39 protein-coding genes (1 of these 39 running past the window's edge) are annotated in these 57671 nt (G+C 63.0%); 26 read left to right on the top strand and 13 right to left on the bottom strand.

All coding sequences use genetic code 11. From position 1 onward, the window contains the following. The 4 genes from GE027_RS15565 to GE027_RS15550 form a co-directional block, all read left to right on the top strand. A protein-coding gene (locus GE027_RS15565) for a protein kinase domain-containing protein (RefSeq protein WP_153558133.1) crosses the window boundary here: on the top strand, nucleotides 1-1480 show its 3' portion. Its footprint begins 176 nt before the window's first position; only the last 1480 of its 1656 coding nucleotides appear in the window; its start codon lies off the left edge, out of view; it ends in the stop codon at nucleotides 1478-1480. A gap of 314 nt (nucleotides 1481-1794) precedes the next feature. Next, nucleotides 1795-5742: a dockerin type I domain-containing protein gene (locus GE027_RS15560; protein WP_153558132.1), complete on the top strand. Its 3948-nt coding sequence runs from the start codon at nucleotides 1795-1797 to the stop codon at nucleotides 5740-5742. A gap of 17 nt (nucleotides 5743-5759) precedes the next feature. After that, complete coding sequence (locus GE027_RS15555; protein ID WP_153558131.1) at nucleotides 5760-6581, top strand: ankyrin repeat domain-containing protein; 822 nt, start codon at nucleotides 5760-5762, stop codon at nucleotides 6579-6581. A gap of 258 nt (nucleotides 6582-6839) precedes the next feature. Further along, the gene (locus GE027_RS15550) at nucleotides 6840-7406 is read left to right on the top strand and encodes a CPBP family intramembrane glutamic endopeptidase (RefSeq protein ID WP_162006755.1); all 567 of its coding nucleotides are present in this window, start codon (nucleotides 6840-6842) and stop codon (nucleotides 7404-7406) included. Nucleotides 7407-7493: 87 nt separating this feature from the next. On the opposite strand, the gene GE027_RS15545 is transcribed toward GE027_RS15550, so the two are convergent. After that, the gene (locus GE027_RS15545) at nucleotides 7494-9611 is read right to left on the bottom strand and encodes a sigma 54-interacting transcriptional regulator (RefSeq protein ID WP_237607575.1); all 2118 of its coding nucleotides are present in this window, start codon (nucleotides 9609-9611) and stop codon (nucleotides 7494-7496) included. A 148-nt stretch (nucleotides 9612-9759) separates the two neighbouring features. Here GE027_RS15545 and GE027_RS15540 point away from each other — a divergent pair, with 148 nt between their 5' ends. Beyond that, the gene (locus GE027_RS15540; RefSeq protein ID WP_153558129.1) at nucleotides 9760-11142 is read left to right on the top strand and encodes a DUF1598 domain-containing protein; all 1383 of its coding nucleotides are present in this window, start codon (nucleotides 9760-9762) and stop codon (nucleotides 11140-11142) included. Between the two features lie 474 nt (nucleotides 11143-11616). On the opposite strand, the gene GE027_RS15535 is transcribed toward GE027_RS15540, so the two are convergent. Beyond that, entirely contained in the window at nucleotides 11617-13287 is a 1671-nt protein-coding gene (locus tag GE027_RS15535) for a sigma-70 family RNA polymerase sigma factor (protein ID WP_153558128.1), read from the bottom strand. Nucleotides 13288-13926: 639 nt separating this feature from the next. Here GE027_RS15535 and GE027_RS15530 point away from each other — a divergent pair. From GE027_RS15530 to GE027_RS15495, 7 genes are all read left to right on the top strand, one after another. Then, nucleotides 13927-15408, top strand: a complete 1482-nt coding sequence (locus GE027_RS15530; RefSeq protein WP_153558127.1) for a hypothetical protein — start codon at nucleotides 13927-13929, stop codon at nucleotides 15406-15408. Between the two features lie 210 nt (nucleotides 15409-15618). Continuing rightward, nucleotides 15619-16608 (top strand): hypothetical protein, encoded by a 990-nt coding sequence (locus GE027_RS15525; RefSeq protein ID WP_153558126.1) that lies wholly within the window; start codon nucleotides 15619-15621, stop codon nucleotides 16606-16608. A 191-nt stretch (nucleotides 16609-16799) separates the two neighbouring features. Next, a complete protein-coding gene (gene rpmA / locus GE027_RS15520; RefSeq protein WP_068137741.1) occupies nucleotides 16800-17045 on the top strand; it encodes a 50S ribosomal protein L27 in 246 nt (81 codons plus the stop codon). A 138-nt stretch (nucleotides 17046-17183) separates the two neighbouring features. After that, the gene (gene obgE, locus GE027_RS15510; protein ID WP_153558124.1) at nucleotides 17184-18386 is read left to right on the top strand and encodes a GTPase ObgE; all 1203 of its coding nucleotides are present in this window, start codon (nucleotides 17184-17186) and stop codon (nucleotides 18384-18386) included. Continuing rightward, nucleotides 18383-19189 (top strand): type III pantothenate kinase, encoded by an 807-nt coding sequence (locus GE027_RS15505; protein WP_153558123.1) that lies wholly within the window; start codon nucleotides 18383-18385, stop codon nucleotides 19187-19189. Before obgE ends, GE027_RS15505 begins: the two co-directional genes overlap by 4 nt. 104 nt (nucleotides 19190-19293) lie before the next feature. Continuing rightward, nucleotides 19294-20958: a hypothetical protein gene (locus tag GE027_RS15500; RefSeq protein WP_153558122.1), complete on the top strand. Its 1665-nt coding sequence runs from the start codon at nucleotides 19294-19296 to the stop codon at nucleotides 20956-20958. Beyond that, nucleotides 20959-22131, top strand: a complete 1173-nt coding sequence (locus GE027_RS15495; RefSeq protein WP_153558121.1) for a M20 family metallopeptidase — start codon at nucleotides 20959-20961, stop codon at nucleotides 22129-22131. It abuts the gene before it with no gap. Nucleotides 22132-22501: 370 nt separating this feature from the next. Here GE027_RS15495 and GE027_RS15490 read toward each other — a convergent pair whose 3' ends face one another. Beyond that, nucleotides 22502-25258, bottom strand: coding sequence for a tetratricopeptide repeat protein (locus GE027_RS15490; RefSeq protein ID WP_153558120.1), 2757 nt, complete (start codon nucleotides 25256-25258; stop codon nucleotides 22502-22504). Nucleotides 25259-25503: 245 nt separating this feature from the next. On the opposite strand from GE027_RS15490, the gene GE027_RS15485 reads away from it, so the two are divergent. Then, nucleotides 25504-26787, top strand: a complete 1284-nt coding sequence (locus tag GE027_RS15485; RefSeq protein ID WP_153558119.1) for an outer membrane protein assembly factor BamB family protein — start codon at nucleotides 25504-25506, stop codon at nucleotides 26785-26787. On the opposite strand, the gene GE027_RS15480 is transcribed toward GE027_RS15485, so the two are convergent. Genes GE027_RS15480 through GE027_RS15470 form a run of 3 tightly spaced genes read right to left on the bottom strand, consistent with a single transcriptional unit; the run spans nucleotide 26784 to nucleotide 30657 of the window. After that, nucleotides 26784-29162 carry an ABC transporter permease gene (locus tag GE027_RS15480; RefSeq protein ID WP_153558118.1) on the bottom strand — a complete coding sequence of 793 codons (2379 nt, stop codon included), beginning with the start codon at nucleotides 29160-29162 and terminating at the stop codon, nucleotides 26784-26786. The two genes, GE027_RS15485 and GE027_RS15480, sit on opposite strands and share 4 nt — an antisense overlap. Further along, nucleotides 29162-30199, bottom strand: coding sequence for an ABC transporter ATP-binding protein (locus tag GE027_RS15475; protein WP_153558117.1), 1038 nt, complete (start codon nucleotides 30197-30199; stop codon nucleotides 29162-29164). Before GE027_RS15475 ends, GE027_RS15480 begins: the two co-directional genes overlap by 1 nt. 11 nt (nucleotides 30200-30210) lie before the next feature. Further along, nucleotides 30211-30657: a hypothetical protein gene (locus GE027_RS15470; protein ID WP_153558116.1), complete on the bottom strand. Its 447-nt coding sequence runs from the start codon at nucleotides 30655-30657 to the stop codon at nucleotides 30211-30213. 223 nt (nucleotides 30658-30880) lie between these two features. Between GE027_RS15470 and GE027_RS15465 the strand changes: the two genes are divergently transcribed. From GE027_RS15465 to GE027_RS15445, 5 genes are all read left to right on the top strand, one after another. Continuing rightward, complete coding sequence (locus GE027_RS15465) at nucleotides 30881-31912, top strand: sensor histidine kinase (RefSeq protein ID WP_153558115.1); 1032 nt, start codon at nucleotides 30881-30883, stop codon at nucleotides 31910-31912. A gap of 2 nt (nucleotides 31913-31914) precedes the next feature. Beyond that, nucleotides 31915-32649 (top strand): response regulator transcription factor, encoded by a 735-nt coding sequence (locus GE027_RS15460; RefSeq protein WP_153558114.1) that lies wholly within the window; start codon nucleotides 31915-31917, stop codon nucleotides 32647-32649. Nucleotides 32650-32958: 309 nt separating this feature from the next. Then, complete coding sequence (locus GE027_RS15455) at nucleotides 32959-34317, top strand: twin-arginine translocation signal domain-containing protein (RefSeq protein ID WP_153558113.1); 1359 nt, start codon at nucleotides 32959-32961, stop codon at nucleotides 34315-34317. 145 nt (nucleotides 34318-34462) lie between these two features. Beyond that, nucleotides 34463-35413: a DUF1559 family PulG-like putative transporter gene (locus GE027_RS15450; RefSeq protein ID WP_153558112.1), complete on the top strand. Its 951-nt coding sequence runs from the start codon at nucleotides 34463-34465 to the stop codon at nucleotides 35411-35413. A gap of 44 nt (nucleotides 35414-35457) precedes the next feature. After that, entirely contained in the window at nucleotides 35458-35901 is a 444-nt protein-coding gene (locus GE027_RS15445; RefSeq protein ID WP_153558111.1) for a hypothetical protein, read from the top strand. Between the two features lie 16 nt (nucleotides 35902-35917). On the opposite strand, the gene uppS is transcribed toward GE027_RS15445, so the two are convergent. Together uppS and GE027_RS15435 are read right to left on the bottom strand one after the other, a co-directional pair. Continuing rightward, nucleotides 35918-36673 (bottom strand): polyprenyl diphosphate synthase, encoded by a 756-nt coding sequence (uppS, locus tag GE027_RS15440; protein ID WP_153558136.1) that lies wholly within the window; start codon nucleotides 36671-36673, stop codon nucleotides 35918-35920. Nucleotides 36674-36873: 200 nt separating this feature from the next. Then, nucleotides 36874-38202 carry an adenylosuccinate synthase gene (locus GE027_RS15435; RefSeq protein WP_202617430.1) on the bottom strand — a complete coding sequence of 443 codons (1329 nt, stop codon included), beginning with the start codon at nucleotides 38200-38202 and terminating at the stop codon, nucleotides 36874-36876. A gap of 277 nt (nucleotides 38203-38479) precedes the next feature. On the opposite strand from GE027_RS15435, the gene GE027_RS15430 reads away from it, so the two are divergent. From GE027_RS15430 to truB, 3 genes are read left to right on the top strand one after another with little or no spacing between them, the layout of a single operon-like run. Beyond that, nucleotides 38480-39253 (top strand): ATP-binding cassette domain-containing protein, encoded by a 774-nt coding sequence (locus tag GE027_RS15430; protein ID WP_153558110.1) that lies wholly within the window; start codon nucleotides 38480-38482, stop codon nucleotides 39251-39253. 14 nt (nucleotides 39254-39267) lie between these two features. Next, the gene (locus tag GE027_RS15425) at nucleotides 39268-41367 is read left to right on the top strand and encodes an ABC transporter permease subunit/CPBP intramembrane protease (protein WP_153558109.1); all 2100 of its coding nucleotides are present in this window, start codon (nucleotides 39268-39270) and stop codon (nucleotides 41365-41367) included. Between the two features lie 11 nt (nucleotides 41368-41378). Then, on the top strand, nucleotides 41379-42236 hold the full coding sequence (gene truB / locus GE027_RS15420; RefSeq protein WP_162006754.1) for a tRNA pseudouridine(55) synthase TruB: 858 nt from the start codon (nucleotides 41379-41381) through the stop codon (nucleotides 42234-42236). 77 nt (nucleotides 42237-42313) lie between these two features. Here the strand turns inward: truB and GE027_RS15415 are convergent, their stop codons facing one another. After that, a complete protein-coding gene (locus tag GE027_RS15415) occupies nucleotides 42314-42757 on the bottom strand; it encodes a hypothetical protein (protein WP_153558107.1) in 444 nt (147 codons plus the stop codon). A 475-nt stretch (nucleotides 42758-43232) separates the two neighbouring features. Between GE027_RS15415 and GE027_RS15410 the strand changes: the two genes are divergently transcribed. Further along, nucleotides 43233-45908, top strand: coding sequence for a DNA translocase FtsK (locus GE027_RS15410; protein ID WP_153558106.1), 2676 nt, complete (start codon nucleotides 43233-43235; stop codon nucleotides 45906-45908). A 270-nt stretch (nucleotides 45909-46178) separates the two neighbouring features. Here the strand turns inward: GE027_RS15410 and argF are convergent, their stop codons facing one another. The 3 genes from argF to argB form a co-directional block, all read right to left on the bottom strand. Continuing rightward, nucleotides 46179-47138, bottom strand: coding sequence for an ornithine carbamoyltransferase (gene argF / locus GE027_RS15405; RefSeq protein ID WP_153558105.1), 960 nt, complete (start codon nucleotides 47136-47138; stop codon nucleotides 46179-46181). Between the two features lie 37 nt (nucleotides 47139-47175). After that, nucleotides 47176-48843 carry an aspartate aminotransferase family protein gene (locus GE027_RS15400; RefSeq protein ID WP_153558104.1) on the bottom strand — a complete coding sequence of 556 codons (1668 nt, stop codon included), beginning with the start codon at nucleotides 48841-48843 and terminating at the stop codon, nucleotides 47176-47178. A gap of 101 nt (nucleotides 48844-48944) precedes the next feature. Then, nucleotides 48945-49811, bottom strand: coding sequence for an acetylglutamate kinase (argB, locus tag GE027_RS15395; RefSeq protein WP_153558103.1), 867 nt, complete (start codon nucleotides 49809-49811; stop codon nucleotides 48945-48947). Between the two features lie 294 nt (nucleotides 49812-50105). Here argB and proC point away from each other — a divergent pair, with 294 nt between their 5' ends. The 4 genes from proC (at nucleotide 50106) to hisG (ending at nucleotide 52511) form a co-directional block, all read left to right on the top strand. Continuing rightward, a complete protein-coding gene (proC, locus tag GE027_RS15390; protein ID WP_153558102.1) occupies nucleotides 50106-50924 on the top strand; it encodes a pyrroline-5-carboxylate reductase in 819 nt (272 codons plus the stop codon). Nucleotides 50925-50974: 50 nt separating this feature from the next. After that, on the top strand, nucleotides 50975-51217 hold the full coding sequence (locus GE027_RS15385; protein WP_153558101.1) for a hypothetical protein: 243 nt from the start codon (nucleotides 50975-50977) through the stop codon (nucleotides 51215-51217). Beyond that, nucleotides 51217-51597, top strand: coding sequence for a phosphoribosyl-ATP diphosphatase (gene hisE, locus GE027_RS15380; protein WP_153558100.1), 381 nt, complete (start codon nucleotides 51217-51219; stop codon nucleotides 51595-51597). The genes GE027_RS15385 and hisE overlap by 1 nt, the downstream gene beginning before the upstream one ends. A 71-nt stretch (nucleotides 51598-51668) precedes the next feature. Further along, a complete protein-coding gene (hisG, locus tag GE027_RS15375) occupies nucleotides 51669-52511 on the top strand; it encodes an ATP phosphoribosyltransferase (RefSeq protein WP_237607576.1) in 843 nt (280 codons plus the stop codon). 968 nt (nucleotides 52512-53479) lie between these two features. On the opposite strand, the gene GE027_RS15370 is transcribed toward hisG, so the two are convergent. Further along, nucleotides 53480-57388: a PVC-type heme-binding CxxCH protein gene (locus GE027_RS15370; protein ID WP_153558098.1), complete on the bottom strand. Its 3909-nt coding sequence runs from the start codon at nucleotides 57386-57388 to the stop codon at nucleotides 53480-53482. Nucleotides 57389-57671 lie beyond the last annotated feature (283 nt).

Below are 57671 nucleotides of genomic sequence, written 5' to 3'. Positions count from 1 at the left end.
GAGCGGGACGCAGATCGGAGATTACTACCTGGAACGCCGGATCGCCCGCGGCGGGATGGGCGTCGTCTATCAAGCTCGCCAGCATGGTCTGCAGCGCCGCGTCGCGGTCAAGCTGATCAGCAGCGGCGTGTTGGCTTCGGGCGAACAGCGGCGGCGGTTTCGGATCGAAGCCGAAGCGGCCGCGCGGATGAACCATCCCGGGATCGTGCCGATCTACGACATCGGCACCTGGCAGGGGCACGCCTATTTCTCGATGGCTCTGGTCGATGGGCCGACCCTGCAGCAGGTGGCCGACGAGCGCTGCGGGGACGATCGCCGCGCGGCCCACTTGGTGCGCGACATCGCGATGGCGATCGCCTACGCACATCGGCAGGGCATCGTGCACCGCGATCTCAAACCCGACAACATCCTGCTCGACGGCGAAGGCCGTCCCTTGATCACGGATTTTGGGCTCGCCAAGTGGCATCAGGACGGCACCCTGCTGACGCGCACCGGGCAAGTCCTGGGCACGCCGGCGTACATGAGTCCCGAGCAAGCGGCCGGCCGCACCGACACCGGTCCGGCCACCGACATCTACGCGCTCGGGGCGATCCTCTACACGCTGTTGACCGGATGCCCGCCGCATCAGGGCAGTTCGCCAGGAGAAATCCTGCATCGAGTGCTGACCTGCGACGTGCTTCCACCGCGGCAGTTATGTGCCGATATCCCTGTCGATCTGGAACACATCTGTCTGCGCTGTTTGGAAGACAAACCCGAAGCCCGTTACGCCTCGGCCGCCGCCCTTGCCGAAGTGCTGGACCGCTTCTTGCAAGGCCAGCGCGTTTCCAGCGGCCACTCGTCGCTGCTGCACCGCGTGACCCGTGCGCTCTCTCGCGATCAACACCAAGAACACTTTCGCAACTGGGGGCGAGCGCTGTTTTGGATGGGATGCGTGATCCTGGCCGCCCACAGTTTGATCTTTGGGTTGGACCTGTGGGGCCTGCCCCGGCCGGTTGCCCACTGGTTGCCGCGAGCCGGAATGTTCGCCGGGCTCCTGGCGTTGATCTACCATTATCGCGGCGGAGTGATGAGCCCTCACAGTGTGGCCGAGCGACCGGTGTGGTCGATCTGGATCGGGTACCTGGTAACGCTGGGCGTGATGAACGCGATGTATGTCCTCGGTGGCTTGCCGGGCGAAGCCTTGTTTCCGGTCGCCGCAGCGCTCAGCGGGTTTGGGTTTTTGGCGATGAGCGGTCACGTGTGGGGCGGCTCGATTCTGATGGGCGTGGTGTTTCAAATCGTTGCACTGGTGTCGCTACGCTTTCCCGTGTTCGCTCCGTTGTTGTTGGGCACGGCGTGGTTCGCGGCCCTGACCGTCCTGGCGAAACGGTATCAGCAAGAAGAGACGCGGCAACGTGTCGCCGCCGCCGCCGCGAAGCCGCCATCGGACGATCCCGCGCTTGCCGAGACCATGAGCCGGGACACGGAACCGGAAGGCTGAAAACGCCGGCGGAATGAAAAAGCGCGCGGAACGATTTTGAGTTTCACGGAAATAAAACCATAATTTTCTTGACGCGGGGGGCTTGACCGCTACATTTCGAGCTATGGGGGGTAGCGGTCCCTCAGGGCAGATCTTTTCTCCAAAAGGGGCATGTCATGAAGCGTTCGCCTGCGACTTGGAAGCGTGTAGCACTCTCGCTGCGAGGACTCAAAGAGCGAACGGCCCGGGAGCGGCAATCGCGAGCACCCAGTTCCCGAATGCCGGAGTCGACGGCGAAACGAAGCCTGCGAGTCGAACGTTTACAGCCTCGAGAGTTGCTCGCCGCCGACACCTCTGCGGAACCGCCCCTGCAGTACACCGGCGGCATCACCGTCGCCGGTGAGATCGCCTCGCCGGATATCAACGGTGATGGCTACCTGGATCCGCTCGATGCCCTGACGATGGTCAACGCCATCAACGATGGTGTCGATGCAAGCCTCCTGCCCGAGGCGGATCTGAATCATGATGACAACATCGACACCGCCGACTTTGCCGCGGTCGTCGACCAACTTCAACAAACACCGGATGACGGCACCGCGGCGCACGTCGAGCCTCAGTGGATGCTGGACGACAGCATGAATCCAGTCGACAGCATGGATCCGGACGGCAGCATGAATCCGGACGACAGCTGTGACGGATCGGACTACCGCTGGATCGATCTTCGAGCTCATGACGGTGGGCTGGGCGCCGAGCACGAACAGCCGGTCGATCCCGACGATGCGCTGCGGCTCGAGCAGCAAGGCGACGACGGGAACCGCGTCACCGAATGGAAACTGGTTTACGGTTGCCGTAGTGAAAATGAAGAGCTAGGTCCTGAATCAGAGCTTGAAGAACCGGGGCTTGAAGAACCGGGGCTTGAAGAACCGGGGCTTGAAGAACCGGGGCTTGAAGAACCGGGGCTTGAAGAACCGGGCTCGGAGGTAGAACCGGGCTCGAAGGTAGAACCGGAGCTGGGAGAACCGGGCTTGGAGCCCGAACCGGAGCTGGGAGAATCGGGCTCGGAGCCAGAACCGGAGCTGGGAGAACCGGGCTCGGAGGTAGAACCGGGCACGGAGGGCATGGGGCCGACGACCGAACCTGAGACGCCAGGGGGGCAGTTGCCGGGACCGACCGATCCGATTGCGGGACCGCCTGAGCCGCAGCCCGAGGCGCCCGGGGAACCGGGTTCACCACCCACGGCCGAAGGACCCGACCTCGATTGGCCGGATGAGTCCGAGCTGCCAGCGGACGAGCAGACCTTGATCACCACCCCGGCACCGCCGGGACCACCCGGCGTCGAGAATCCGCCGGCCGCACCTGCCGGTCCCGGTGAAGCCGACCCCGACGTGATGGGCAGTGATCCGCCGACCGCCGCTCCGGATGTGTCACCGGAGGTGGAAACGAGCAACGAAGCGGAAGGAGCCACCAACTTTAGGTTGGCCGAGTTCAAGTTGCTGTCAGAGAACCTTTCGGAGGAGTCGGTTGAGGGCGAAGAGGTGACCGTGCTGCGCGAAGGCGATACGCTGGTGATCTGGGGGCGAGTCGAGGGTCCTCGAAACGGCGGCCTGCTGCAGGCGCCCGGGCCGGTGATCGTTACCCTTGATATCAACTACGACGGGGAAATAACGCCGAACGAAAGAACCGAGGTGACGATGCGGGGGACGTTGGGGGATGAATTCCGCGTTCGATATCACATTCCCGACGACGGAGCCTCGCCGGGTGATGGGCAGAGCAGCAATACCTTGGCGGTGTCTTGTATCGTCGCTGGCGAGGTAACCGAGTCGAGCATCACGATCGAAAATATCGATCCGGTGTGGGAGTTGCCCCCGACGTTTGAGTTGGGCAGGAACGAAGAGGGGCAGACCACTGCCACATTCGACCTGTTTTATGGGGATATTGCGAACGATCAGCACACATTAATAGTGACCTGGGGCGGGACGCAACTGCCCCCGGTCCGTTTGGAGCCTGTCGAAGTTCCGTTTCACGGTGGGCTCATGGACGCGCATCACCTCTTTGCGTATTACCGGGCAACTCAGGAGGTGGTTTTACCGGAGGGGCTAGAGACGAACGCACCGGTCACGGTCCGGGTGCAGGATGACGATCGGGGCAGCGTGCAATACGTCATCTTGCACCTGGACGTGGTGCGTAACGACAACGACGACGACCGCGATGGCATGCCAGACTTGTTGGACGACATCGTGGAACGAGACGGGGATCTCGTCGAACTAGACCTGACGCAGTTGATGAACGCCGAGATGCAAGAAGCCTTGGAGCAGCACCCGGGCGAGCTTCAGCTTCATTATCCAACCAACCGTCTCCGGCTGTGGGCTTCGCCCGACAAACGTATCCTGGTGACGCCTTCGTATATGACCCAAGACTTCAGCGACGACTACCGGCTTTCGCCGTTGGTAGAGGTGGTTCCCTATGAAGGGCAGTCGACCCTTTGGGTGGAGGGGATCGCTCCCGGAAGCGCGTCCGTCCGGCTGGACCACGATGCAACAACGAGCGAAGATCCGGGACACCCAGCCGCAACGCACCCGTGGGGCGGCGTCGCCAACGTCATGGTCTGGGGCGTCGACGCCGACATCGACAGCGACAACAACCAAGGGGCGAAACACAGTGCTTTGAACGCCGGAGATCTTCCGTCACGCAGTGCATGGGAGGAATATCTCGAAGGCAGTAATTTTGCAATCGGAAAGATGTTGTACCTGGGAGCCCAGGTCTACACGCCCTTGGTTATCACCCTTCCAGATGGACTAGACGTCGACGATCCCAATATCAAGTTGAAGATTTCTCGCACGCGGTTCGAATCAGGGAAGATTAATCTCCGTTGTGCGGACGGAGTACTCAAGAACGGTTCTGTAGCAGCGGAAGATAGGGCCGGAGACGGAAGCGTTATATTTTTTAGATTCGAAGGAGACTACAACCTCGATGAGCTGGGATACAGCGCCGGTACTGGAGAAATCCGACTGTGGATTGAACTGCAGCAACTATATGAAGAACATTTGACCAAAGAGGCGGTCGACGAGAACGGAAAGCCCGATGATCGACTTCAGTTCCAGTTGATAGGGGTCGGGCCGGATAAGCAATTTGACGACGTAAAGTGGATGGGTGTGAACCGCGTATCGTCCGATCCTAGTGATCGCGTAAAGCAAACTTTCTATGAATTCGTGCACAATAATCGCCATGTCCGAAATGCGTTGGCGTCGGGATTGGTATATGAAAAGGAAGGTAAGTTTGGTGCGGCTAAAGAGAGTGCCCCGTATCTGTTGAAACATGTCGCGTCGACTCGGGAGGATTTAAAGCACCTGCTGGAGCGGCTAGCTCGAGATGTGAGTGATATAGATGATGAGGACGTTGAGTATGTATTAGATCAGCTGTTCATTCGAGAGCACAAGTTGTCGGGTAAAGGGTCTCGTACAGTTCCTGGCTTGGGGGTTGCCTTCTATTTGGATCATGTTTCGGGCGAGTACACCCTAGCATTTCGGGGCACCGAAAGTGACGATGAAACCGACTGGATGGAGAATCTTAGTCAGGTGGTAGGCGCGTTTAGTAACCAGTACTTCGGTGCAATCAAAATGACCTATATTTTGCATGCTTTAAAGTATTTCAATGGGTTGAACGCTGCTGGCCATTCACTTGGCGGAGGACTTGCAAGCGCCGCCGCCCTAACAAATGCAATTCATGCGGATACATTCAATGCTGCAGGGCTGAGGAAAGAAACGCTTCAGTCTTACGTTGAAAGAATCGATTACGTAGAAGGCGCATCGGATCGATTCGAAAACCAGCAGGGCTTTGTTACTGCCTATGCAGTCAACTGGCAGGAAGAGGAGAGCGGACTGATGAGAAGTGCGCCTGATGTGCTTACGTATTTGCAGGACGGTATTGATTTCATCGCTCCTTCGGGGCGACATTATCTTCCTAACGCGGCCGGGAACCGTGTCCGCCTCCGAGGTCTGTATCAATTGGGTCCTCTGGAAAGGATGTTTGCAAGTCGTTTGAGCGCATTCCTTAGGGATCCCGATAAGGTAAGTGTGTCGGTGGCGGTGCTGGCTATTATGGACCTTGAAAAAGCCAACGCAGTCGTGAGGCTGGTCGGAGGCGATATTCTTGATGAGGAAGTTACCTTCTTCCTGGGAGTGCGGACACTGGAGAAGCTGATTGAGTCACATAGGATGGAGTCCGTGTACTATGGACTGTTAGAGAACAGCGGTGTGGATGCCTATCGTGATGAAGTGCCCTAGTCTTTTGAGGTGTTGTGATGCGAGGTATTGAGCAATCTGTTGGTGTGTTCGCTGTGATTGTCTGGGTGCTCTCAGTCATGCTGTCTCCATCTCTGGCGGCGCAGGGCGAGGAACCGCCGCGGTGGAGGCCGACGCCGGTGCGGGAGTTGCTGAAGCTGAAGCCGCAAAACATCTTTGACGATGACTGGGCTTGCGCCGTCTGTGATGCGATCACGGAAAAGGATCAGGCGAAACTCGCTCAGTTGGTAAACAGCGGCTTTGATGTCAATACTCAAGGCGTCTGCGGGTTCTCGGTGTTGGCCTGGGCGTTGTTCACGGACAACCTGGAAGCCTTTAAGTGGTTGCTGGAAAACGGTGCGGATCCCGACCTGCGGGTGACCGAGGACGTCACGGTTGGTTATCCGCAGAGGGTTCGTGCCGGCGATTCCTTGTTGATTGTCTGTCTTAAATGTTATCGGGCGGATTACTTTCATATTGCAGTAAAGAAGACGAAGGACATCAACCAAAGGGATGCAGCGGGGAATTCCCTCTTGTATAGATATGGAATTTTTGGTGAAGCTCCGCCAAAGCACGTTCTCGACTGGATGATCGATCACGGAATGGACCTAAATCTGGTTGGCGATGAAGGGATTACCGTCGCCTACCGAGCGTTGGCTTGGGGGTCTGCTAGTTCGTGCCTGATTTATTTGAAGGCTGGCGTCGATCCTGGCATCGTGACCAACAAGGGGTTTACTGTGCAGGATCTTCTGGAGTCCAAGATAGTCCGGCATATCGACAGCCAGAGATTTTGGGACCGGAGTTTAGCGCTGCAGCGTTGGCTGGACGAACATGAGGGCTGAAGCTGGGCGACTGTCAACTTGTGGTCTGCCAAGCTTGTGGGAGATCGGTTAGGCAGCGGTTCGATCCTTTGCAAGGAGGTGCCGGTGACAGGGGAAATACCTGGGGTCGCTTCGTCCAGCCGGGACATGTCTTGCGCCGGCGAGCCTACCTCGGAAGGCTGCCCTCGTCCGCCCGGCGGTCAGTTGTCGCGTCGGCGTCATTCCGCGACGCTGCTTGTCGCGGCGTCCTTTCTGCTGGTTGCGGCAATGGCGGTTCTGGTGCCTCTTTGCACCCGCCTGCTCGGGCCCGGTCCCGGTATCCTGGCGGTCTTCTTGCTGTACTGGTTCGGGTTTTGCCTGCCGGTGGGCTGGTGGTTTCAGCCCGACGGACAGTGGCGAAGCCGCTTGAGCCTTCAGACGCGCGGTCGCCGCTGGGTGCCGTGGAGCGTCGGCGGGTTGGCGCTCGTACTGGGCGCCGCGGCGCTGGTGCAGTGGCCGCGGCCGGTGCCTCCGGCGGCCCTGCTGTGGGCCCTGCCGCTGGCCTGCCTCAATGGCTTCTGTGAGGAGTTCTTCTGGCGCGGAGCCTACCTGGCCCAACGCACCGACAGCAACCGCCTGGCGTGGTGGGGCGTGGGGCTGTTTACCCTCTGGCACGTGCCGCTGCTGTGGGCCGAGGGCGGCTCCTACCACGGGCCCTACGTCATGGTCGGTGGTCCCCTGCTGCTGGGGATGTTGTGGATGCGGATCGCGCTGAGCACCCGGCGGATCGGCTGGAGCGTGCTCAGTCACGTCACCACCAACGCCTTGGTGTTTGTGGACCTGATCAGCAAAAACTATTTGGGTTAGCGCGGCATTAGCTTTCAGCCTGTGATTGTTGTTTTCACAGGCTGGAAGCCTATGCCACATTGTTCACAGGCTGGAAGTCTATGCCGCTTAGGTCCACTGCTGGGGGTCGAGTTCGTAGCGGCGGATCTTGCGGTCCAGCGTGCTGCGTTCGATACCGAGGATCGTCGAGGCGCGGCTCTTGTTGCCGCCGGTCGCGGTCAGCACGGCCACGATGTGGCGTTTCTCTAGAACCTCCAGCGAGATTAATTCGGGTTCCCCGGCCGCCGTGCCGCCGGAGGAGCCGCTGGCGGGGTCGAGGCGGATATTCGACAGCACCAGGTCTTCGGCTTCGACGATCGGTTTTGCCGAAAGCACCACGGCGCGTTCGATCACGTTCTTCAGTTCGCGGACGTTGCCCGGCCAGTCGTAACCGGCCAAATGCTTTTTGGCGGCGCCACTAAAGCCTTCGATCTTGCGGCCCATCTGCTGGGAGAACCGCCGCAGGAAGAATTCCGCTAGCAGCAGGATGTCCTGTTCGCGGGAGCGCAGCGGCGGAATCAGGATTTCGACCACGTGCAGGCGGAAATACAGGTCGCTGCGAAAGTGCCCGTCGCGGACGGCTTGTTCGAGATCGCGGTTGGTGGCCGCCACGACGCGGACGTCGGCTTTGATCGGTTGATTGCCGCCGACGCGCTCAAAGGCGTGGCCTTCCAGCACCCGCAGGAACTTGGCCTGAATCTCCTGATTCATCTCGCCGATTTCATCGAGCATCAACGTGCCGCCGTCGGCCGCTTCGAACTTGCCCTTTTTCCGCTCGGTGGCTCCGGTAAAGGCGCCTTTTTCGTGGCCGAACAGTTCGCTCTCCAGCAGCGTTGGCGAGAGCGCCGCACAGTTCAGGCACACGAAGGGGCCTTCGGCGCGATCGCTGTACTGATGGATCGCGGCGGCGACCAGTTCCTTGCCGGTGCCGCTCTCGCCGCGGACCAGCACGGTTGCCGCGGTCGGAGCCGCCCGGCGAATCGTCTCTTTGACTCGGCGGATCGCATCGCTCTTGCCCACGATCTTGGTGGTGTCGGCCAATTGCTGACGCAACTGATCGACGCGGCGGCGAGTCTTCTGCAGGGTATCGCTGAGGTGCTCCTCTCGCTGCAGGTTGTGCAGGGCCAGCGAGAGGCTTTCGCCGGCGGCCACGATGAACTCCAAGTCGTCGGGCGTTAGGTCGCGTTGTCCGTCGTGACAATAAATGTGCAGCACGCCGATCGGACGATTCTTCTTTCGCAGCGGCGCGCACACGGTGCTGTTGGTCGAGAGGTTGCCCCGGCTGTCGGGCGTGGCCAGGCGAGCATCATCGCGGATGTTCCGCGCCAAGACCGCTTCGTTGCCTTTCAAGACGGTGGCCGCCAGCAGGTCGGGCAGCCGGTGATAGGAGCGTTCGCCCTGTTGATGCGTGGCCAGCACGGTCAGGGTGGAGGCATCGATCTCGCCGGCCGGCGGCTCCGGCGACGACTTCGCCCCTTGAACCTCCTGCTCCGACGCTCCAGCGGATTTTGCTGCTCGGCCGCGCGGTGGTTGGGCGAGCAGGACGGCACCGCTGCCCACGCCCAGGTGTTTGACGATGCCTTGCAGGGCGGTGGCCGCGGCGGCTTCGGCCGTGTCACAGCGGGCCAGCTCGAAGGACAACCGGAACAGTTCGCGTCCGGCCTGCGTATCGGCCGGCGGCGGGGCTTCGCGGCGCGGATCGCTCAGAGGGATGTCTTGGGGCTGGAGGTAGGCGCTGCTGTCGCGGCGATGGGTGATCGTGGCCGACTCGCCTCCGCCGGTGGTTTGTTGATTCTCCGGTTCGGCCGGCGGCGCGAGGGCCGGCCCCTGGCCGCCTTCGAAGGCGTCGCCGATGCGGCGGACAAAGGTCATTTGGCAGCCGGCCACTTCGATCGTTTCACCTTCGGCCAGCACGTGGTCTTCGTCGATCTTGCGGCCATCGACCGCCGTGCCGTTGCGGCTGTTCAAGTCGCGCACGACCCAGGTTTCGCCGTCCTGGACCGGAAAGATCTCGGAGTGCTGGCGGCTGCACCGTTCGCTGTGGATCACGATCTGGCTGGTGCTGGCTCGGCCGATGCGAACCCGTCGGCTGGGCATCAGACGCAGCACGTCGGTCCAGCGGCCCCCCTGACGGATGACGAGGTAAGCGGACGGGCGAGAGCTGGTCGAATTGGACAGATTGGCCAAGGCAAAGATAGGATTGGAGGGGCAGAGATCTGTTGAAAGGGGCTGCGGGTCGAACTATTCTAGCGACTTGCTGCCATCGTTGATGGTCCCGCAACTGCCTGCTCGTCCTATTTCTAACGCCTCTAGTGATTGTTCTGCGGAGTCCTTCATGAAACCTCACGCCAACGGGTCTGGCTTTCCCATCTGGTCCGTCCGGACCCTGCTCGTGGTCGCCGCCCTGCTGGGATCAACGGTGCTTTCCTACGCAGGGTTGTCGGGCTTTAATCAGAACGCCGTCGGTGGGGTGATGATCGATGCCCAAGGCATGGTGCGAGCCGCGACGGTTGCCGATCGCGAAGCCTTTCTAAATCAGTTGCGGGTGCAGGTGGAACAGCCCCAAGGTGACCTCGCCCAGGCTGCCGAGCTGCGGATGGTGTCGCTGGCAAAACTGCAGCAAGCGATCCGCACCGCCAAACAGCAAAACCAACCGCTCCCCGACGAAATCCGTTACCTGGCCGGACTGACCCGCGTCGAGTACGTGTTCGTCTATCCCGAGCGGCAGGACATCGTGCTGGCCGGACCAGCCGAACCGTGGGAAGTCCGCGAGGACGCTTCGGTGGTCGGGGCGAACAGCGGTCTGCCCACGTTGTTGCTCGAGGATTTGATGGTGGCCCTGGAATCGGTCGAGATGGCTCGGCAAGCCGGGATCAGTTGCTCGATCGAACCCACGGCCGAAGGTCGCCAGCGGCTGAACGCTCTGCTGCGTCGGGCTCGTCGCAGTGGGACGCGTGACCCACGGATGCTCGAGCCGGCCATGCGGGAAGCCTTCGGACCGCAGACCGTCAAACTCAATGGCGTGCCGGCCGACAGCCGTTTCGCTCGCGTCCTTGTCGCCGCGGATTTTGAAATGAAACGCATCGCCATGCAGCTCGCCGACGCTCCGGTGCAAGGCCTGCCCAGCTACATGGCCATGGCCAAGAACCAACGCCAATCGGCTTCGACCAACCCGCGCTGGTGGATGACCACCAATTACGACGCCCTCGAACGGAGCGAAGACCGTTTGGCGTGGCGGATCAGCGGACAAGGCGTCAAGACGTTGACCGAGAGCGACCGGTTGTTGGCCGATGGAAACGTCGAACAGGCCGGACGAGCCAACAAGATCGCCCAGCAGTGGGCGACGTTGATGACCGAGAAGTACCCGGAACTGGCTGCCGAGCAAGCCGTCTTTGGCGAGCTGCGGAACCTGATGGATCTGTCGGTGATCGCGACCCTGATCACTCAGGAACAACTCGACCAGCGAGCCGGATGCGATCTGGCCGTGCTGCGAGGCGAAGAGCCGATTGTGGAAACCAGTTCGCTGGAGGTGCCGCGAGCGATCGAGCCGCACTGCAGCTTCGTCCGCGGTAACCAAGGCTGGACGGTGAGCGCCTCGGGCGGCGTCAGCATCAATGCTTTCGAAGTCGTTTCCAAGCAGCAGGTGAGCGAGACACTAACCGAAACGCAGCAAACCGCCGCAGCGAGCGAATCGGACCGCTGGTGGTGGAACAGCTAGGCCGAGAGCCGGAATCGCTACACTGTCCCCGATCGGTGGTCTCCGGTCGGTTGTTCTGCCCCCGATCGGTGATTCGCCGAGAACCGGAGGTTCTAGCCGCAGAGCGGCGACAGCTCTTTGCCGGTGGTGTAACCACCGGCTGCTGCAGAAAGACCATGCAAAGCCTCGGAGAGGCGACAGACACAGGCGGGGACAGTGCATACGTAGCAATTTTGCTAGCTGCACTGAATCGCGAAGCGATGGCAGTTGATAGCCTCGGACGCCAGTCCGAGGTAGGAGGCTCCAAAGATAGGTCGGGAGTCGCGGAGCGACGGCAGGGGACCGTGGACTGGGCGAGGCAACAGAAGCGACGTAGGGCCGCCCCGTTGGGGCTTGTCATCCGCCGATTCGGCGGGGCCCCAGGGCGATGCCCTGGGCTGACATAGGACTGCCCCTGTGGGGCGAATACCACTACACGCATCTTGCGACGCGGCGTTAGTTGCCTAGGTCGACGTCGATTTTGGCGTCGGCGGCAGCTTCTCGCAGCTTCAGCAAGGCGCGGGCCTCGAGCTGGCGGATCCGTTCTTTGGTCACACCCATCTCTTCGCCCACCTCCTTCAACGTCAGCGGCTCGCTGCCCTTGGTCAGCCCAAAGCGAGCGCTGATGATCTTCTGCTCTCGCTCGTCCAGCCGATTCAGGATGCGGCCCACTTCCCGCTGCCGCTGCCGCTGCGACGACTCTTCCAAAAACGGGTTGGTGCGGTCGTCACGCTGCGCCAGAAACAGTTCTTCGGTCGTCGTGCGGAACCGATCGCGATGCTTGAACTCCGAAGGAATCGTCCGAGCGAAGTTCTTCATGATCGCCCACGTCGCATACGTGCTGAACTTGTTGCCGCGACCGTAGTCGAATTTCTCGGCAGCTCGGATCAGCGACATATTGCCATCGCTGACCAACGCAAAGAAATCGTCGGTGCTGTTCATGTGCCGCTTAGCGATCGAAACGACCAACCGCAGGTTGGACTGCACGATCTTGTTCTTGACCGCCACAGCGCGTTCGTACAGCCGATGGATCTCGTCCATGGTCGCCGAACGGTCGTCGGTGCGGTCCAGCCCGTCACGCAACTGACTGGCCAGATGCTTCAAGTAGTTCATCTTGCGGAACAGGTGGTATTCCTGCTCGCGAGTCAGCAGCGGTACGTCGTACAACGCGGCCAGGTAGGGCGGCAGGCCGCTGGGGACGCGAGGTTTCCGCGTCGCCTTCTCGGCCGCCGGCATCTCGCCCAAGAATTCCTCGCGCCGCGAAGCGTCTTCGAAATCCTCGTTGTACATGTAGTCCAGCGGCAGCTCCATCGTCCGCGCAACCCGCACGTCCAACAGGATCCGTTGCAGGCGGCTGCGCGAGCGGCCGTAGCGTTTGCTCAGCTGCGAGACGGTCGCCCCGCGGTGATACTGCTGGAAGATCGATCGTTTGTCTTCCTCGGTCAGGGTACTGCGGTGGTTGGGGAAGATCGCCAGAGCGGCGTTTTCCGCGTCGTAATTCTTCAGCGTATAACGCACCGTCTCCGGGCTCCGCTTCATCTGAGCGGCCAATTGCCGGGTCACTTCCGAGAGGCTGGCACCGCCTTCGGCCATCTGCCGGCCGCGCTCGATGATCTCGCCCTTCTCCTCATCGGTCAGTTGGCTGAAGCGTTCGCCGCGGCGGATGCGGTCGCGGTTCTGAGCGATAAACCGATCCACACTGCTTTGCAAAAAGCCCACGCGTTTGCGCCCGCCGACGAGAAACCGGCGGCTGACCAAACCCTGGTCGCGCCAACGGCTGATCGTCTTGGTCGATACATTAAACATCCGGCTGAGATCGCTGACCGTATGCACCAATTCCTGGGCCTCTTCGATCCGAACTTCGGCCGCATCGGACATGTCTTCGACGAACAGCCGCAGGTCATGCCGCAGGTCCGCTCCACGGATCGTCCGCCGCGTCGGCGTTTCAGGCCGATAGTCGGTGATCCGGAAGCAGACGAAATTGAACGCGTACTGCCGCGAGTCGTCCAATTCCGACAGCAATTGCTCAGCTCTGGCCGCTTGTTCCAATTTCTTGGCGCGGGGAGCGAAACGGACCTGTTGGTCGCGCAGTTGTTTGACGTTGTCGTCGCGATATTCTTCGTGCATCGCAGTCTCTTTCCCAGTCTGGGAGCATCTCCTGTCGAAACTTCCTTGCGACCCCGGCGGGTCGCTCGACCAATGCTCAGTTAGCCCGGGGAACGCTTCCTCGTGAAGCGCCAAACCTCTTCTTCTTCAGACGACCGGCTCCTTGCCGGCCGCTCTACTCATGTTACGCGTAAAACGCGTCGTTGGGTTTCTATTCCTTAGACTCCATAACCGCAAAACGGTTCGCAGAATTAACTCAAGTTCCGGTGAGGAAACAGTTTAGCGTGCTTTATTGCACCGTTGCGACCGTGTTGGTTCATTTCGTCCGTGCCGCGTGCGCGGCAGGCTGTCACCCGACTGACTAGATAAACGTAGGAAATTCTGGGCCAAACCTTCAAAATCGCCGCGGCCCGCCGTGGAATGCTTATAAAACCCCGGGAAAACCAACAAGTTGCGGCGTTTTCCCACCGCCAAGTGGTTCCTGAGAGGTGTTCGTTTTTGTAAAGGCTTCATTGGTTTGAAAGCTTTACTTGTCTCAAAAAGATACAGTCCGCCATTTCGGCAGTCAGTGGCAGCCGGTTTTCGGTGGAGCGGCCCCGTACCGCCGGCCGATCTTTGCTAGTGGAGTTCACTGGGGCCTTGTCAAATGGAACGGTTCGCATGATTCGACGTCGTCATTTTCTGCTGAATGGTTTGGCCGCGGTTTCGCTGGCGGCCGGCTCCACACCCCGCCTCGGTCACGCCGACGAAGGGCGTGGCAAGATAGGTCCTGGACGCCGCGTCACGTTGCGACCGGCGAACCACGATCTGTTCCGCGTGCGGATCGAAATGGATTTGCAGGGCAACGTCAATCTGGCTCGCAACGAGCTGGTTTCCAAGAAGCAGGCTCGTCAGTTGCCGCTGGACTTCTCGTCGGTCACCGACTACGAGGAGCGTTTGTATCGGGATAATGCCCAAACCGCGACCCGCTCCCGCCGTTACTACTACGAGGCGCTCAGCGAGGGAGAAACCGCCGGAACGCCGCAGCGGATCGACCTGCGGGATTCGGCACGTCATGTCGCCGCTCATCTAGGCCAAGGGGCCTGCGTCCGCTATGCCACGTCGGCGTATCTGACCCATGAAGAGCTGAACCTGTTGCACCTGCCGATGAACAGCATGGCGGTCAGCCGCTGGTTGCCCGCCGATGCCATCGCCCAAGGCGAAAGCTATGCCCTGGATCGCGACGCCCTGGCCGACGTGCTGGATCTGGACGCGGTTCAGGACAGCGACGTGCAAGGGACGCTGGTCGGACTGGACGCCGACGCGGCGAAGCTGCAGTTGAAAGGAAAGGTGCAGGGATCGGTGGCCGGCGTGCCCACCGAGATCGACCTGGCCGGCAAAATCACCTTCGATCTGCACAGTCGCACCTGTACCTGGGTGGCGTTGGCACTGCGGGAGCAGCGCGAGATCGGCAAAGCCGAACCTGGCTTCGAGATCGCGGCCACGATTAAGATGGTCCGCAAACCTTTGGACAAGGCAACGCACGTTTCGGACCGGCCCCTGCCCGCCGAGCCGCCGGTCGAAAAGCTGCTGGTCAATCTGTACAGCACGCCGGGCCGGTACGGGGTGCTGATGGACCGTCACTGGCAGATGATCCGCCAGTCGAAGAGCCTGTCGCGGATGCGGATGGTGCGCGACGACCGCGATATCGCTCAGTGCGACGTGCGACACCTGCCGTCGCTCGAACCCGGCGTCCAGATCACCCTGGAAGGCTTGCAGGCCGACATCCGCCAGTCCCTGGGCAAGCAGTTCAGCGAATTCTTGCGGGCGGACGAGGAAGTCAACAGCAGCGGGCTGCGAATCGTTCGGCTGCACGCTCTGGGGGCCGTTCAGGGCGTGCCGGTGCAGTGGGTCTTTGCGCACTGTAGCGATGATACGGGTCGCCGGCTCTTGGCCACCTTTACGTTGGCTGCTGATAAAATCGAAGCGTTCGGCGGCGCCGACGAGCAATTCGTCCAATCGCTGCGGTTTATTGATCTGGCCAGCGAAGAAGCGTCGAATCAAGAAACGGACTCGCCCGCAGCCGCTAAGGCCAGCGAGCAGACGGCCAGCCGCGGCGGCCCCGAAAGCCTGAACGCTCCAGAACGCAACACCCGCCGCTAGCGCAGCGAGCCCGTGGCATCATCTTCACAGCCTGGAAGCCCGCGGCACTTTGGCCGCGATTCTCAGCAAGAAAAGCGGGGAGTGTGGTCACGGCGAGTTAAACTAGGGTGGAGGCATCGGTGGCGACCGACTTTTGGCGGTGCGTGCGGCCGGCTTCCTCACCTCCCTCGGTTACCCGTTCTCATCCATCCAGCCCTGTTGGTCGTTTGTATGACCCTGACCCGCTCCTTGCCGCTTGTTGCCCTGACTCTGGTCGCGACGCTCGCCGGTTCCTCGGCCGCCCAGGATTCCGATCTGCCGGAAGTGCGTGTCGAAGAGACCCGTTTCGCGCCCGGTACCGTGCGGGTGATCCCGCCCCAGCCCGAAGCGGAAGAAACCTTCACCGGCCCGATCACGCTGCGCGAGTTCATCTCGGCCCATCCGGAAATCCAGTGGAAGGCGCCCGATTTTACCGATGGGCGACCCAACAGCGATCCGCGGACGCGAACCCTGCCGGAGATGGCCCAGCACGTCATCCTGCGCCGCGAGGTGTACAGCCTGGAGTTCTCCTTCAAGCCGCTGCGGCAGATCTACGTCGACGTGCCCCAGCCCAACAACCGGATGAAGCGGAAGCTGATCTGGTACATGGTGTTCCGCGTGCGTTATCTGGGCGGCGATCTGCGGGCCGCCGCCGATAGCACCACCGATTCGCCCTACGGCCGGATCGAAGCGATCAGTTACAAGTCGCGTCGCTTCATTCCCCTGCTGGTCCTGGCCGACCACACCAGCGGCAAGGAATATCTCGACCGGATCTTGCCGGCGGTCAAATCCAAGATCGCCATGCGCGAAAAGATCACCGCACCGCTGTACAACACGGTGGAGATCAGCACCGTGCCGATCCCCCGCAGCAGTGACCCCGCGGCCCCGGGCGTGTGGGGGGTGGCCACCTGGGAAGATGTCGATGCGAATATCGACTTCTTTTCGGTCTTCGTTTCCGGGCTGACCAACGCTTTCGAGCGGGAAGAGGACGACGCCGGCGAGGTCACGATTCGCAAGAAAACGCTGCAGCTGAACTTCTTTCGGCCCGGCGATACGGTCCAGCAGGTCGACGATCTGATCCGCTTTGGCGTGCCGGCCTATACCGATGAACAGGAGCATCAGTACATTTTGGACCAGTACGGTCTGGACAAGCGGCTTGATTATCAGTGGGTTTATCGCTAGTCTGCTACACCCGATACCGCGAGTCGCGTTGCTGCGGAACGGTACGAAGCACGAGCTTCCCATCGGGGAAACGTTTGTTTCCGGCCTCTGTCGCAGGACGTTGGCTGGAACGGGCAAGACGTTCAACGCAATCAAGATATTTAATACATTTAGATCGAAGCAGTTCGGCAAAAGAGAGATACGGCAGAAAGATGGCACATAAGAAAGGACAGGGCTCCAGCCGCAACGGTCGCGACAGTAACGCCCAGCGTCGTGGAGTGAAGCGTTTTGGTGGCCAAGCGGTGACCCCCGGCAGCATCCTGGTTCGCCAGGTAGGCACGAAATTCCACGCCGGTCGCAACGTGGGAATCGGCAACGATTACACCCTGTTTGCTTTGACCGAAGGCGTGGTGCGGTTCGATCGCAAGGGTCGCCGCGTGAACGTCGACGTCGCCTAGGCGGCGGTCTCGAGCTCGAGGCCGCAGCGGCCGACGCTGCGATCGAGAACAAAACAAGCCTGCGAGGCTGAAATCACCGGGCCGGTTCGCGCGTCAGCATTCGCGCGGAACGGCCTTTTGTCATTGGTGGAACGAGACATGTTTGTCGACAGAGTCAAGATCGAGCTGCAGGCCGGCAAGGGCGGTGATGGTTGCGTGAGTTTTCGCCGCGAGATGTACGTGCCCAAAGGCGGCCCCGATGGCGGCAACGGGGGCCGTGGCGGCAGCGTGATCCTGACCGCTCGCAAGGGCGTCAACAGCTTGGCGGAATTCGGCGGACGCCATTTCTGGAAAGCCACCAAGGGCACCCCCGGCCAGGGTTCCGGACGTCACGGCCGCAACGGCAAAGACCTGGATCTGAGCGTTCCGCCGGGGACCGCCGTGATCGATGCCGAACAGGGGTTTGTGATCAAAGACCTGATTCAGCCCGGCGATTCGATCGTGATCGCCCGCGGTGGCAAAGGCGGATACGGCAATACGCATTTCAAAAGCTCCACCAACCAGGCCCCGCGGCAAGCCACACCCGGCGAACCCGGCGAGACCCGAGCGGTGATTCTGGAACTGAAGTCGATCGCCGACGTGGGGCTGGTCGGTAAACCCAACGCCGGCAAGAGCACGCTGCTGAGCCGGTTGAGCAAGGCGCGGCCGGAGATCGCCGATTATCCGTTTACCACCAAGTTCCCGAACCTGGGAATGGTGCGAGTCGATGCCCAGCGTTCTTTCGTCCTGGCCGATATCCCGGGACTGATCGACGGGGCCAGCCAGGGCGTGGGCCTGGGACACGAGTTCCTGCGACACGTCGAACGAGCCGGCATCCTGCTGCACTTGGTCGAACCCCAGCCCACCGACCAGACGGATCCGCTGCAGAATTATATTTCCATCCGCGGCGAACTGGAGGCGTACAGCCAGCAGTTGGCCGCCCGCCCCGAGATCGTCGCGGTGACCAAGGCCGAACTACCCGGCAGCGACGAAGTCCAGGCGGCACTCGGCGAGCACATCGGGCGTCCGGTTCACCGGATCAGCGCCGTGACCGGCGACGGCCTGCGGCAGTTGTTGCAGGAGGTGGCCGAGGCGGTCAAGCAATCGCAGGCCGACGCGCCGCGGCACGACGCATCGTCCGACGCGCCGTCATCCCCAGCCCAGCCAGGGGCCGCTGAACCCTCTGGAAGCGGTTCGGGCGCTACGGACGCGGACACCGCTGTAAAAACGCCCCGCCGTTTGCCACCGCATTTGGCCGGACCCACCGCCGGTTTGTCGGACGAACACCAAGCCAAGGATGTTGAGGGAGAGAAGCGGCGGTGAAGCGGTTTTGGATCGGGGTCGACGTGGGCAACACCGCGATCAAGTGCTGGGCCTTGCAGCGACCCCACGATCCTGGGCTGCACTTGCCCATCGCCCAGACCGCCTGCCTGCAGGTTCTGGAGTCGTGGCGGGTCCAGCGTCTGCAGGATGCTCGCGACCTTCTGGGCAGCGACGCCGAAATCGGCTGGTTGATCGCCAGTGTGCACCGCCCGGCCTACCTCCGCCTGACGGAATTCCTGCGGCTGCGATTCAGCGAGGATCGGCTGCGTTCGCTCGTCGCTGGTGACGTGCCCATCGACACCGCCCTGCCCGACCGCGGCGCCGTGGGCGTCGATCGGTTGCTGACCAGTTGGGCCGGCTGGCAGCGACAGCGAGCCGCGACGATCGTGGCCGACGCCGGTTCCGCACTGACGATCGACTGGACCGATTGTCAGGGTGTGTTTCGCGGCGGTGCGATCCTGCCCGGGCTGAGGATGCAGGTTCGAGCTCTGGGACAGTACACCGCCGGACTGACGCCAGCGGTACAGCCCCTGCTGCAAGCGGATTGGCAGGCGGCCGCTCCGCCGATCGCCTACCCCGGCACCGATACGGCCGCCGCGATCCTGACCGGCGTGTACACCGCCTGCAGCGCCGCGGTCAACGCCACGGTCGCCCGGCTGCGCAAACAATCCGGCCAGCCGTTGACCGTGCTGCTGACCGGCGGCGACGCCCACCAGCTGGCCCCCTGGATCGACGGCCCGCACCAGGTGGTTCCGGACCTGATGCCCGAAGCCCTGCGGCGATTGAGTGCGCAGCTGGATTGACGTGCGGAATTGGCCGTTTGGGCGGCCAGCAGATATGATGGCAGCAGCGGCGCCGACGCGACGCCGCGGGAACATTTTACGGCAGTCCTTTGCGTGGTTCGGGTATGACTTTATCGCTGGCGGAAGTCCTGGGGATCGCCCCGGAGAACGACAAACCAAACGCCTACGAATTGTTTGGCCTGGCCGCCGGAGAATCCGATCCGGAGCGAATCCAGCAAGCCATCGACGGCACGGTCCGGCAGCTGAAGAGCAAGCAGGCCGAGACCGATGCGACCGTGTGGAAGCAGGCGGCGTCGGCCGTCAGCAAGGCCCGCAAACTACTGATCGATCCCCAGTCGAAAGCCGCCTACGACGCCAAACTGCGGCGGCGAGCGGCCGGTAGGTCCGGCGCCGATCAATCGGCGGTTGCCCGCGGCGGCGAGGCGGCCGTGGATCCGCTCCGCGGCCTATTGCCCGAGGTGGACCCGTTCGCGCCCTTCGACGTTGATGCCGCCGCCGCGCGGGCGGCCGGCTCGAAACCCTACCAGCCCCCACCCCTGCCCGCCGCGTCGCCGCCCGCTCCGCCTCAGATCGAATCTTCGCTGGTCGAACCCCCGCCACCCGCTCCGCCACAGATCGCTCCGCCGCGTGTCGAAACGCCGCCGCCAGCGTTTGTGCCGGAAGAGCTTTTGCCCGCCGAGGAACCGCCTGCGGAACCGTCGGCCGCCATCTCGAGCGATGCTTTGCCGTTCACCGTGGCCGACGACCCGTCCACGGGCACAGCTCGCCCACGCCGGCGCCGGCGACGTTCCAGCCCGCTGCTGTTGATCGCATTCGCGCTGTTGATGCTGGGGATGTTGGTGGGGATCGGCATGGGCATCTACACACTGGCGCAGCGCAGCGGCTCGGGCGGAGCGGTTGCCGCGGCACAGGGCAACGCAGCGAAACCAGCGGCTCGGCCGCACCCGCCAGCAAGTCGTCCGCGGGCCAATCGGCCGGCCGATCCGGTGATGGGGAACGTGGGCCGGGAAACCAGGCCCCGAGACTTGGATTCGTTGCCGCCGTTGACCGCCGACGTCAATATGCCGCTGCCCACCGCCCTGCCCGCCAATGATGGCGCGCAAGGCAACAGCATGCAGGACGGCAGCATGCAGGACGGCGACAACATGCAAAGCGACGCGGCCGACCCAGATGGCGACGGCGATGCCGCGATGATGGAAACGCCCACAGCACCCACGGCCGAACAACTGCAAGCCGGTGAAGCGGCGTTGGTCGCGGCCACGCAGGCGATCCAGTCCCGGCAATGGAACCAGATGAAGGCGGCGGCCGAAGCGGCGCAGCAAGCCGCCGCAGATGAGGAGCAACGCGCCGCGGCCGACGCGCTGTTCGAAGTGGCTGACCTGGCCGATTACTATTACCACGGCATCGTCAAAGCGATCAATGATCTGCCATCGGGCAACACGTTTACGTTGACCGAAGACATCGAGGTCGCGGTCGTCGAAGCCTCACCCGAACGATTGGTGCTGCAGGTTCAAGGCCGCTCCAAAACTTTTCCCTTTGACGAGATGCCCTTCATCTTGGTGCATCGCCTGGGCTCCTTTACGATGGACACTCAAGATCCAAGCGTCGCCGCGGCCAAAGCGATCTTCCAGTACCTGGCACCGCAGGCGCAAGCAGGCGACCGCGCGGAAGCGTTGCAGTGGCTGGAAGAGCTGCCCGAGCCGAGTGCCGAGAACGATCCACAGCGGATCGCCGAAACGCTCCAACGCCTCCTCCCCACCGCCTCGTAGATGCTCACCACCGCCTGGAATGCCGCTGAACTGTTAGCGCCCCTGGTCCGTTTTGCTTCGGTCAGCAATACCAGCAACCGCGAGGTATCCCAGTGGGTGGCCGAGCGGCTCGATGCGTTGGGGTTTCAAATCGAGACGGTTCCCTACACCGACCCCGCCGGCGTCCCCAAAGTGAACGTCATCGCTCGCCGCGGTCCGCGGGGCTCGGCCGGACTCGCCTACTTTGCCCACACCGACGTGGTCCCGGCGCCCCGCTGGACCGGGCCCGCCGGTCAGGCCGCCGGCGCCGTCGGTGCCGCCGCCGCGTTTACCTTGGTCGCCGACCAGCAGCGTCTGTACGGCCGGGGCAGTTGCGACATGAAGGGGTCGCTGGCTTGTATGTTGGCCGCCGCCAGCCAGATCGATGCTCGAGAACAGACGCGTCCGCTGACGATTTGCTGTACGGCCGACGAAGAGGTCGGTTTCGAGGGAGCTCGACAAGTCGTCGCCCAGTCCCGCTTGTATCAGCAGTTGGTCGCGGAGCAACCGTTGGCGATCATCGGCGAACCGACGCAAATGCGAGTCGTACACGCTCACAAAGGCATCGCCGGGTATCGCTTCGCCAGCCGCGGTCGCGCCGCCCACAGCAGCACTCGCCAGGGCGTCAACGCGAACCTGGCCATGGTGCCGCTGTTGGTGGAATTGAAACGGTGTTACGACGCCAGTGAGAACGACGGCCAGTGGCAGCACGACGCCTTTGACCCACCGACGCTCAGCTGGAACTTTGGGATCAGCGACCATGCGACGGCCGTCAACGTGACGCCGGCCAGCAGTCACGCCTGGTTGTTCTATCGGCCGATGCCGGGAATCGACGGCGACGGACTGGTTCAGTCGGTGCTCCGGTGTGCGGCGGAGCACGGTTTGGAGATCCAGCCGATGGCCGGCGGTGAACCGTTGTGGGTGGATCCTGACAGTGAGTGTGTTCAAACCGTGTGTCGTCTGGCCGATCGGCCCGCCGCCGAAACGGTTTGCTACGGCACCGACGGCGGCCAATTCACCCAGCTGGAAAAACGCGTCGTGATCGGGCCCGGCGATATCGAACAGGCGCACACCGACGACGAATGGATCAGTCGCCAACAATTAGATCGGGGCGTCGAGGTGTACGCCAAGCTGATCCGGGATCAGTGTGTGTGAGGGCGATTTGAGATTTGCTGACTCCGGCGGAATCTATGGATAAGAAGAATCGTTTACTCCCCTCTCCCCGCCGGCCTCGGGCAAGTGGAGCTTGCCCGGGCCGGCGGGGAGAGGGGTTGGGGGTGAGGGGCCTCCGACGCAACTTCCTGGCTTGTTGCATCGGATAGGATTGCCACGTCTGGCGTCGATATGCGGAACGACGAGACCGTGTTGCTAGAGTGCCTCTAAAAACTACGCTGGATCGTTTGCGCTCCAACTCTGCATCCCCCTCACCCCCAACCCCTCTCCCCCGAAGCCTGACTCGCTTGGGCTCGCCAGGCTTCGGGGGAGAGGGGGGTAAACGATTTTATTCCTACCAGGAGATTTGAGATCATTCTTCTCCCTCCTCGAATTTCTCGATCTGCTCGTGCAGGTGCCACATGTCGGGGTCGTCCAGCAGGCAGTGACGCTCGATGATCAACGCTTCGCGTCGGTTGCCGCGTTGGTACAGCACTTCGGCCAACGTGTCGCGGTAGGACACGCTGTCGGGCCGGAGGAAGCAGGCACGGCGAGCCAGTTCGAGCGCCTCGTCCAAGCGGCGCCCGGACATCGCCGCGGTCCAAGCCAGGTTGTTGGCGTCTTCGGCATCCTGCGGAAACCGGGCGAGGTGCGCGCGGCCGACCGCGAAAATCTGCGTCAGTCCCTCGTCGGCTTGCTGGTCCAGGCCCGCTTCGCGCAGCTCCGTAAACAGGTCTTCGGCCATATTGATGTTCATCGGGTACAGCCGCAGCGAGCGCCGGACATACTCGCCGACCGCTGCGGCGTCGCCTCTTGCGGCCGCCGCCCGGGCTCGCAGTCCGAGGTGCTGAGCAGGCAAGATCAGATAGCCGCGAGCGTAGTACGCCATGGTTTCCAGTGTGCCGGCGAGCGCCAGATCCTGCCAGCGGGCCGCTTCGGCCGGCGAATCCGCTTCCAGCAACGAACCGTAGCCGATGGCGACGCGGCCAAAGTCGATTTCCTCGTCGGCGCCGAAGGCGCTAAAGCGTAACAGTCGCTCCAACGTATCGCGTGCCAGTTCGTCTTCGCCGATGTCGTCCAGGTAGTCGCAGAATTCTTTCTTCACCGGCGCCGGGCAACCGCACAGCATCCGCCCGAGCAGTCGCCGCTGTCGCTCGCTTTCGGCTTGGTCGCCGGTTCGTTCCAGAGCGATGATTTCGCCGATCATGGCTTTCAACGCGACCAGCAGATCGCCATCGCTGGCGTTGCTCTCTTGCGACTCGCCCCGTCCGCTGCTGTGGCGCAGCCAGACCCGGCGATAGATCTCGTAGGCGTCGGCCGCACTGCCGCTGGACAATTCCAAGCGGGCCAGCTGCAGGTCGGCGGCGGAGTCGCCTGCGGCGGAGCGTTGTTGGTAGATTTGTCGGGCGAGTTCGGTTTGCCCGAGGCGCAGGAAGAAATCGCCGAGTTCGGCGCTGGCGTAACCGCGACCGGTGACGACCAGCCGTCCGTTGAAGCGACGGACCGTGGGTTTACCGCTCTGCAGTTGATCGAACAGTCGCCGGAAGCGGCCGTCACGGTCGGTATCCCACGGGATCTCGCCGCGTTGCAATTCAGCGATCCACTGCAGACGCTCCGCCACGGAAATCTCGGGATGCAGTTGCAGCAGAGCTTCCCAGACCGATGCCAAGGCGCGGGCCTGCGGTTCATCGCGGCCGGTCATCCAACGCAGCAGTTCGTACAGCAGCATCGGCTTGAGATGCTCATTGTCCGGCGGAACGGCCAGGGCGAACGCTTCTTCGCTCTGTCCCATCTGCCACAACGTCACAACGGCTTGGTCGCGAGTGCGGGTGTCCCCGTCACCGCCGCTGAACCCGGCCACCTCTTCGAGCAGAGCTTTGGCGCGGAGGTCTTCGCCGACGCGCAGCAACAACTTGGCCGCCATCAAGGCTCGATCCATCGCGGGCAACCGACGCTGGCGGCTGATAGCGCTGCCGTCCTCGCCCTTGGGCTCGCCAGCGGTGACCTGTTTCTGGACCTCGGCGGCGAGACTGCGCAGATCTTGTTCGAAAGACTCTCGCCGAATTCCCAGCACCTCGAAAGCTTCGTCGAAGCGGCCCAGATAGCCGAGGACTTCGGCGGCGTCGGCCGGGTCGTGGCTGCGGAGCAGACGCAGGGCGGGTTCGACGTAGCCGTGGATCAAGAGGCTGCGCCAGCGAAGTTCCAGCGCGGGCCGGTCGGCAGCGGAAACCGCTTCGGTGGGAGCGGGTTCTGCCAGATGCTCTGCGGCTTGATCGGCCAGGCTGTCCTGGCCGGCGCGGGCCGCGGCAACCAGCACGTCCGACCAACTGCGGTAGGCCAGCAGCGATCCCGGCGGAGCCGCCTCGGCCTGACGCCGGGGCTCGCCAATCAATGCTTCCCAATCGCCCAGCAGCAGGAGGCAGGCGCGAACCATGTCTTCCTGGTCGGCTTGGCGAGCCGCTTCCAGGGCCGCCGGCACGTCACCCCGGGTGGCGCGGATCAGAACCGTCGTCCGCGCCCGCTGCGTTTCGCTCCAACGCCGCGCCGATTCGGGCAGCTCGCCGCGCTCCGCGAGATCGAAACCCAGTCGCGTCAACAATTCGGCTCGCGCGACGGCCAACGCCGGCGATTCGGTGGCCACGTCCAGCAGATCGCAAAACGCATCGAACTGATTGGTCTGCTCGGCGGTGCGGACAAAGAACGCGAACCGTCGCTGCAGTAGATCGCTGATGTCGTCTCGCAGGGAAGGACCTTCGGCGGTCGCTGCCGCTTGTTCGGCCGCCACGATCACGGCGTGAAACTGACCCGCTTCCAGCAGCCTCTGCAGTCGCTCGATGCCTTCGCTGTCGGCCAACCGCTTGAGCACCTCCGGCGGTATGTCCGGCAGTACGCCTTGTTGCCATTGTTGGAGGATCCAGCGGGCCCGCGAGGCGACTTCCGGGTCGGAATGGCGAGCCGCGCGCTGGACCGCTTCGCGCATCGTCTCTCGTTCGCTCCACAGCCGACGCATCGCACTTTGACGCCGGGCGTAATCGCCCTCGCCCAGCTCGTCCGCTCCGACCCTGGCCAGCGACCGTGGATCGTCGCCGGCGGCGACCGATTGAGCCCGCAGCAGCGGGGCGGTCGTCATGGCGATCATCAAACCCACAGCGGCCGTGATCGCATGCGGAAGCCCCCGAGGATGCGAACGACGGTGAATCGTGGATGTCGGAAGGCGAGCAGGAAGAGGCATAGTGTGTTTAAACGCCGAAAAGATGGTGGGCTTGCCGGAGAGACACGTCCCACGAACGTGCCGACAAAGACTAAAATCTATCGCTTCAGTGTAATGGAGTCGCCCCAGTGCGTCGTGTTTTCACCCTTTGGTAGGATCCAGAAATGAACAAGCTCGGTTGGATTGCTTCCCTGGCATTGGTTGCCGTTGCCGCGGTGGATGCCGCGGCGGCCGAACGTTGGCCGCAGTGGCGTGGCAGTGAACAAAATGGCTATGCCGCAGGTGGTCCGTTTCCGGTTCAGTGGTCGGCCGATGCCGGGTTCGAGTGGCGTATCGATCCACCCGGACGGGGAGGCAGTACGCCCGTCCACGCCGAGGGCAAAATCTATATCACCGCCGGCGTCGACGGCGTCAACCATCTGCTGGCCTACGACGCGGCCAACGGGAAACCGCTGTGGGACCGCCAGCTGGGCGAGGAACGCGTCAGCAAGCACGGCAAGAACCATCGCAAGGGCAGCGGCAGCAACCCGTCGGTGGTGATCGATCAGGGCCAGTTGTACGCCTACTACCGCAGCGGCGATCTGGCGTCGGTGAGTCCCGATGGCGAAGTTCGCTGGCACGTCAACCTGCAGGATCGCTATGGCGAAGACACCCTGTGGTGGAACCTCGGTACCTCGCCCATCCCGACCGACAAGGCGATCGTGGTGGCGGTGATGCAGAGCGACAACAGTTACCTGGCCGCCCTGGATAAGAACAGTGGCGACGAGGTTTGGAAGGTGGCCCGAAACCTGGGGGCACCGGTCGAAGCCGAACACAGTTACACGACCCCGCTGCTGTTGGAGGTCGATGGCCGGCAGACAATCGCCGTCTTGGGGGCGGATCACCTGACCCTGCACAGCGTCGACGACGGGCAGACCCTGGGCAAGCTGGGCGGATTCAATCCCGCCGGCGAACAATTCTTCCGTTCGATCGCGTCACCGGTTGCCACCGACGGCATCATCCTCTGCCCCTATGCTCGTGGTGAAACCCTGACCGCGGTGCGAGCGTCGGACCTGTTGGCTGGCAAGGGTCAGGACGCGATCGCTTGGTTCCGCGACGATCTGGGGGCCGACGTGCCCACGCCGGCCGCGCACGAGGGCAAGTTCTTCGTGCTGCGAGACAAAAGTGCTCTGGTGTGTGTGGATGCCAAAACGGGCAAGGACCTGTGGCAGACCGAACTGCCCCGCTCGCGACATTCCTTTACCGCCTCGCCGCTTGTGACCGACCGCTACGTCTACGCCACCCAGGAAGACGGCACCACGTTCGTCATCGATCGGCAGAGCCACGAGGTGGTGCAGACCAACGAAGCGGCCGACCAGGACCCCTTTACCGTCTCCAGCCTGGTCCCGATCGAACAGGACCTGCTGCTGCGAACCCCCAAGCAGATGCTGCGGATCAGCGGACGCTAATAATCCTGCCGCGTAAAGATGATTCCGCCGATCAGGAGCATGACGGCGGTAAAGCCCAGGCAGGTGAAGACCGGACGTTTGACGTTCAGTTGTCGACGGACTTGTTCGGCGAACATGCCCTGACCAAATTCCTGCGTGTCCTCGCCGCTGAGGGCCGCGCGAACCGTTTCGGCGCGCAGCTCGCCCGTTTGCGGGATCACGTACCGCAGCGGCTGGACGAGGTACTCGTTGATCATTCGCCAGCTCGACAGACGCGGCTCCAGCTCCAGCTCGGGCGGGCCGGCGAGGTCGCCGAGCAGTCGCACGCTGTCGTGGTCGTACACCGCCAATAGCCGCCCCTGATGGTCGTAGCGAAGCAGCTCCAGCGATTCACCGGACAGGCTGTCGGGCAAGTCCGCCAACCGCGGTGTGGGACCGGTCTTTAACAACGCCCCACTGCGATCGCTGAAACGGACGGCCAGCGTGTCGCTGTGGGGGTCGCCCGAGAGCGACACGATCGTGCGGTCGCCCGGCGGCTGCAGCTCGCCGATCGCTTCCAGTGTATCAGCGTCAAACAGTTGAATGGGTTCGTCTTTGCGCACGACGGCCACCGTGGTGGCGCTGGCGCCCAGGACCGCTTCTCGCGACACATCGCCCTGGACTTCCGCGCTGGCGACCAGGTCCCACTGCAACGAGTCGGCCTGACGATCGATCCGCTTCAGCGTGCCGGCCGAGTAGAGGATCACGTCATCGGAGGCCAACAGGGCCACCTGAAACGGTTCCTGTAAAAACACTTCGCCGGGCAGGACGCTTTGAAAGTCTTTGGTGCCGGAGTTCAGCAGACGGGTCAGGCTGCCGAACAGACCGCCGCCGCTGACCTCGGCCGCGGGACCTTCGCGCAGCCGTTCTGCCGTGGCGACCGCCACGCCGCCCGAACCGAACGCCAACACGGCCCCGTCGGAGGTCGACAAGATCCGAGAGGCTCCGCCGGGCAGCTTGCCGCCGCGTCGCACGGCGAATTGCTCGTCCGCATCGACCAACGCCAACACGCCTTCGCCGCTGACACCGAAGGGCCGGAGCGATTTGCGTGTTGCGGCAAACTGTTGGTTCCCGATGGGGACCGGACCCAGGATGACCTCGCCGGGATAGTCCTCCAAGGCGACCGTTTGCCAGCGGCGGTTTGTCTGGTCCCAGTACTGCAGCTCGCCCCCGCGGGTGTTGCCAAACACGACCCGCTGGCCAGCCGCGACCTGCTCGCCTGACTCCCTTTCGCTTGTGTCAATCTCGTCGAGGGACCCGGTCGAAACGCCCGTCAGCGTAACGCCCGTCAGCGTAACACCCGTCAGCCGGGCCGGCTCACTGACCCATTCATCCATGTACGAACTGGCGATCCCGATCGCTCCGCAGGCCACCCAGAATCCCATCGCCACCAACGCGGCTACGATGGGTGATTTCCACTGCAGCGCGGCCAGGCAGGAAACGCTGTAGTAGACCATGAACAGCAGCAGGTACACCGGGATGCAGTAGAACAATCTGCCCAGCCAGAGGTCGAAACGCCAACCCAGGATCAGCCACACGCCGACCAACAGCGGCCCGACACACATCAGCATGAAGGCACAGCCACCGAGGAATTTGGCCAGGTACAACAGCGGACGCGAAACCGGCTTGCTGAGCAGCAGGTGCAGTGAACCGGGCTGCAGCATCTCCGGCAGAATCGGCGCGGTGACCAGGATGCCTAGCACGATGCCGATGATGCCCAGCAAACCGTTCAGGATCGGCGGCAGCACCAGCGAGGTCAGGGTTTGCCGGAACAGGTACTGCGACAAAGGCCATTCGGCCGGCGTGGAAAACGTCGCATAGGTCAGCGAGAGGGTTTTTTCGGGACGTGGACGGATCGCGCCGCGGAGACCCGCTTCCAGTCGCAGGCGGGCCCGCCGCAGCCGCTGATCCTCGCTCAGCTGCGACGCCGACAGGTCGTCCAACTGGCGCAGTTCCCGCAGCCGAGTCGTGGACTGCCAGGCCTCGGCGTCGTACCAGGCGTCGTCGTTTTGCAGCAGTTCGCTGAAAGCATCGGCAAACGCCTGCTCGTCCAGCCGCGTTTCGCTCTGCGGCTGGTCGCTGCGGCGGATCTGTTGTTGGATCGTTTCAGGTAGGGCCGCCGCGATCCGCGCCGAGGGCCTGTCGCTGGGGTTTTTGAGATCGGTCCGCAGCCGCTGGGCAAGCCGCTGGGCATCGACGATGTCCCGTGGCGACACGCGAGTCACCACGTTCTCGCGGTAGCCCACTGGGGCGAGCGCAATCAGAAACAATATCACGGCCGCCAAAGCGATCCACAGCACCCGCGAGGCGGAAGCCGCGCGGAAAGAATCGACGATCACCGCCAGGTACGGTCCCATCAGCGAACCTCCGCGCCAGTGGCTTCGCCGGGGAGGGCTTCGCCGGGGTGGGCTTCGTCAACCAAAGCGAAGAACGCGTCTTCCAGCGTTTGCACCGGAGGCTGCAGGCGGCGGATGGAGAGCCCCGCGTGGCGAAGGGCATCGACGCAGGCATCGATCTGAGCGGCATCGCTGCACTGGATCTGCAGGAAACAGGTCGGCGTCGGGTGAGTGGTCGAGGCCGGGTCGATGGACAGGGTTGCGGTCGAGGCTAGCGTATCGGGCAGGGCCGCACGGACCCGCTCCACATCGCCCAAGACGACCAATTCGAACCGCTCCGGTCCGCTGTGCGCGGTCAGCTCTTCGATCGAGCCCACACCGCGGAGCGTGCCGCGAGCCATCACCGCCACGCGGTCGCACACCGCTTCGACTTCCTGCATGATGTGGCTGTTCAGAAAGATCGTCTTGCCTTCGCCACGCAACTGCAGCAGCAATTGCCGGATCTCCGAGCGGCCCACCGGATCCAGGCCATCGGTGGGTTCGTCCAGGATCAACAGGTCCGGGTCATGCATCAGAGCCTGAGCGAGTCCCAGCCGCTGGTACATGCCTTTGCTGAACCGCCGCACCGATTCGCGATCGCGGCCGGCCAGCCCGACTTTTCCCAGCAGCTCTTCGCTGCGCCGATGGATCTCCGCGCCCGACATCCGGCTCAGCCGTCCATACAGGTGCAGGGCCGAACGGGCGGTGTGGTGTTTTTCCACGCGAAGGTTCTCCGGCAGGTATCCTACGCGATTTCGCGACCGCCAAGTGCCCACCGGTTGGCCAAAGACGCGGGCCCGGCCACCACTCTTGCGCACGATCCCCAGCAGGGTCTTGATCAAGGTGGTTTTGCCGGCACCGTTGGGGCCCAGCAACCCGAAAACTTCACCGGCGTGCACTTCCAGCGAAACGCCGCGAAGGGCCGATAGGGGACGGCCGAGCAAGCCCGAACGATAAGTTTTTCGCAGGTCTTCGACCGTGACGATCGGGGGGCTGACAGCCGGTGATGTTGCAAGCATGGTCGAGGTGTCTACGGCATCCACTTCTGCAGCAACAGCACCGTCAACCATCCGATCGATACCAACAGCATCGCCACAAGCAACCAACGGTGGCCGGGGTGTCGCCAGGACGGCCGCAGCGGTTGCCGGCGATACACCGTTTCAAACCGGTCGCGTTGGTCGGCGTCCAGGAACACGCCGTCCTCGGCCAACTCGTAAAGGTCGTACTGCACGCTGTACTCGATCACGCCGTACACGTGCATTTCCTGCTGGGATTCGTCGACCGCCAAGGCGTCGAAGTACCACAGCTGGCGACCAAAGCTGGTTTCGGTTTCCGGTTGGAAGTCGACGCAGCGAAATTGTTCGACCATCGAACGCTGCGGGCAATACATCGCCCGCGCGAGGGCCCGCGTCGCATCGGCGCGCACCTGTTGCATGGTTCGTTTGTCAAAACGTCGTGTCCCGGTTTCGGACCGCATCGCTCACACTTCCTTCGGCAGGATGGCAACGGAGTTCCTTCATTCTATCTTGCGGGTCGCGGCCACGTCATGGGCATTTCCCGATAAAAACATCGCTTCACCGGGCCAGTCTGCGGGGGGGGTGTGTCGTCTCGGGGCGGCCTCCCGCCGGCCCCGGAAGATCGCTATGCTTGACCTGCGTAAAGCTTTGCTGAATCAGTGTTAAAGGTCGCTGCCCTGCCCCATGTTTGAACGCCGCAGTCTCAAGGTGCCCATCACGCTGGGCGTCGCCATGATCGTCCTGGTCGTGGTCCTGACCGTTGCCTGGATCCTGGTCAACATCATCGCGGCCAGCAAAGAAAGCATTCCCTCGGGGGTGTACTGGACGCTGTTGCCGGTCGGCAGCGTGTTGTTGATCTGCATCCTCGGGGGCGTGATCGCCTACCTGACGCTTTCGGTCAAAGCGGTCAACCTCAGTCGACGGCAGTCCAACTTTCTCGACAGTGTCACCCACGAACTGAAAAGCCCGATCGCCTCGTTGAAGCTGTACCTGCAGACGTTGACGATGCGCGAGGTGGATGCCGAGCAACGCGCCGACTTTCATCGTTCGATGCTGGAAGACGTCGAGCGCTTGGACCAATTGATCAATCATCTACTGGACGCCGGCCGCGTACAGCGAGGCGGATTGGCCGCCGAAGAGGCAAAGCTGCAGCTGGACGAATTGCTCAAACAGTGCGCCGAAGTTGTTTGTGCGCGGTACCGCGTGCCGGTGGAAACGGTGCAGGTGGCCGTGCCGCAGACGACGGTGTGGAGCCAACCGATTCAGCTGGAGATCCTGTTTCGCAACCTGATCGACAACGCCGTCAAGTACGGCGGCTCGCCGCCACAGGTCACCGTGACCGCGCCGCCCGGCGATCCGGATCAAGTGTCGGTGCAAGTGATCGACAACGGACCCGGCATTCCAGTGGATCAACAACGAAAAGTGTTTGGACGTTTCGTTCGCTTGGGCAGCGAACTGGAACGCTCGCGACCGGGCACCGGTCTGGGCCTGTACCTGGTGCATAACATCGTTCGTGCGCTGGGCGGTTCGGTGCGGGTTCATGATCGGCCGGACGCCGAGGGCACCGTGTTCGAAGTGACGCTGAAGGGGGTGATTTCGCGAGATCCGGAACTCAAGCGGCCCGATAACCAGCGACCTGTCAGCCAACAGTCTGGCAACCAGCACCCGGGGCGGGAAAACCGCGAGCAATCTACTTCGACTGGCAGAGGAGTCTGAGTATGCGGCAACACATCCTGGTTGTCGAAGACGAAAAACATCTTGGCATCGGCATCAAGTACAACCTGGAAGCGGAAGGGTTTCGCGTGACCCTGGTCGAGGACGGCCCCACGGCCCTGCGGTTGGTGGGCAAAGGCAGCGACGCGGTTGATCTGATTATCCTGGACTTGATGTTGCCGGGGATGAGCGGCTATGCGGTGTGCGAACAGATCCGCGCCGCCGGGTCGGGTATGCCGATCCTGATGCTCTCGGCCCGGACCCTGGCCGAAGATCGCTCGCGAGGCTTCGACGTGGGAGCGAATCAATACTTGTCCAAACCTTTCGAACTGGTGGAATTGATCAGCCGGATCAAGAATCTGCTGGGCAATGCTCGGACCACCGAGGTGCCAGCGGCCGCGTCGCCGAACCAGGTGGTCAAGCGGACCGAGTTCGGCGAGATGGTAGTGGATTTCGAGACGCACGAGGTGCGCAAAGCCGGCGAGCCGTTTCGGATGACGCCCAAGGAACTGCGGCTGTTGAACTATTTCGTCGAAAACCCCAACCGCGTGATCAGCCGGCAGGAGTTGCTGCGCGAAGTCTGGGAGATGACGGGCAATCTGCAAACCCGCGCCGTCGATCAGTTCATCGCCCGGCTGCGCAAAGCGATCGAGCCCAACCCGGCCGCTCCGGTGCATCTGTTAACCATCCGCGATGCCGGTTACCGCTTCGTCCCCGCGCCCGACACTTCGGCGACCTAAACTCCGGCGACGTAAGGGCTGTCCGGTTCGCAAGCCCGCCCGCTCACAGACGCACGTGCCGGTGGACGATCCTGAGCCGTTAGGGCGATAGCCGCGGTTTTTTTGGCGGTTTTTTTCGTCGCTGGTATTCACGCACGCCGACCCGCCGAGCGCCCGCGGCTATGATAGAATGCTGCCCCAACCGAGCTCGTCTTCTTTGTCCCACCCGCCATCCCGCCATCCCGCCATCCCGCCAGACTGACCTCCCTTCGTACTGGCCCTGCCATCGCGGCTCCCGGCGACCCCTCCTCACCCATCGGAAAGCCAGCCATGACCCATCACCCCTCGCGCCGCGACTTTGTGAAGACCTGCGGTACTGCAGCGGCCGCCGCCAGCCTGCTCGGGACCTCGTCGGCGTTCTCCGCCAAACGCGCCGCCGGGCGACAGAAACGCTGGTTCAAAGGCAATCTGCACATGCACAACCAGTGGTCCGATGGCAAACCGCTTGCGCCCTGGGCCATCGATTGGTACAAGACGCACGGCTACGACTTTATCTGCCCCACCGACCACAACATCTTCCAGTCCGACGAACTGCGTTTCCACGGTTTTGGGTTCAACAACCAGCCCTCGGATCTGGCAGCTTTCAAGGACGAAACGTCTCTTTGGAAAGTCATCTCGCCGATCGAGGGCTGGCCCAAGCTGACCGAGCGATACGTCGATGAATCGCGGGAGAAGTATGGCGAGGACGCGGTTCGCACGATCACCGTCGGTGGCCAGACCTATGTTCGCATGGCGACGTTTGCAGAACTGGAATCGCAGTTCGTCGAGCCGGGGAAGTTCCTGATGATTCCGGGCTATGAACAAACCGGCGGTTGTCCCAACGGACAACAAGTTCACATGAACTTCATCAACGTCCGCGAAGTCTTTTCCTACATCCAAGCCGAGACTCCGGCGGAGATTTTCGATCAGAACTTTACCAAGGGCAAAGAGGTCTACCGCGGACAGGACTATCTGTTCATCGCGGACCATCCGTTGTGGCGGTACTATGATTTTTCGCCCCGCGATCTGATCGCCTTGCCGCGGATTCGGCTGTTCGAGTTAAACAACAACAGCATCGATGGCCGTTACGATGCCCATCCCGAGGGCTGGAAGCCCGAAGAGTTTTGGGACGTGGTCAATGCCCATCGTGCGGCCCACGACCAACCGTTGTTGCTTGGCATCGGCTCGGACGACCGGCACGATTACACCAAACCCGCCAAAGCGTGGAGCGTTGTCCGGGCAGAAAGTCTCGCGGTGCCGGACCTGTTGGCCGCCATTCGTGAAGGCGATTTCTACGCCTCCAACGGACTGGATTTCGAAGACATCCAGTTCGCTGGAAAGACGCTTTCGGTCAAGATCGATGTCCGCGAGGAAGGTCGTTACCGGATCGAGTTCATCGGAACGAGAAAAGACTACGACCCCTCAAGCCAACAGATCGACGTGCCGAAAGGCTCGCGAAATCCAGCCCGGAAGATCGACGTTTTCTCCGACTCGATCGGCGTCGTGCTCGAGACGGTTGAGGGCACCGAAGGCGCCTATACTTTAAAGCCCGAAGACCTGTACGTGCGAGCAAAGATCGTCAAGGTCGGTGACGACTCCCAGACAGACTGGCAATCCCATCCCGCGGCCTGGACCCAGCCGCACCGGTAGGCGTCTGCTCGCCCCGATCCGAACGCTGCGAAGCGCTCCATGGTGATCTATACTAGGCTCGCACCGAGAGCCCCAACGGAACGGACGTGTGTCCGTTTTAGAAGTACCACTGTTTTTTCTCTGAGACTCGAAAAGGTCAGACTCAATGCCGACACGTACCCGCTCCCCGAAGTCGCGACGTCATGCATTTACGTTGGTGGAATTGTTGGTCGTCATCGCGATCATTGGAGTCCTCGTCGGATTGTTGTTGCCAGCGGTTCAGGCGGCCCGTGAGGCAGCTCGCCGGATGCAGTGCGGCAACAACCTGAAACAGTTGGGCTTGGCAATGCACAACTATCACGACACCTATCAGAAGTTTCCTACCGGCGCGATGGCGGTCAGCTATTATAAAATGGGATGGCCGGCTCGCTTGTTCGACTACATCGAGCAGGGTAATCGCCTGGATATGATGAACACGTTCGCCCCGGACGCGTTGGTGACGATCGCTCCGTATCGCCAGTTGGGGGCACCTCACAACGGCGGACACGATATATTCGTGGACCCAATCCCCAGCTACCTGTGTCCGTCCTCGCCCGACGGGGACCAAGCGAACGCTGCCGGCCAGATCGGGATCAAGCAGGCGGCGCTGCATTACCGAGCCAATGCGGGTTCGGTCAACGTAGGCATGGTTTCCGGTTCGGCGGCCTTCCGCAATTACAGCACCTCGGGCGTCGTCTATCCGCTCAGCGATACGCGGTTTGCCTCGATCACCGACGGCACCAGCACGACGTTGTTGTTCGGGGAAACGTCGGCCAAGTTGGACTGGACCGATTCCCAGATGAACGGCTGGGGTGGAATTCGTCCCTGGACCTGGGGGTATTACTACTACGGTGCTGGTAACGGTTTCCTACAGATCGACAACAAATACGTTCAGTTCCCGATCAACTACTCGGGATCCTTCACCCATAATGCGACGCCTTATCGCAGTGCTCACCCGGGCGGAGCTCAGTTCACCTTTGCCGATGGCAGTACGCACTTCCTGACGGAAACGATGAATCTGAACGTCCTGCACGCCCTGGCCACAGCCGGTGAAGGCGAAGTTGTTGAATTGCCGTAATGTCCGACCTAGCTTCCTTCATTTGTACCGACCCAATGACTGTCTTGAATTATTTTTCCGTACGTGCTGCTACGGCACATTGCTTTACCGCCTCGGTTTCCGCGGCCCTGATGTTGGCGTCGGTAGGCTGCGGGCCTCCTGCCAATGAATTTCCCACGGCTCCGGCGAAAGGGATCGTGACCTACGATGGGGCTCCGGTCCCGATGGGTACGGTCATGTTGACGCCGGAGGGCAACGGTCCGCCTGCGACGGGCAACATCGCCGAAGACGGCACTTTCGTCCTGAAGACCTACGGCGAGGACGACGGTGCGGTCCTGGGCGATCACGGGGTTACGATCACCGCCTTGGACATCGGCGACGGATCACCGGAAGATATCAACTCAGCCCCCAAAGAGTTGGTTCCGCCCAAGTATGGCAACGCCAACACGTCGGGCCTGTCGGCAACGATCGTCGAAGGTGAAAATATGCTGGAATTTCATCTGGAATAAACGCGTTGCCACTTGCTCAGTTGAGGCCGCCGAAGCGGCGGTCGCGGGTAGCGAAGTCGCGGAGGGCTTGCAGAAAGCCTTCCTGCGTGAACTCGGGCCAACAGGCCTCGGTCACCCACAGCTCGGCGTAGCTGATCTGCCACAGCAGGTAGTTGCTGATCCGCATGTCGCCGCCGGTGCGAATCAAAAGATCCGGTTCGGGCAGCCCGCGAGTATCCAAGGCCTCGGCGAAGCGGGCTTCGTCGATGTCCTCGGGGGCAAGCTGGCCCCGGGCGATTTCGCCGCCCAGCTCGCGGACCGCGCGGACGATCTCGTCGCGGCCGCCGTAGTCGATCGCCAGGACCAATTGCGTGCCCGGATTCTCGCGGCTCATCGCCAGCGTCTTGTTCATCTCCGCCAGCACACTCGCGGGCAGGCGGTCGCGGCGACCGATCACTTTCAAGCGAATCCCCTGCTCCATGATCAAGCGTCGCTCTTCGATCATGTACTGCTCGAGCAGGTGCATCAGAAAGTCCAGCTCTTCGGGAGGACGTTTCCAGTTCTCGCTGGACAGGCAGTACAGCGTGACCGCATCGATGCCCAGTTGGGTGCAGGTTTCGCTGACCATCCGCACCGTCCGCACGCCGTGGCGATGGCCTTCGATCCGGGGTCGGCCCTGACGCTGGGCCCAACGACCGTTGCCGTCCATGATCATTGCAATGTGCCGCGGCAGGGCTGCCGACGGCAGGTCCCAGGTCAGCGGTTGCGGTGCGGAGGCCGGTCGCTCGGGCATCGTTTGCTCTTCCAGTAGCATCGGCTTCCGGCCTGTGAGGAAACCCCAGGGCTGGCGGCCGATGCCACGATCGATGTTTGGGAGGGAGACACGGGCTGGAAGCCTGTGCCACAGAGTAGCTCGGCTGTCCCAGCCGAAAGTCTGTTTTGCTACGGCTGAGACAGCCGTGCTACTATCACAGGCTGGAAGCCTATGCCACTTTAGGCGGATGCTGCGGCGGCAATCGCGGCGGGCGTGCGGTCGACAAAGATGGTCTGAATGCGATCCGGACCGACCGAGAGGATGCCCACCGGCACGCCGACCAGCTCCTCGATGCGGCGGACATAGTCCATCGCGCCGGACGGAAAATCGCTGACCGCGCGGGCGTCGTCGACCGGTTGCATCCAGCCGGGAACGGTTTCGTAAATCGGACGGCAACGACGCAGCGCCTCGGCGTGGCAGGGCAGTTGGTCGATGCGTTTGCCGTCCAGCTCGTAGGCCACGCAGATCTTGATCTCTTCCAGGTGGCTCAGCACGTCCATCATCATCAGCGCCAAACGCGTTGCACCGCTCAGGCGGGCGGTGTAGCGAAGGGCCACCGCATCGATCCAGCCACAGCGTCGCGGACGACCGGTCGTGGTGCCGAACTCGTTACCCAGTTTGCGGATCTTGTCGCCGACTTCGTCTTCCAATTCGGTGGGAAACGGTCCGCCACCCACACGCGTACTGTAGGCCTTGCAGACGCCGATCACTTCGCCGATCCAACGCGGCGGCACGCCGGCACCGGCGCTGATGCCCACGCCGCTGCTGTTGCTGCTGGTGACAAAGGGATAGGTGCCGTGGTCGATATCCAGCAGCGCCCCTTGCGCTCCTTCGAACAGAATCCGGCGATCCTGCTCGGCGGCGTCCAGCAGGGTGTAGGTGGTGTCACCGATCATCGGCTCTAGACGCTGGGCCCAGCCGGTGGCCATCTCGACCACGCGCTCGGGTGCGACCTGGGCGAGTTCCTCGTCGGTGCCGCCCAGGGCTCGCAGAACGGTCAATTTCTGTTCGGCGACCGCCGCAATCCGCTCGTCGCGTCCGGCTTCGATCAAATCGATGGCGCGGATCGCGTGGGTGCGGCCCACCTTGTCGCGGTAACAAGGGCCGATCCCACGATTGGTGGTGCCGATCGATTCGTTGCCGACGCGTTGTTGATTGATCAGGCGGTCTTCGGCGATGTGCCAGGGCATCACCAGATGCGCCCGCTCGCTGATCCGCAGGTTGTTTTCCACGATCACCCCGCGGCCGGCCAACCCATCCACCTCGTCCAGCAACGTGGCGGGATTGATCACCACGCCCGGCGTGATCAGGTTTTGGACTTGGGGGTGCAGGATTCCACTGGGAATGTGGTGCAGTTTGTAGACTTCATCGCCAGCGACCACGGTATGGCCTGCATTGGCCCCGCCCTGATAACGGACGACCAATTCGAACTCGTTCGCCAGCAGATCGACGAGTTTCCCTTTGGCCTCGTCGCCCCACTGCAAACCAATCACACATGTTCCGGGCACCAGCAATTCTCCGGTCAGCCGTTTTTGTTGGAAAGAAACCAAGCAACAGAGGGTAGAAGACGGTCCCCGAATAGACAAGGTGGCCAGGGCGTGAATGCCTGACAAAAACAGCCTCCGGCATCGCCGCCCGGCCGATTCGCAGCCCGCGTCGGCGTGCGGGCGCCGGCGTGGGGGGTGGGCCGGCGTGGGGGCCGGGCCGGCCCTGTCCGATGGCCCTGCCAGGACGTTAAGATAACGTGAGCTTTTCCTCTACGTGTTCTTCTTCCGCGGCCCTGTCATGCTGGAAACCTGTGATCTGCACAAGCGATTCCAGTTGGAACGAGGCGTTCTGACGGCGGTCGAAGGGCTGTCCTTCGCCGTTTCGCCGGGCGAGGTGTACGGGTTGATGGGGCCCAACGGAGCCGGCAAGACGACCACCCTGCGGATGATCCTGGGGTTGCTGGACCCGGATCGCGGGTACGCCCAGGTCGACGGCTTCCGCACCGATGCCGATCCCGATGCGGTCAAATCTCGGCTGGGATTCGTCTCGGCCAGCGACGGCGTCTATCCCTGGCTGACCGTCCGCGAGATGCTGCTGTACTTTGCCGACCTGTATGACGTCCGGCCCTCGCAAGCCGAACAGAACCTCGCCGCCCTCGCCCAGGTCATGGACATCGAAGACCTGTTGGACCGCCGCGCCGGCGCCCTCAGTACGGGCCAGCGGCAACGGGTGACGCTGGTGCGTGGCTTGATTCACGACCCGCCGGTGATGCTGCTCGATGAACCCACGCGGGGACTGGACGTGGTGGGCAGCCAGACGATCTTCCGCTACATCGACCACCTGCGCTCGCTGGGCAAAGCGGTCGTGGTCTGCACGCATCGCCTGGACGAAGCCGAGCGGTTGTGCGACCGTTTCGGTTTGTTGCACCGCGGCCGGTTGCGATACGAAGGGACGCTGGAGCAGATCCGGCAGCACAGCGGCAAACGGTCGCTGGTGGAAATGTTTGTGGACCTGTTGGACGAGCCCGACGCGGCCGACCCGCAGGCGTTCGACCCCGCCGCTCCCGCGTGAACGTGGCCCGCACCATGAATCTATCTACCGGCCGACTGGTCCGACTGTGCCGCAAGGAACTGCGCGAGACGCTGCGCGACCGGCGCACGATCATCACGCTGGTCCTGATGCCGCTGTTGATCTATCCGCTGTTGAGCATGACGCTGAACCGGTTCCTGCTTTCGGCCCAGTCCGGGACGGCGCCCAGTTTCCGCGTGCAAACCGCGACGGCCGACGAAGCGGAGTTTCTGCAGATGTTGCTGCACGACCCGCGGAGCCATCCGCCACAGGCGATCCGTGACGCCGCGGGCGATCTGCCGCTGGCGAGGTTCGAATTCTATGTCAGCACCGATGACCGTCCGCCGGCCGAAGCGTTGTTGGCCGGAAATGTTCAAGTCGCGGCGAGTGCCACCGGGGACCTGCCCAAACAGGTGCGGTTTGTTGCGCTGGAGGGCGACGCGGCCAGCCAGCAAGCCCGACGGATCCTGATCGAACGGATGCAGTGGTACAACGCGTCGGTGTATCGGGAACGGCTCGAACAGGTGCGGGCCGAGGCCGCCGAGCCGCCGCTGGTGGTCGAAACAAGTGAGATCGAGGGCGAGGCGGACGCGCCGCTGCTGGCGACCGTCGTGCCGTTGATGTTGGTCCTGATGACGATCACCGGAGCGGTGTATCCGGCCATCGACTTGACCGCCGGGGAACGCGAACGCGGAACCATCGAAGCGGTGATCGCGTCGCCGGTGCCGCGCGGTGCGGTGCTGTTCGCCAAGTACACCGCCGTGGTGACCGTGGCGCTGTTGACCGCGGTGATCAACCTGTTCGCGATGTTCCTGACCCTGTGGGCCAGCGGCTTGCTGCATCATCTGCTGGGAGCCGACGCGGCGTTTCCCTGGGTCGCGATCCTGCAGACGTTGGTGCTGTTGGTTCTGTTCAGCGGGTTCTTCTCGGCCGTGCTGTTGGCGCTGACCAGTTTCGCTCGCAGCTTCAAAGAGGCTCAGGCTTATCTCGTGCCGCTGATGCTGTTGTCGCTCGCCCCGGCCATGATGAGTTTGTTGCCCGGGATCCAGCTGGCCGGTCCGCTGGCGGTGATGCCGTTGGTGAATATTATTCTGTTGACCCGCGACGTTCTGGCCGGCGAAGCGGCGGTGATGCCGGCCGCGGCGGCGGTGGTGTCCACGATCATCTATGCCGCCGCAGCGCTCACCCTGGCCGCTCGCCTGTTCGGTTCCGATGCCGTGCTGCGCAGCAGCGAGCTGTCGATCGGGTCGCTGTTCGCCCGGCCCGAACGGCCCCGGGCGGTGCCCAGCGTCAGCGAAGCCGCGATGACGATGGCGTTGCTGTTTCCCATCTACTTCGTCACGTCCAACGTTTTGGCTCAATTCGGTCCGGCGTCGATGGGCGGCCGGTTGGTGGTCAACGCTCTGGCCCTGATCGTGTTGTTCGGCGGAATTCCGCTGGCCGTCGCCCTGCTCAGCCGCGATCGACTGAAGAGCACGTTCCGGTTGCGCGCCTGTTCGCCGCTCGCCCTGTTCGGGGCATTCGCCGTCGGATTGGGGCTGTGGGCATTTGCCTTTGAAGCCACGTTGCTGGGCGAGATGATCGGCATCGGTTCGCTGGATCCCGACCTGTTGCAGCGAGCCGACGATACCAAGCAAGAAATGCAGCGGCTGTCTCCGCTGCTGTTGTTGGTAACGTTCGCGGTCACGCCCGGCGTGATCGAAGAGCTGTGTTACCGCGGATATTTGTTTTCGGCCTTCGGACGTCGGCTCGGCCCCTGGCGAACGATCCTGTTGTGCGCGCTGCTGTTCGGGCTGTTCCATGTGTTGACCGGCAACGTCCTGAAGATCGAACGCATGATCCCGTCGACCCTGGTGGGGATCGTGCTGGGATGGGTTTCGTGGCGAGCCGGTTCGTTGTATCCGGCCATCATCCTGCACTTTACGCACGACGCGTTGTTGATGATGGTGATTCGCTATGAGGAGACGCTGAAGCGGTGGGGCTGGGACGTCAGCGACGGAGAGCATCTGCCGGCGGTGGTGCTGACGGCCGCCGCGGTGGCCGTGCTGGTCGGCGTCGTGTTTGTGGGATTGGGGACGAAGCCTTCCGAAGAAAGAAAGGATAAAGAGTCGACGTGACGTTTGGGATCGTGAATTGCAACAAGCCGGTGGGCGTGACCTCGCGCGTGGCGGTGAACAATCTGTATCGACGTTTGCGGCCGGCCAAGGTGGGCCATGCCGGGACGCTGGATCCGTTGGCTAGCGGCGTGCTGTTGTTGCCCGTGGGGCAGGCTTCGCGGTTGACCGAATACCTGCACGCATTGCCCAAGCGGTACGTGGCGGAGTTTCGCTTGGGAGTCCACACGCCCTCGGGAGATCTCGAGGAGCAACCCGTGGCCCTGCCCGATGCGCCCCAGCCCACCGACGCCAGAATCGCCGCGGCCGCCCAGCAGTTGACCGGACGAATCCAGCAGGTTCCGCCCGCCCATTCGGCCATCAAGATCGACGGCCGCCGAGCCTACGACCTGGTCCGTCAGGGCAAGCAGGTGACGATGAAGCCGCGCACCGTGATGATCCATGAACTGAAAGTCCTGCACTACCGTTACCCCGACGTGCGGCTGGAAATCTGCTGTGGCTCCGGGACGTACGTCCGCAGCATCGGTGTCGATCTAGCGGCGGCCTGCGACACGGTGGCCGTGATGACGTCGTTGGTGCGAACGGCAATCGGAGACTTTACGTTGCCGGAAGCGTGTTCGCTGGAAGAGCTGCGCGAGGGTGACATCGACCAGCTGTTGCTGTCGCCGCTGCGAGCGGTGCCGCACATGCCCCGCGTCGAGTGCGATGAGGACACCCTGAAACGCATCGAACAGGGGCAGGTGGTCGAATTGTCTCGTCCGGCAAAGGACGGCGGCGAGGTCGCCGCGATCGATGCGGAGCAGAACCTGCGAGCCGTGTTGGTGCCGCGGGGCGGTGGCTGGCGAGCCAAACGCAGCTTTCATGGCGCGTAGTCCCGGCCAACGCTTCGACCTGATCTCGTACTCGTAGTCGTGTACTTGAACGATTGGTTTAATCTTTCTCCGGTTTTTCATTCGCCCAACGCGTCAAGGTCAGCCAAGTCTTTCGGGCGACCAGATGCTCGCTTGTTAGCAAGCAAATCAGCACGGCCAAGAACGGAAAATGTAATATCATCGATTGTGATCGATATTCGCGAATCCCACGCGGCCCCAAAATCCACACCTGAAATGTCGGTCATGATATCGATTCGGCTAGGCGGGACGCCGATCTGAAAGACAAGCGAGGGTGACGCGAAATCCTTCTCCGAGATCTGATCCATTGGAGCCCCAAACGCGGAAAGTGCCGCGATGACCCTCGGAGCGTTGCCCACATCCGCCCGCACCCAAATATCCAAATCGCCAGTAGCACGCGGATATCCATGAGCCGCTACCGCGTAGGCGCCGACGACCAGGAAATCTGCATCAGCGTCGTTCAACGCGTGCAACATGTCGCGAAAATCGGGATTCAAATCCATCGGGATACGCAAACTTCCAAGCCGTGACTGTCAACGGCCAGACCATTGCAACCCGTTGCTCGGGTGTCAACGAGGCGTAATAGTCCTGATCGCGACCCTGTTTTGAGAGCGTCGTTTTCCGAACAACTGATCGTCGCACGACCGTTTCGGCCGAATCGGCCATCGTTAGATATTTGCCCTGAGGAACGAAGTTGAACTGAGCCGCAGAGTAGCCAGCGGCACATCTCTGGGAAATTGTAACGGGTCGCTGACTCAAGTCGCAAGCGATTTCGCGGATCCGATGGCAGCAATGGACCGGCAGCGACGGTGAACGCAGGTCGGAAGCGACCAAAAGCTCTTCGGGGCCAGGCCTGGTTCGCTACGAACAACCGGTCGGTAGCGGTTGTAGGGACGGCGTGCCGGCGGCGTCAATTCAGAGGCTGGTCGTAGCCGATAAGAGGAGGACAGTGCATCTTCTGCCTACCTCGAAGGACCGATGTCAGAGAATCCACGCCACATGGGACGCGATCTGACGGCCATCGCGCTGTCGGCGTTAACGCTGTTCCTGACCGTCTCGCTGCTGACGCATGATCCGGCGGACCATGTCGATACCCCGGTGTGGCCGCTCAGCCTGATCTATTCGCCCACCAATAGCGTGCACCCCACCAACCCGACGATCCACAACGCCTGTGGTTACTGGGGGGCATTGGTGTCGTCGGCCCTGCTGCAGGCGACCGGGATCGGTGCCAGTTTGTTGGTGCTGGGACTGGGTGCCCTGGCGGGGAATCTGCTCGTACGCGGCGGCGTCCACGCCCCGGCGATGCGCAGTCTGGGCGGGACCATCGTGTTGGTCGCTCTGGTAACCGCCGCCACGCTGTCGCCGTGGCGACCGGCCGGAATGCCCGTGGTAGGGCCCGGCGGGTATCTGGGAGCGATGACCAGTACTTGGTTGAGCGAGCACTTTGCGGTCTTCGGAACCTGGATCCTGACGCTGACCCTGTTGGCGTTCGGCACGCTGCTGACGACCGATTATGTGTTGCTGCAGGCCGGACGCGTGGCTCTGGTCGGCAGCGCAGCGGCCTCGCGCGGCGGGCTGCGGCGGGTGCGCGGGGTGTTGCCGGCGCGGCGGCGCAAACCCTTTACCGATGGCGCGGAGAACGCCGGCGAAGTCGAGCTGGCCGATGGCGAAGCAACTGCGCCGCTGGATGCGGTCGAACCCCTGGATTCGAAGGGGCGAGCAGGCGAGGCGGGCGAGACGGGCGAACCGGCCATCAAAATCCGCGGACGCCAGCTGGACGAGCGGACGAGCTCGGCGGACGAAGTGGACGAGATGGACGAGCACGAAGACGCCGTGCCGGAAGAAGACGACGAGGCGGCCTTGGCCAGCGACTACGACGAAGAAGGGGGCGAGGTCGAAGAGGTCCCCACGTCGGTGCGCGTCCTGGAGATGGACGACGAAGAAGTCGCCGTGCGGGCCGACGCGGCCCACCCGGTCCCGAAGGTTAAAGTCCGCAAACCCAAACGCGCGGCCGATGAACGCCAACAGGTCTTCGACAACGTCAGCGAAGCCCTGCCCGATGGCGTCGACGAGTACCGCTTGCCCAGCCTGGAGCTGCTGACCGAATCCGACGATATCTGCTACGACGACCAGCTCCGCGAAGTCCGTCGCAAGGCCCAGATCCTGGAGGAAACTTTCAAGAGTTTCGGATTCGAAGTCCGCGTCGTGGAGATCGAAACCGGACCGGTGATCGCGCAGTACGAAATCTCCCTGGAGGCCGGGCTGCGGCTGAGCAAGATCACGGGCTTGGCCGACGATGTCGCCATCGCCCTGCGTGTGCCCAGCGTGCGGATCGTGGCGCCGATTCCCGGTAAGAACACCGTCGGTGTCGAGGTGCCCAATGAAACTCGCCAGGTCGTCCGCCTGCGCGAAGTGATCGAAGAAGCCGGGCAGTCGACCGGCAAGATGAACATCCCGATCTTCCTGGGCAAGGACGTCTCGGGCAACGCCATGACGGTCGACTTGGCCAAGATGCCGCACCTGTTGATCGCCGGGCGAACCGGTACCGGTAAATCCGTGTGTTTGAACGCCATCATCGCTTCGATCCTGATGACCTGCCGGCCCGATGAAGTGCGGATGTTGATGATCGACCCCAAGATGGTCGAGCTGAGCGGCTACGGGCGACTGCCGCACCTGATGCATCCGGTGATCACCGACATGAAGAAGGCCGAAGCGATCCTCGCGTGGGCTGTGGACAAGATGGAGGAACGTTACTCGCTGTTGGCCAAGGTCGGCGTGCGGCACATCAACAGCTACAACGCCCTGGGCCGCGAGGAACTGGCGCGGCGGCTGGAGATCGACGATCCCGACCACATGAACGACGTACCCGATCACCTGCCCTTTATCGTGATCGTGGCCGACGAAATGGCCGACCTGATGATGACCGCCGGCAAGGACGTCGAACAACACATCATCCGGTTGGCACAGAAATCTCGCGCCGTCGGGATCCACTTGATTCTGGCTACGCAGAAACCCACCGTGGACGTGATCACCGGTTTGATCAAAAGTAACCTGCCCGCCCGGTTGTCCTTCCAGGTGGCCAGCAAGACCGACAGCCGCGTCGTGCTGGATGAGAACGGCGCCGATAAATTGCTCGGCAACGGCGACATGCTGTTCCTGTGGCCCGGGACCAGCACCCTGATCCGCGGCCAGGGGACGTTCCTTTCCGACGAGGAAATCGACACCGTCTGCAGCCACTGTAGCGACGGCAGCGAACAGAACTTCGTGGGCGAGCTGATGACGTTGAAGGTCGACCAGGAAGGCAGCGGCGAAGCGGTGACGGCGGATGCGATCCGGGCTCGCGACGAGCTGTACGAAAGCGCCGTCGACGTCGTGATCCGCGAAGGTCGCGGCAGTTGCTCACTGCTGCAGCGAAACCTCGGGATCGGCTATGGGCGAGCCGCTCGGCTGATCGATTTCATGGCCGAAGATGGCATCGTCGGACACTACAACGGCTCCAAGGCCCGCGATGTGATCATGACCCTGGCCGAATGGGAAGCGATGCAGGGCATCGAACCTTCCACCACCGCCGACGACGACCGCCCGGAGGAAGAGGACGAGGAAGAAGAAAGCATCGACGAGCAGGAAGCCGAAGAGGAATGGGAAGACGTGTGAGCTGGCCCCCTGAGCCGTTTGGGCGATAGCCCCGGTTGTTTCCGCCAGGCGGCTCTTCAGTTCGTCCTTAGCACAGCGGTGCTCGTACTCGCCGTGACCGGCTCAATCTGGCAATAGCTTTGGGGCGAGTACGAGTACCGGGCTGCGCCCTGAGTACGAGTACAAGTACGAGATGATGCGTTTCACAGGCTGGAAGCCTATGCCACTACGTTTCACAGGCTGGAAGCCTATGCCACTACGTTTCACAGGCTGGAAGCCTATGCCGCTGGTTTACTTGACGTGTTCGCTGACCCAGTTCGGGGCCAGCATCCAGACCAGCAGGCCTTTCTGGGCGTGCATGCGGTTGCCGGCCTGACGGATGATCTGGCTTTGCGGGCCATCGATCACCTCCTGCGTGATCTCCTCGCCGCGGACCGCGGGCAAGCAGTGCAGGACGCAGGCGGTCTTGGGGGCTTTGCTCATCAGCTTGGCATCGACGCGATAGGGCGCGAAAATCTTTCGCCGCTCGGCGGCCTCGGCTTCCTGCCCCATGCTGGTCCAGACGTCGGTGTAGATGACGTCGACATCGGAAATCGCATCGCCCGGATCTTCGACTCGCGAAATCTGGGCATTGGGATACGCGTTGCGAACGCGCTGCAGCCAGATGTCGTCGATCGCATAGCCGTCGGGGCAAGCCAGCGTGAAGGGCATGTCCAGAATCGCGCAGTGCAGAGCCAGCGATCGAGCGACGTTGTTGCCGTCGCCGACGAACATCACGTGCCGGCCGCGGAGGGCGTCGAAATGAAAGTCGTCGCCACCGCTGAACACTTCGCCGACGGTCAGGATGTCGGCCAACGCCTGGCAGGGATGCGACAGGTCGGTCAGGCCGTTGATCACCGAAACCGCTTCGAAGCGAGCCAGTTCCTCGACGCGGTCGTGGCTCTTGGCGCGACAGATCACGGCGTCCAGGAATTGACCCAGGACACGGGTGAAGTCCGCCGGGGACTCACGCTTGCCCCAGCCCACGTCCTCGCCCAGAAACAGGCTGCCGCCGCCCAACTGATTCATCCCGGCTTCGAAACTGACGCGGGTTCGCAAGCTGGGTTTTTCGAACAGCAGTCCCACGGTTTGGCCGGCCAGGATCGGCGGACGATGACCGTCGCGCAGCAAGCGTTTGAGGTGCACCGCGGTGGACAACACGGTGCGGACTTCGGTGGGCGTCAGATCGAAAAGGGTGAGCAGGTGTCGCATGGTCGGTCGGGGTGGAAGGAAAAGTGACAGAGACGCGTCAGCCGAGAGCGGGTTCGCGTTCGATGGTTTGGAAAAGCGTGTGCAGGATCTGGACGGACTGCTCGAGCGCCGCGGCGTCGACATCCAGGGCGGGTTGCATCCGTAGGTGTTGAGGACCCGCCGTGCCGACGCGGATGCCCTGTTCGGCGAGCACCCTCTGCAGCGGTTCGGCCGGGATGTCCAGCTCCAGGCTTCGCAGCAGACCTCGACCGCGAGCCTGGCGAACGAATTCGAAGTCTTCGGCCAGCTTGTTCAGGTCCTCGCCCCAGGCTTCGCCGGTCACAGCGGCCTGGTCCAGCAAACCTCGCTGGTCCAGGCACTGCAGCGTGGCCATCGCCGCAGCGGCGACGACGGGACTGAGCGGCGGGGTGACCAGGGCGGGATGCGACGGCAGCGAGGACGCCAGCGAAGTCGAAAGGACGACCGCGCCCAGCGGCAAGCCGGCGGCCAACCCCTGGCCCAGGACCAGCATGTCGGGCTGGGTGTGCTCGTTCAGAGCGTAGCTGAAGCGACCGCTCAGCCCGACCGGCAATTGGCTTTCGTCAAAGATCAACAACAGTCCGTGCTCGTCGGCCAACTGACGCAAGCGAACGAGCAGCGCAGTGTCGGCGGCACGCAAACCGTCGCCGGCCTGCAGCGGCTGGAGCAGGATCGCGGCGGTTTCCTCGTCGATCGCTTCGGCGACGGCCGCCGCATTGCCCAGCGGACAGTGCGAGAATCCGGCTACCAGCGGTCCCAGACCGGACTGACGCTGCGGCTCGCCGCCGGCGGCCAGACCCGCCAGGGTTCGCCCATGATCGTCGCCGACAAAGGTGATGATCTTGTACTTTTGCCCCGACCCGTAAACCCGTGCCGCGGCGATCGCCCATTCGACGGCTAAATCCGCTGCGGCGGTCAGCACGGCGGTCTCGCCAAACGTCCGCTCGGTCAGCTGGGCGACGAGCGACCGCTGAAGCTCGGAGTTCGCCGCAGGCTGGACAAGCAAAGCCGGCAGTTGTTCCTGCAGGGCGTCGGCCACAAAGCGTACCGCATCCCCGAGGAGCGACCGGGCGGGATCGGGAAACAGGTCGATGGTCTGACCGGCTGGCAGGATGCGTGCGAGCCCCGCCGCCCGCTCGACCGCCGGGACCGGGGCGGCTTGGCCGGCGCCGGACGCGTCCTCGGCTGACCCTTCGTCCGCGGCTTCGTCCGCGGCATCGTCCGCGACCGGTTCGTCGAAATCGCCATCTTCCCCAGCCGCTTCGGCTTCCGCCGCGGCTTCGGCTTGCCCGGCGGCTTCGTCGGCAGACGTGGTGTCGGGATCGGCTTCGGCGAACTCGTGCAGCTCCTGCTCGTCGTCGTCGTGCTCCTGCTCCTGCTCCTGCTCGTGCTCGTGCTCGTGCTCGTGCTCGTGCTCGTGCTCGTGCTCGTGCTCGTGCTCGTCGTCGTCGTGCTCACCGGCGTACTCTTCGTCCGGCTCGTACGCGTACTCTTCGTCCGCTTCGTCGGCGTACTCGTCGTCCGTCACGTCGGACTCCGCTTGCTCGTCAGCCCACTCGCTCGCTTCCTCGCTGTGCAAATCCTCGGCGGCCGGAGCATCCTCGGCGGCCGGTGCCTCGGCCTCCTCCGGCAACTCGCCGTCGGGGTCATCTGCAAACGCTTCGTCGTCGCGAGGGGCTGCGTTCATCGTCGGGAGCGTTCAGGAGGGAATGACGGGATCGTAGCTCGACTGTCCCCAGCCGAGGGCGGTGTGGGTCACGGCCGGGGACGGCCGTGCTACTTTTGGGCTTACGGCACGATCTGGGTACCGACGCCGCTGGTAGTATAGATTTCCAACAGCAAGGAGTGTCGCAGGCTGCCGTCGATGATGTGGACTTTGCCAACGCCGCGATTCAGCGTCGCCAGGCAGGCTTCGACTTTGGGGATCATCCCGCCCTCGATCACTTCCTGGGCGATCAATTCGCGGGCTTCGCCAGCGGTCAGGCTGTTGATGATCGATTCGGGATCGTCCTTGTCGCGGCGGACGCCGTTGACGTCGCTGAGAAAGATTAATTTCTCCGCTCCCAACGCTTCGGCCACGGCCATCGCCGCGGTATCGGCGTTGACGTTCAGATGCTGGCCGTCCGCTTCGTCGACGCACATCGAGGGGATCACGGGAACCTGGTCGGTGTAGGACAGCCCTTCGATGACCTGCCGTTCGACGCGGGTCACTTCGCCCACGTATCCCAGGTCGTCGCCGGTATCCAGTTGCAGGCGACGGCCGAACAGCACGTTGGTCGTGTGCACCGAGAGGTTCATCCCGCGGCCGCCCAGGTATTCGATCTGCTGGGTCAGGTACTCGTTCAACTCGCCGGCCAGGACCGTGCGGACGATGTCGCGGGTGGGTTCGTCGGTGACCCGGCGTCCTTTGACGAAGTGCGGTTCGATGCCGGCTTTTTGCAGCGCTCGAGTGATGGCTTTGCCCCCGCCGTGGACCAGCACCGGACGCATACCCACGGTTTCCATAAAGATCACATCGACCAGGATGTGCTGCAGCGCCTGTTCATCGTCCAGCAGGCTGCCGCCGAGTTTGATGACGGTGGTCTTGCCGCGGAATCGACGAATCCATCCCATCGCCTCGATCAACGTGTTGGCTTTCTGAATGGCTTCTTCCACGTTGCGGGTGCTCCCACGGACGAAAGGAGGAGATTGGAACAGTTCCGATGGACTTGCGTGAACCACAGAGACGAGATTTGGGGGGACTGTTCGAGATCGGAAAAACCGATCAATCTAGGAGCACAGAAGGCCTATTGTCAATCATGTACGGCTGATCGCAGCGATGCCGCCGGAGCGGCCGAATCAGCTCTGGAGTCAGTCGAACTGGAAAACCTCAGTCGAACTGGAAAACCTTGGAACCTTGGGATGCGCAGCGGCGATCACGATCGTGGCTGCGATTGAGATTGGATGAGCATGAATAAAATCGAAGGCAAGCTCACCCTGGTCGGTGGCGGCAAGATGGGTCGGGCGATGATCGAGGGGATGTTGGCCGCGGGCGTGATCGACGCCGCCGACGTCACCGTGGTCGACCGCAACGTGAACAACCGCCAGTGGTGGGGCGAACGGTTGCCCGAGGTGTCGGTCACCGAGGAGCCTGCGGCGGCCGTGGAAAACGCGCAGACCGTGATTATCGCGGTCAAACCCGCCGGCATCGCCGACCTGGCCCGGCAGTGTGCGGGGCTGTGGAAGGGGCGGTTGGTGATTTCGGTGGCCGCCGGCGTCCAGCTGAAAACGCTGAAAGAGGTGTTGGACAGCGACTGCGTGGTGCGGGTCATGCCCAATACGCCCTGCCTGGTCGCGGCCGGAGCGTCGGCCTACAGCTGTGCCCAAGGCGTCAGCAAGCAACAGGCCGACACCGTGGCCAAGATCTTTGGCGCCATCGGCGTGGCGGACCAGGTGGACGAGAAACTGCTGGACGCCGTCACGGGGGTCAGCGGCAGCGGGCCGGCCTATGTGTTCGTGATCATCGAAGCCCTGGCCGATGGGGGCGTGGCCGCCGGGCTGCCGCGTCCGCTGGCCCAACAATTGGCCGTCCAGACGGTGCTGGGGGCCGCCAAGTTGGTGCAGGAAACCGGCGAGCATCCCGCGGCCCTCAAAGACGCCGTGGCCAGTCCCGGAGGAACAACCATTGCTGGCTTGGCGAGCTTGGAGCAGAATGGGATCAGGAACGCGATGATCCAAGCCGTCCAAGCCACCGCGGCGCGCAGCAAAGCCCTGGGCCTGGACACTTGATCGGGTCGTGTCCCGCCAGAAAAGTGATTTTTCCCGAGGGAGTCAATGCCGTGGATTCGCCGCTGTGTCTGATCGACGATAAACATCTACCGCTGTACCGGATCCTGTGGGTGTCCGACACGCCCCACTTCTGTGGTGAAGAGGACTGTATGTGCGAAGGCCGTTACGAGGTTCGTCTGGAAGCCGATGATTCCCTGTGGGCCAACCGCGAAGAACGCGACCGCCTGATCGACGCCCTGAATCGCTGGTATGGCGATATGGACGCTGGCGGGATGGGAGGCGGCGAATTTTAATGGGTGCTTCCTCTGAATCCGAATCCGACTCCCAACACGTGCTGGCCCTGCGGCGCCTGATGGATACGCTGGCCCGGCGAGCCCACGAGCGGCCGCCGGGCTCCTACACCACCAAACTGCTCGACGGCGGCCTGGAGAAGATCGCCGGCAAGATCCGCGAAGAAGCCGAAGAGTTGATCGAAGCGGGCGGCGAAGCAGACACCGCCGAGGGACGGGCGCACTTTGTTTACGAAGCGGCCGACCTGCTGTTTCACACCATGGTCCTGCTGGCCTGGCGAGGCGTTGACATCGACGACGTGGCCAAGGAACTAGAGCGACGCGAAGGCACATCGGGACTGGTCGAGAAAGCTAACCGAGCCAAGAAAGAATCCACCGAATGACGAATCCTACTGTACCGAGTCCCTCCGCTGGGGCGGCGAGCTCCGCGAATCCCGCGGAGTCCCGAGAGAATCTGCGTATCGGTTTGCCCAGCAAGGGGCGGCTGAGCGAATTGGCCGGCGACCTGCTCCGCCAGGCCGGTCTGCGATTCCGCCGCCAGAACCGCGGCCTGTTCGCGCGGGTCAGCGGGTTGCCCGTGGACCTGACGTTCCTCCGCACCGACGACATCCCCACGCTGTGCGCCGAAGGCGCCATCGATATGGGGATCACCGGCAGCGACCTGGCGGCCGAAGCCGATGCCGAGGACTTGATCCGCATGCCGCTGGGCGTCGGCCGTTGCCGGCTGGCCATCTGCGTCCCGGAGGAATCCCCGTTCAAGTCGGCCGCCGACCTGGACGGCGCCCGGATCGCGACCAGTTTCCCGGTCGTGACCCGCCGCTACCTGGAATCCTTCGGTGCCGAAGCGCATCTCGTGTCGCTCTCGGGCAGCGTGGAGGTGATGATCCAGTTGGGCGTGGCCGACGCGATCGTCGACCTGGTGGAAACCGGCAGCACCTTGGCGGCCAATCGGTTGCGGATTCTGGAAGAAATCGATTGGTACGAAACGGTTCTGATCCAGAGCAACAGCTGCCGCGACAGCGAGACCGCGGACCGGATCGTGCGGCGGCTCGAAGGCGTCACGATCGCCCGCGACTACTCGCTGCTGGAATACAACATCCCGCGGGATCAGTTGCCCGAAGCCGAGCGGATCACGCCGGGCTACAACTCGCCGACCATCGTCTCGCTGGAAGACGAGCGGTGGTGTTCGGTCCGAGCGATGGTCAAACGCAGCGACGTCATCCCCTCGATGGAACAGCTCGAAGCCCTCGGCGCCTCGGCGATCCTGGAAACCGCCATCGCCAACTGCCGGCTGTAGTTTTCCCGCGGCCGCCCCACATGAGCCGTTTGGGCGCTAGCCCCGGTTCCTACAACCATCAGCCGTTCGGGCGCTAGCCCCCGGTTCCTGCAACCATCAGCCGTTCGGGCGCTAGCCCACGGTTCCGGCAATCATCAGCCGTTCGGGCGCTAGCCCACGGTTCCGGCAATCATCAGCCGTTCGGGCGCTAGCCCACGGTCCCGGCAGCCATCAGCCGTTCGGGCACTAGCCCACGGTTCCGGCAGCCATCAGCCGTTCGGGCGCTAGCCCACGGTTCCTGCAGCCATCAGCCGTTCGGGCGCTAGCCCCCGGTTCCGGCAACCATCAGCCGTTCGGACGCTAGCCCACGGTTCCGGCAGCCATCAGCCGTTCGGGCGCTAGCCCACGGTTCCTGCAGCCATCAGCCGTTCGGGCGCTAGCCCACGGTTCCGGCAGCCATCAGCCGTTCGGGCGCTAGCCCACGGTTCCTGCAGCCATCAGCCGTTCGGGCGCTAGCCCACGGTTCCGGCAACCATCAGCCGTTCGGGCGCTAGCCCACGGTCCCGGCAGCCATCAGCCGTTCGGGCGCTAGCCCACGGTTCCGGCAGCCATCAGCCGTTCGGGCGCTAGCCCCCGGTTCCGGCAATCATCAGCCGTTCGGGTGCTAGCCCACGGTTCCTGCAGCCATCAGCCGTTCGGGCGCTAGCCCACGGTTCCTGCAGGCGATCGGGATGAAACCCGACGAAGCGCGCGTTCGGCTCAGGGTCTCGGCGGCACCGCCGATGTTCGCAGGCCGATAACCACCTGAGCCGCAGGCGCTAGCCTCGGGCCTCGAACCGCCGAGCCTATCGCCGCCGCCCGTTCCAACACGGCTGGTCCGCATCCCCACGATTCCGACCTCACCGGTCGCCGCGGCGCTACCTCAACCGGTCGCGGGCCCTGGGCCGGTGGTGGTGGCGTGCCTCACAGGCTGGAAGCCTATGCCACTGTTAATGCAGCGACTGGAGGTACGTCACCAGGTCGGCCAGTTGCTTGGGGGTGAGGTTGTCGACGACGCCTTTGGGCATCATCGATTCCTCTCGCTTGAACCGCTCTTCGATGTCGTCCTGCAGCAGTTCGATCGCCACGCCGTCGTTCTGGCGAATCGTCACCGTCTCGGCACTCTCCAAGACTACAAAGCCGGTGTACACGTGGCCGTCGACCATCAGAAATCCCCAGGTGTCGAAGCCCTGGGCGATCTTCTTGCTGGGCAGGACCATCGATTCAATTAATTCCTCCGCCGTGTATCGTTTGCCGATGTCCACCAGGTGTGGCCCCTTGGGCTGCTGGCCGTTGGCGAAACTGTGGCAATTGATGCAGGACTGCGAACGAAACAGGTCCCGTCCGGAGTCGGCGTCGCCAGTAGCCCTCAAAGCTCGAGCAAGCACGTCCTCGTATGGAAGGTTGGCGATCTGGTTCGGATTGTTGGGATCCACCGGCGGCAGCTCGATCGCTTTTTCTTCGGCTACCATCGCCTCGTCACCCGCGTCTTCGCCCAGCTTGACCAGATGCCGCTGGAGTTGTTCCTGCAGGTGGTCCGTCATCGACTCGTCGGCTTCGCGAAGCGCCACGGTCACGGCTTTTGCGATCCGCTCCGATTCGCTCCACGTCGCCCGGTCGTAGTACGGGCCGGTCGTATCGGGACGCGTGCCCCACCAACCTTTCTCGAACGGAGCTTCGCGGTAGTACAACCGGATCAACGTCGTCCAGATCTCGCGGCGCAGCGGTTCGTCGCGCACCGTGCCCAGCTGGGCGAACAACCCGTCGACGGCTTTCGCGTCGTGCATGCCTTTCAGCGCCCACAGGGCACCGCTCTGGTACGGACCGCCCAGCGCGTCCAGGCAGGCGTCGATCGCTCGCATGCTGACCAGGGCTTTGACGGCCAAGTGGGGAAGGACGCGTTCGGGGTGGGCGATGCGCCAATCGTCGCCCTCGCCGGTGGGCCGCGCCTCGGGCAGCACCGAACGCGACAGCAGGGCCTCGGCGGCTCCGCGGTGTAAGCTGCGTTCGCCATCGCCATCGCCATCGGCCTCTTCGGCGAACTCCGCTCCGGCGGCGAACAAACGGCCCAGCGCGATCGCTGCGGCGGCTTGAACCTGTGGATTCTCATCGTCCATCGCGGCGATGATGGCTTCGGCGGGAGCGAGGTTCAGATGATAACGACTGTCCGTTGCCGCTCGAATCACCCAAGCCCGCACGGCATCCTCGCCGAGCAAGCGATGCAGCTGATCCGCGGCGGCGGGATGCTCGATCTGGCCCAGCGTGAACACCGCCGCGGCGCGTGCCGTGCCCGCCGCGTCGTCGTCGCCAGCGATACCGGCCAGTCCTGAGACGAAAGGTTCCGGACGGTCGGCGGCCCGACGCAGCAACTCCCGCTGGACGGTCAGACGCCACGCGGCGCTCTCGTGCCCGTAAGCCGACAACAGAGCTTCGTCGTCGAGCGTTTGCACCGGAGGGAGCGGATGGGGGACGTAGTTTTCGGGCAGGATCTGAGCGACAAAACCGACGTTGGGATTGGAGTAGCTGAAGCCGCCGTTCTTCCAGCTGCTGACCACCATCCGGCCGCTGGCGTCCACGTCGATGTCGGTCGGTCGCGGCAGCTTGAGGAAGGTTTCTTGATGGGCTTCGAAGGTGGGGCCGTTACTGGGCAGCCGATGGGCGTAGACTTCACTGGTTCCCCAGTCGCAGGTCAGCAGCAGATCGTTGTAATCGGCCGGCCAGCGGCTGTCCTGGAAGTACATGGTCCCGCATCCGGAGCCGCCGCCGTAATCGGCCAGCGGCGGCATCGCTTCGCTGGTGAAATTCTTGTACAGCGACGGATACCCGTAATCGGCCGATTGCAGGATGTGCGAGACGCGGATGTCCCAGCCGCCGCCGTCGTTGGTGTTGTCCCGGGTGAAGATGTTCATGAAGGGATCGATCGAAACGTCCAAAATGTTTCGCAGGCCCCAAGCAAAAATCTCCATGTTGCTGCCATCGGGGCGAATCCGCACGATCCCGCCACCGCGGCGAGAAAGCGTCGTGCCGTCGGCGGCGGCGGCTTTGGTAAAGCCGAAGTCGCCCACGGCGATGTAGATCCAGCCGTCGATTCCCATGCGGATGCCGTTGGTCGTGTGGTCGGCGCCGCGGCGAGCCACTTCGTCCGTACTGATGCCTTCGATCAAGCGGCGGCTTTCGTCCGCCACGCCATCGCCGTCGGTGTCGTGGTAAACGGTCAGGTACGGCGGATGCAGCACCCACAGTGAACCGTTGTCGTAGACCAGGCCGCGCGGATGATCCATGGTGGCAAAGGTGTTTACCTGGTCGGCGTGCCCGTCGCCGTCGGTATCGATGCAGCGCAGCACCCGCCCTCCCCCGCTCTGTTTGCCCAGCGACCCCTGTTCGTCGACGCCCACAAAGACTTCGCCACCAGCGGCCGTGGTCAAGCAAACCGGATAATTCACCTCCGGCGGCTGGGCGAACATTCGCACTTCGAAACCTTCGGGAGCTTTGACGTCGGTGACGCTGACCGGCCGATCAACCGGCAGCGTCAGCGACGAGAGGTCTGCAAGTCCGTCCGTACCTGCTTCCAGTTCCCACAGCGATCCCCACAGGCCGTTGGCTGCGCCCAGGAAGTTGACGCGCAGGTATCGCACGTCGGCCGCGTCGACGGTGTGCTGGCGAACGCCGCCGGGCGTGTCGTTGTCGGACGCATCGACCAGGGTTTCCCAGTGCTCTCGATCGGCCGAGCCTTCGACGGTGTAGCGGTAGGCCACGCCTTCGCGGCGTTCCCAGTGCAGCCGCAGATCCCGCAAGTGATAGGGTTGTTGCAGATCGACCACGACCCATTCGCCGGTTTGCGCACCCGAAGGGCACCAACGCGTGTCCAGCCGCCCATCGGTCAGGTACTTGGCATCGCGCCCGTTCTGCGTCGATTTGGCGACGACGGGTTTTTCGTAGGCCACGTTGCCATCGCCACAGCAGTTTTGCGGCAGCACCGCCGAATCTTGGTCGGCGGTTGGTGCTGTTGCCAGGGCTTCGATTTCCGCGTCGGTTTCCGCATCGGTCGCTTTAAAATGTTCCGCCGGGTCGCGACCCACCGCCCACAACAGGCCTCGGGTCACCATGTCCAAATAATTGGGCTGGGCCATCGTTTCGTTGTAATGCCCGATCGTCGTGGCGAACACTCGCGTGCCGTGATAGTCGTTGGTCCACACGCAGACTTGCGGCTCGCCGTCCTTGTTGCGTTTGGCGTGGGCCAGAGGCGTCGCAGAATCGAAGACTTCAACCGTGTGATACAGCTCTCCTTTACCTGCCACAAACGAATCGCCCACGCCGGCCATGATCGGATGATCCGGACGCAGGTTATCCACGATGAAGGAGTAATGCGGTCCGTGACCGGGCGAGCGAAGGCCTACGAAATCGAACCAGCGATCGTCGCCCACGCGGTAGCAGTGCATCGCACAGTGGATCAGGATGGCCGGCGTGCCCTTGCGATGCGGGGCCAGGATGCGGTCGACGAAGGCGGCGTCGCGAACTTTGGCGAAGCATTCGTTGTGGACCACGATGTCAAAGCCCTCGGCCCAATCGGGATCGTTGTACAGTGGGATCGCCGTGTCGGTGGTCGTGCCGCCCTGATGGACGACGGTCCAGCGAACATTGGCCCGGGCGCTGATCCCGCGAGTCAGGATGCGTTTCTGCCGTTCGTAATCGTGACAGCATCCACCGGTCACGAGCAACGCTTGGATCGGACGATCATCGTTGGCGCGGCGGACCGCGGACGGCTGGGAGGAAGACGCCGAGTCGGGTGAAGCGTTCTGGCCGAGAAGCGGAGTCGAGGAAAAGACGCATGCCAGCGCGGCAAAAAGCGCGATACGCATTGTGTGGGGGTGCTCTGCGGGGGGGGGAGCATCGGCCAAGCAAGGTCGACGCGGCGGTCGAAAACCCTAGCGTATCCCGAATCCCTAAGCGTTCAAGAAGCACCCCCAGCGGTAAGCAACGAAGTCCTGAGCCGTTTGGGCGATAGCCCCGGTTCCAGAACTGCTGACTCTAGCGGAATCTATGTACGGCTTTCGGAGCGGTCGAATTCAGTGTTTTCTCCCCTCTCCCCCGCGGCGCCGCGAGCTTTAGCGAGTGAAGCCGTGGGGGAGAGCGACGGTGTTT

This window comes from Roseimaritima sediminicola, assembly GCF_009618275.1.
Classification (GTDB): domain Bacteria; phylum Planctomycetota; class Planctomycetia; order Pirellulales; family Pirellulaceae; genus Roseimaritima; species Roseimaritima sediminicola.
The sequence above is the reverse complement of the archived record's forward strand: the minus strand, read 5'-3'. Positions and strand labels throughout refer to the sequence as shown.

What these genes read in the sequence shown, in the direction of transcription:
- GE027_RS15535 (WP_153558128.1), bottom strand. Translation starts at nt 13,287, where the DNA reads ATGCACGAAGAATATCGCGACGACAACGTCAAACAACTGCGCGACCAA.
- GE027_RS15465 (WP_153558115.1), top strand. Translation starts at nt 30,881, where the DNA reads ATGTTTGAACGCCGCAGTCTCAAGGTGCCCATCACGCTGGGCGTCGCC.
- GE027_RS15460 (WP_153558114.1), top strand. Translation starts at nt 31,915, where the DNA reads ATGCGGCAACACATCCTGGTTGTCGAAGACGAAAAACATCTTGGCATC.
- argF (WP_153558105.1), bottom strand. Translation starts at nt 47,138, where the DNA reads ATGCGACACCTGCTCACCCTTTTCGATCTGACGCCCACCGAAGTCCGC.
- GE027_RS15475 (WP_153558117.1), bottom strand. Translation starts at nt 30,199, where the DNA reads ATGCTTGCAACATCACCGGCTGTCAGCCCCCCGATCGTCACGGTCGAA.
- GE027_RS15370 (WP_153558098.1), bottom strand. Translation starts at nt 57,388, where the DNA reads ATGCGTATCGCGCTTTTTGCCGCGCTGGCATGCGTCTTTTCCTCGACT.
- rpmA (WP_068137741.1), top strand. Translation starts at nt 16,800, where the DNA reads ATGGCACATAAGAAAGGACAGGGCTCCAGCCGCAACGGTCGCGACAGT.
- GE027_RS15425 (WP_153558109.1), top strand. Translation starts at nt 39,268, where the DNA reads ATGAATCTATCTACCGGCCGACTGGTCCGACTGTGCCGCAAGGAACTG.
- GE027_RS15450 (WP_153558112.1), top strand. Translation starts at nt 34,463, where the DNA reads ATGCCGACACGTACCCGCTCCCCGAAGTCGCGACGTCATGCATTTACG.
- GE027_RS15415 (WP_153558107.1), bottom strand. Translation starts at nt 42,757, where the DNA reads ATGGATTTGAATCCCGATTTTCGCGACATGTTGCACGCGTTGAACGAC.
- GE027_RS15495 (WP_153558121.1), top strand. Translation starts at nt 20,959, where the DNA reads ATGCTCACCACCGCCTGGAATGCCGCTGAACTGTTAGCGCCCCTGGTC.
- GE027_RS15540 (WP_153558129.1), top strand. Translation starts at nt 9,760, where the DNA reads ATGAAACCTCACGCCAACGGGTCTGGCTTTCCCATCTGGTCCGTCCGG.
- GE027_RS15500 (WP_153558122.1), top strand. Translation starts at nt 19,294, where the DNA reads ATGACTTTATCGCTGGCGGAAGTCCTGGGGATCGCCCCGGAGAACGAC.
- GE027_RS15400 (WP_153558104.1), bottom strand. Translation starts at nt 48,843, where the DNA reads ATGAACGCAGCCCCTCGCGACGACGAAGCGTTTGCAGATGACCCCGAC.
- obgE (WP_153558124.1), top strand. Translation starts at nt 17,184, where the DNA reads ATGTTTGTCGACAGAGTCAAGATCGAGCTGCAGGCCGGCAAGGGCGGT.
- uppS (WP_153558136.1), bottom strand. Translation starts at nt 36,673, where the DNA reads ATGCCCGAGCGACCGGCCTCCGCACCGCAACCGCTGACCTGGGACCTG.
- GE027_RS15430 (WP_153558110.1), top strand. Translation starts at nt 38,480, where the DNA reads ATGCTGGAAACCTGTGATCTGCACAAGCGATTCCAGTTGGAACGAGGC.
- GE027_RS15410 (WP_153558106.1), top strand. Translation starts at nt 43,233, where the DNA reads ATGTCAGAGAATCCACGCCACATGGGACGCGATCTGACGGCCATCGCG.
- GE027_RS15480 (WP_153558118.1), bottom strand. Translation starts at nt 29,162, where the DNA reads ATGGGACCGTACCTGGCGGTGATCGTCGATTCTTTCCGCGCGGCTTCC.
- proC (WP_153558102.1), top strand. Translation starts at nt 50,106, where the DNA reads ATGAATAAAATCGAAGGCAAGCTCACCCTGGTCGGTGGCGGCAAGATG.
- GE027_RS15455 (WP_153558113.1), top strand. Translation starts at nt 32,959, where the DNA reads ATGACCCATCACCCCTCGCGCCGCGACTTTGTGAAGACCTGCGGTACT.
- GE027_RS15485 (WP_153558119.1), top strand. Translation starts at nt 25,504, where the DNA reads ATGAACAAGCTCGGTTGGATTGCTTCCCTGGCATTGGTTGCCGTTGCC.
- GE027_RS15490 (WP_153558120.1), bottom strand. Translation starts at nt 25,258, where the DNA reads ATGACGACCGCCCCGCTGCTGCGGGCTCAATCGGTCGCCGCCGGCGAC.
- GE027_RS15470 (WP_153558116.1), bottom strand. Translation starts at nt 30,657, where the DNA reads ATGCGGTCCGAAACCGGGACACGACGTTTTGACAAACGAACCATGCAA.
- GE027_RS15525 (WP_153558126.1), top strand. Translation starts at nt 15,619, where the DNA reads ATGACCCTGACCCGCTCCTTGCCGCTTGTTGCCCTGACTCTGGTCGCG.
- GE027_RS15530 (WP_153558127.1), top strand. Translation starts at nt 13,927, where the DNA reads ATGATTCGACGTCGTCATTTTCTGCTGAATGGTTTGGCCGCGGTTTCG.
- hisE (WP_153558100.1), top strand. Translation starts at nt 51,217, where the DNA reads ATGGGTGCTTCCTCTGAATCCGAATCCGACTCCCAACACGTGCTGGCC.
- GE027_RS15555 (WP_153558131.1), top strand. Translation starts at nt 5,760, where the DNA reads ATGCGAGGTATTGAGCAATCTGTTGGTGTGTTCGCTGTGATTGTCTGG.